56 protein-coding genes, 1 rRNA gene and 1 pseudogene (1 of these 58 running past the window's edge) are annotated in these 56,744 nt (G+C 66.0%); 25 read left to right on the top strand and 33 right to left on the bottom strand.

Annotated elements, in window-relative coordinates; genetic code table 11:
• Positions 1 to 57 (top strand): annotated as a pseudogene (locus IEX24_RS17310) (murein hydrolase activator EnvC family protein) (its annotated part extends 396 nt beyond the left edge of the window); the annotation flags it as partial.
• A 72-nt stretch (positions 58 to 129) separates the two neighbouring features.
• Here IEX24_RS17310 and IEX24_RS17305 read toward each other — a convergent pair.
• The 10 genes from IEX24_RS17305 to IEX24_RS17260 all read right to left on the bottom strand — a co-directional run bounded on the left by IEX24_RS17305 (position 130) and on the right by IEX24_RS17260 (position 8,622).
• Positions 130 to 1,149 (bottom strand): tyrosine-type recombinase/integrase, encoded by a 1,020-nt coding sequence (locus IEX24_RS17305; RefSeq protein WP_188680592.1) that lies wholly within the window; start codon positions 1,147 to 1,149, stop codon positions 130 to 132.
• Positions 1,150 to 1,291: 142 nt separating this feature from the next.
• Complete coding sequence (locus IEX24_RS17300; protein ID WP_188680590.1) at positions 1,292 to 2,188, bottom strand: phosphodiesterase; 897 nt, start codon at positions 2,186 to 2,188, stop codon at positions 1,292 to 1,294.
• Positions 2,185 to 3,366 carry a DNA-processing protein DprA gene (dprA, locus tag IEX24_RS17295; RefSeq protein ID WP_229715495.1) on the bottom strand — a complete coding sequence of 394 codons (1,182 nt, stop codon included), beginning with the start codon at positions 3,364 to 3,366 and terminating at the stop codon, positions 2,185 to 2,187. Before dprA ends, IEX24_RS17300 begins: the two co-directional genes overlap by 4 nt.
• Before the next feature lie 110 nt (positions 3,367 to 3,476).
• The gene (locus tag IEX24_RS17290; RefSeq protein WP_188680972.1) at positions 3,477 to 5,012 is read right to left on the bottom strand and encodes a YifB family Mg chelatase-like AAA ATPase; all 1,536 of its coding nucleotides are present in this window, start codon (positions 5,010 to 5,012) and stop codon (positions 3,477 to 3,479) included.
• Positions 5,009 to 5,365, bottom strand: coding sequence for a YraN family protein (locus tag IEX24_RS17285; protein ID WP_188680578.1), 357 nt, complete (start codon positions 5,363 to 5,365; stop codon positions 5,009 to 5,011). Before IEX24_RS17285 ends, IEX24_RS17290 begins: the two co-directional genes overlap by 4 nt.
• Before the next feature lie 115 nt (positions 5,366 to 5,480).
• Complete coding sequence (locus IEX24_RS17280; protein ID WP_188680577.1) at positions 5,481 to 5,804, bottom strand: DUF2469 domain-containing protein; 324 nt, start codon at positions 5,802 to 5,804, stop codon at positions 5,481 to 5,483.
• Between the two features lie 12 nt (positions 5,805 to 5,816).
• Complete coding sequence (rnhB, locus tag IEX24_RS17275) at positions 5,817 to 6,602, bottom strand: ribonuclease HII (RefSeq protein ID WP_188680575.1); 786 nt, start codon at positions 6,600 to 6,602, stop codon at positions 5,817 to 5,819.
• On the bottom strand, positions 6,599 to 7,366 hold the full coding sequence (lepB, locus tag IEX24_RS17270; protein WP_188680573.1) for a signal peptidase I: 768 nt from the start codon (positions 7,364 to 7,366) through the stop codon (positions 6,599 to 6,601). The genes rnhB and lepB overlap by 4 nt, the downstream gene beginning before the upstream one ends.
• A 165-nt stretch (positions 7,367 to 7,531) precedes the next feature.
• On the bottom strand, positions 7,532 to 7,879 hold the full coding sequence (gene rplS / locus IEX24_RS17265; RefSeq protein WP_188680571.1) for a 50S ribosomal protein L19: 348 nt from the start codon (positions 7,877 to 7,879) through the stop codon (positions 7,532 to 7,534).
• 224 nt (positions 7,880 to 8,103) lie between these two features.
• On the bottom strand, positions 8,104 to 8,622 hold the full coding sequence (locus IEX24_RS17260; RefSeq protein WP_188680569.1) for an MFS transporter: 519 nt from the start codon (positions 8,620 to 8,622) through the stop codon (positions 8,104 to 8,106).
• 78 nt (positions 8,623 to 8,700) lie between these two features.
• Between IEX24_RS17260 and map the strand changes: the two genes are divergently transcribed.
• Positions 8,701 to 9,468 carry a type I methionyl aminopeptidase gene (gene map, locus IEX24_RS17255; RefSeq protein WP_188680567.1) on the top strand — a complete coding sequence of 256 codons (768 nt, stop codon included), beginning with the start codon at positions 8,701 to 8,703 and terminating at the stop codon, positions 9,466 to 9,468.
• A gap of 32 nt (positions 9,469 to 9,500) precedes the next feature.
• On the opposite strand, the gene trmD is transcribed toward map, so the two are convergent.
• A complete protein-coding gene (trmD, locus tag IEX24_RS17250; protein WP_188680565.1) occupies positions 9,501 to 10,280 on the bottom strand; it encodes a tRNA (guanosine(37)-N1)-methyltransferase TrmD in 780 nt (259 codons plus the stop codon).
• A 58-nt stretch (positions 10,281 to 10,338) separates the two neighbouring features.
• On the opposite strand from trmD, the gene IEX24_RS17245 reads away from it, so the two are divergent.
• The 3 genes from IEX24_RS17245 (at position 10,339) to IEX24_RS17235 (ending at position 11,780) form a co-directional block, all read left to right on the top strand.
• Positions 10,339 to 10,830 carry a hypothetical protein gene (locus IEX24_RS17245; protein WP_188680563.1) on the top strand — a complete coding sequence of 164 codons (492 nt, stop codon included), beginning with the start codon at positions 10,339 to 10,341 and terminating at the stop codon, positions 10,828 to 10,830.
• A 61-nt stretch (positions 10,831 to 10,891) separates the two neighbouring features.
• A complete protein-coding gene (locus IEX24_RS17240; protein WP_188680562.1) occupies positions 10,892 to 11,227 on the top strand; it encodes a hypothetical protein in 336 nt (111 codons plus the stop codon).
• A gap of 85 nt (positions 11,228 to 11,312) precedes the next feature.
• Positions 11,313 to 11,780, top strand: a complete 468-nt coding sequence (locus IEX24_RS17235; RefSeq protein ID WP_188680560.1) for a hypothetical protein — start codon at positions 11,313 to 11,315, stop codon at positions 11,778 to 11,780.
• An 11-nt stretch (positions 11,781 to 11,791) separates the two neighbouring features.
• Here the strand turns inward: IEX24_RS17235 and rimM are convergent, their stop codons facing one another.
• Genes rimM through rpsP form a run of 3 tightly spaced genes read right to left on the bottom strand, consistent with a single transcriptional unit; the run spans position 11,792 to position 13,157 of the window.
• Entirely contained in the window at positions 11,792 to 12,520 is a 729-nt protein-coding gene (rimM, locus tag IEX24_RS17230; RefSeq protein WP_188680558.1) for a ribosome maturation factor RimM, read from the bottom strand.
• A complete protein-coding gene (locus IEX24_RS17225) occupies positions 12,477 to 12,713 on the bottom strand; it encodes an RNA-binding protein (RefSeq protein ID WP_188680556.1) in 237 nt (78 codons plus the stop codon). The genes rimM and IEX24_RS17225 overlap by 44 nt, the downstream gene beginning before the upstream one ends.
• 3 nt (positions 12,714 to 12,716) lie before the next feature.
• Positions 12,717 to 13,157 (bottom strand): 30S ribosomal protein S16, encoded by a 441-nt coding sequence (gene rpsP / locus IEX24_RS17220; protein WP_188680553.1) that lies wholly within the window; start codon positions 13,155 to 13,157, stop codon positions 12,717 to 12,719.
• A 226-nt stretch (positions 13,158 to 13,383) separates the two neighbouring features.
• On the opposite strand from rpsP, the gene IEX24_RS17215 reads away from it, so the two are divergent.
• Positions 13,384 to 14,523, top strand: coding sequence for a glutamate--cysteine ligase (locus IEX24_RS17215; RefSeq protein ID WP_188680552.1), 1,140 nt, complete (start codon positions 13,384 to 13,386; stop codon positions 14,521 to 14,523).
• A 65-nt stretch (positions 14,524 to 14,588) separates the two neighbouring features.
• Here IEX24_RS17215 and IEX24_RS17210 read toward each other — a convergent pair whose 3' ends face one another.
• The 11 genes from IEX24_RS17210 to IEX24_RS17160 all read right to left on the bottom strand — a co-directional run bounded on the left by IEX24_RS17210 (position 14,589) and on the right by IEX24_RS17160 (position 27,253).
• A complete protein-coding gene (locus IEX24_RS17210; RefSeq protein WP_188680550.1) occupies positions 14,589 to 15,413 on the bottom strand; it encodes an LLM class F420-dependent oxidoreductase in 825 nt (274 codons plus the stop codon).
• 239 nt (positions 15,414 to 15,652) lie between these two features.
• Entirely contained in the window at positions 15,653 to 17,254 is a 1,602-nt protein-coding gene (ffh, locus tag IEX24_RS17205) for a signal recognition particle protein (RefSeq protein WP_188680548.1), read from the bottom strand.
• Between the two features lie 129 nt (positions 17,255 to 17,383).
• The gene (locus IEX24_RS17200; RefSeq protein WP_188680546.1) at positions 17,384 to 17,899 is read right to left on the bottom strand and encodes a hypothetical protein; all 516 of its coding nucleotides are present in this window, start codon (positions 17,897 to 17,899) and stop codon (positions 17,384 to 17,386) included.
• Positions 17,900 to 17,955: 56 nt separating this feature from the next.
• On the bottom strand, positions 17,956 to 18,831 hold the full coding sequence (ftsY, locus tag IEX24_RS17195; protein ID WP_188680544.1) for a signal recognition particle-docking protein FtsY: 876 nt from the start codon (positions 18,829 to 18,831) through the stop codon (positions 17,956 to 17,958).
• Between the two features lie 63 nt (positions 18,832 to 18,894).
• Entirely contained in the window at positions 18,895 to 19,911 is a 1,017-nt protein-coding gene (gene lipA, locus IEX24_RS17190) for a lipoyl synthase (RefSeq protein ID WP_229715493.1), read from the bottom strand.
• Positions 19,908 to 20,597 (bottom strand): lipoyl(octanoyl) transferase LipB, encoded by a 690-nt coding sequence (gene lipB, locus IEX24_RS17185; RefSeq protein WP_188680542.1) that lies wholly within the window; start codon positions 20,595 to 20,597, stop codon positions 19,908 to 19,910. Before lipB ends, lipA begins: the two co-directional genes overlap by 4 nt.
• 85 nt (positions 20,598 to 20,682) lie before the next feature.
• The gene (locus IEX24_RS17180) at positions 20,683 to 21,123 is read right to left on the bottom strand and encodes an SRPBCC domain-containing protein (RefSeq protein WP_188680540.1); all 441 of its coding nucleotides are present in this window, start codon (positions 21,121 to 21,123) and stop codon (positions 20,683 to 20,685) included.
• 60 nt (positions 21,124 to 21,183) lie between these two features.
• Positions 21,184 to 21,747, bottom strand: a complete 564-nt coding sequence (locus IEX24_RS17175) for a YbhB/YbcL family Raf kinase inhibitor-like protein (protein ID WP_188680538.1) — start codon at positions 21,745 to 21,747, stop codon at positions 21,184 to 21,186.
• A complete protein-coding gene (locus IEX24_RS17170) occupies positions 21,747 to 22,067 on the bottom strand; it encodes a hypothetical protein (protein ID WP_188680536.1) in 321 nt (106 codons plus the stop codon). Before IEX24_RS17170 ends, IEX24_RS17175 begins: the two co-directional genes overlap by 1 nt.
• Complete coding sequence (locus IEX24_RS17165; RefSeq protein WP_188680534.1) at positions 22,064 to 26,107, bottom strand: AAA family ATPase; 4,044 nt, start codon at positions 26,105 to 26,107, stop codon at positions 22,064 to 22,066. Before IEX24_RS17165 ends, IEX24_RS17170 begins: the two co-directional genes overlap by 4 nt.
• A gap of 303 nt (positions 26,108 to 26,410) precedes the next feature.
• Positions 26,411 to 27,253: a MarR family transcriptional regulator gene (locus IEX24_RS17160; RefSeq protein ID WP_188680532.1), complete on the bottom strand. Its 843-nt coding sequence runs from the start codon at positions 27,251 to 27,253 to the stop codon at positions 26,411 to 26,413.
• 110 nt (positions 27,254 to 27,363) lie between these two features.
• Here IEX24_RS17160 and IEX24_RS17155 point away from each other — a divergent pair, with 110 nt between their 5' ends.
• Together IEX24_RS17155 and IEX24_RS17150 are read left to right on the top strand one after the other, a co-directional pair.
• Positions 27,364 to 27,963 carry a hypothetical protein gene (locus IEX24_RS17155; protein WP_188680525.1) on the top strand — a complete coding sequence of 200 codons (600 nt, stop codon included), beginning with the start codon at positions 27,364 to 27,366 and terminating at the stop codon, positions 27,961 to 27,963.
• A 318-nt stretch (positions 27,964 to 28,281) separates the two neighbouring features.
• A complete protein-coding gene (locus IEX24_RS17150; protein ID WP_188680523.1) occupies positions 28,282 to 29,643 on the top strand; it encodes a ThiF family adenylyltransferase in 1,362 nt (453 codons plus the stop codon).
• A 107-nt stretch (positions 29,644 to 29,750) separates the two neighbouring features.
• Here the strand turns inward: IEX24_RS17150 and IEX24_RS19955 are convergent, their stop codons facing one another.
• Together IEX24_RS19955 and moaA are read right to left on the bottom strand one after the other, a co-directional pair.
• Positions 29,751 to 30,215 (bottom strand): MoaD/ThiS family protein, encoded by a 465-nt coding sequence (locus IEX24_RS19955; protein WP_307821488.1) that lies wholly within the window; start codon positions 30,213 to 30,215, stop codon positions 29,751 to 29,753.
• Positions 30,208 to 31,320, bottom strand: coding sequence for a GTP 3',8-cyclase MoaA (moaA, locus tag IEX24_RS17140; protein ID WP_188680520.1), 1,113 nt, complete (start codon positions 31,318 to 31,320; stop codon positions 30,208 to 30,210). The genes IEX24_RS19955 and moaA overlap by 8 nt, the downstream gene beginning before the upstream one ends.
• A 113-nt stretch (positions 31,321 to 31,433) precedes the next feature.
• Between moaA and IEX24_RS17135 the strand changes: the two genes are divergently transcribed.
• The 6 genes from IEX24_RS17135 to IEX24_RS17110 all read left to right on the top strand — a co-directional run bounded on the left by IEX24_RS17135 (position 31,434) and on the right by IEX24_RS17110 (position 39,563).
• The gene (locus IEX24_RS17135) at positions 31,434 to 33,080 is read left to right on the top strand and encodes a molybdopterin molybdotransferase MoeA (RefSeq protein WP_188680518.1); all 1,647 of its coding nucleotides are present in this window, start codon (positions 31,434 to 31,436) and stop codon (positions 33,078 to 33,080) included.
• A gap of 325 nt (positions 33,081 to 33,405) precedes the next feature.
• On the top strand, positions 33,406 to 33,834 hold the full coding sequence (gene moaC / locus IEX24_RS19705) for a cyclic pyranopterin monophosphate synthase MoaC (protein ID WP_229715524.1): 429 nt from the start codon (positions 33,406 to 33,408) through the stop codon (positions 33,832 to 33,834).
• Positions 33,831 to 34,658, top strand: coding sequence for a MogA/MoaB family molybdenum cofactor biosynthesis protein (locus IEX24_RS19700; RefSeq protein ID WP_229715490.1), 828 nt, complete (start codon positions 33,831 to 33,833; stop codon positions 34,656 to 34,658). Before moaC ends, IEX24_RS19700 begins: the two co-directional genes overlap by 4 nt.
• Positions 34,648 to 35,166, top strand: coding sequence for a molybdenum cofactor biosynthesis protein MoaE (locus IEX24_RS17120; protein WP_188680514.1), 519 nt, complete (start codon positions 34,648 to 34,650; stop codon positions 35,164 to 35,166). Before IEX24_RS19700 ends, IEX24_RS17120 begins: the two co-directional genes overlap by 11 nt.
• Positions 35,167 to 35,703: 537 nt before the next feature.
• Positions 35,704 to 36,510 (top strand): FAD binding domain-containing protein, encoded by an 807-nt coding sequence (locus IEX24_RS17115; RefSeq protein ID WP_188680511.1) that lies wholly within the window; start codon positions 35,704 to 35,706, stop codon positions 36,508 to 36,510.
• The gene (locus tag IEX24_RS17110; protein ID WP_188680509.1) at positions 36,507 to 39,563 is read left to right on the top strand and encodes a molybdopterin-dependent oxidoreductase; all 3,057 of its coding nucleotides are present in this window, start codon (positions 36,507 to 36,509) and stop codon (positions 39,561 to 39,563) included. The genes IEX24_RS17115 and IEX24_RS17110 overlap by 4 nt, the downstream gene beginning before the upstream one ends.
• 96 nt (positions 39,564 to 39,659) lie before the next feature.
• Here the strand turns inward: IEX24_RS17110 and IEX24_RS17105 are convergent, their stop codons facing one another.
• Positions 39,660 to 40,874 (bottom strand): XdhC family protein, encoded by a 1,215-nt coding sequence (locus tag IEX24_RS17105; protein WP_188680507.1) that lies wholly within the window; start codon positions 40,872 to 40,874, stop codon positions 39,660 to 39,662.
• 49 nt (positions 40,875 to 40,923) lie between these two features.
• Here IEX24_RS17105 and IEX24_RS17100 point away from each other — a divergent pair, with 49 nt between their 5' ends.
• On the top strand, positions 40,924 to 42,282 hold the full coding sequence (locus IEX24_RS17100) for an amidohydrolase family protein (protein ID WP_188680505.1): 1,359 nt from the start codon (positions 40,924 to 40,926) through the stop codon (positions 42,280 to 42,282).
• Between the two features lie 196 nt (positions 42,283 to 42,478).
• On the opposite strand, the gene IEX24_RS17095 is transcribed toward IEX24_RS17100, so the two are convergent.
• Positions 42,479 to 43,444, bottom strand: a complete 966-nt coding sequence (locus IEX24_RS17095; RefSeq protein ID WP_188680498.1) for a PDR/VanB family oxidoreductase — start codon at positions 43,442 to 43,444, stop codon at positions 42,479 to 42,481.
• 7 nt (positions 43,445 to 43,451) lie between these two features.
• A complete protein-coding gene (locus IEX24_RS17090; RefSeq protein ID WP_188680496.1) occupies positions 43,452 to 44,183 on the bottom strand; it encodes a helix-turn-helix domain-containing protein in 732 nt (243 codons plus the stop codon).
• Positions 44,184 to 44,422: 239 nt separating this feature from the next.
• Between IEX24_RS17090 and IEX24_RS17085 the strand changes: the two genes are divergently transcribed.
• The 8 genes from IEX24_RS17085 (at position 44,423) to IEX24_RS17050 (ending at position 52,386) form a co-directional block, all read left to right on the top strand.
• Positions 44,423 to 45,784 (top strand): amidohydrolase family protein, encoded by a 1,362-nt coding sequence (locus tag IEX24_RS17085; protein ID WP_203586056.1) that lies wholly within the window; start codon positions 44,423 to 44,425, stop codon positions 45,782 to 45,784.
• Positions 45,785 to 45,791: 7 nt separating this feature from the next.
• Positions 45,792 to 46,577 carry an ABC transporter ATP-binding protein gene (locus tag IEX24_RS17080; RefSeq protein WP_188680486.1) on the top strand — a complete coding sequence of 262 codons (786 nt, stop codon included), beginning with the start codon at positions 45,792 to 45,794 and terminating at the stop codon, positions 46,575 to 46,577.
• Entirely contained in the window at positions 46,574 to 47,461 is an 888-nt protein-coding gene (locus IEX24_RS17075; protein WP_188680484.1) for an ABC transporter permease, read from the top strand. Before IEX24_RS17080 ends, IEX24_RS17075 begins: the two co-directional genes overlap by 4 nt.
• Before the next feature lie 153 nt (positions 47,462 to 47,614).
• Positions 47,615 to 48,793, top strand: a complete 1,179-nt coding sequence (locus tag IEX24_RS17070; protein ID WP_188680482.1) for a substrate-binding domain-containing protein — start codon at positions 47,615 to 47,617, stop codon at positions 48,791 to 48,793.
• 13 nt (positions 48,794 to 48,806) lie between these two features.
• Complete coding sequence (locus IEX24_RS17065) at positions 48,807 to 49,568, top strand: SDR family NAD(P)-dependent oxidoreductase (RefSeq protein WP_203586055.1); 762 nt, start codon at positions 48,807 to 48,809, stop codon at positions 49,566 to 49,568.
• A gap of 49 nt (positions 49,569 to 49,617) precedes the next feature.
• Positions 49,618 to 50,421 carry a creatininase family protein gene (locus IEX24_RS17060; protein ID WP_188680480.1) on the top strand — a complete coding sequence of 268 codons (804 nt, stop codon included), beginning with the start codon at positions 49,618 to 49,620 and terminating at the stop codon, positions 50,419 to 50,421.
• Between the two features lie 55 nt (positions 50,422 to 50,476).
• Positions 50,477 to 51,811 (top strand): FAD-binding oxidoreductase, encoded by a 1,335-nt coding sequence (locus tag IEX24_RS17055; protein ID WP_188680478.1) that lies wholly within the window; start codon positions 50,477 to 50,479, stop codon positions 51,809 to 51,811.
• Positions 51,811 to 52,386, top strand: a complete 576-nt coding sequence (locus IEX24_RS17050) for a pyridoxamine 5'-phosphate oxidase family protein (protein WP_188680475.1) — start codon at positions 51,811 to 51,813, stop codon at positions 52,384 to 52,386. The genes IEX24_RS17055 and IEX24_RS17050 overlap by 1 nt, the downstream gene beginning before the upstream one ends.
• A gap of 104 nt (positions 52,387 to 52,490) precedes the next feature.
• Here IEX24_RS17050 and IEX24_RS17045 read toward each other — a convergent pair whose 3' ends face one another.
• Positions 52,491 to 53,630, bottom strand: a complete 1,140-nt coding sequence (locus IEX24_RS17045; protein WP_464831053.1) for a methylenetetrahydrofolate reductase C-terminal domain-containing protein — start codon at positions 53,628 to 53,630, stop codon at positions 52,491 to 52,493.
• Between the two features lie 112 nt (positions 53,631 to 53,742).
• Between IEX24_RS17045 and allB the strand changes: the two genes are divergently transcribed.
• Both allB and pucL read left to right on the top strand, forming a co-directional pair.
• Positions 53,743 to 55,131, top strand: coding sequence for an allantoinase AllB (allB, locus tag IEX24_RS17040; RefSeq protein WP_188680471.1), 1,389 nt, complete (start codon positions 53,743 to 53,745; stop codon positions 55,129 to 55,131).
• Positions 55,122 to 56,027 (top strand): factor-independent urate hydroxylase, encoded by a 906-nt coding sequence (gene pucL / locus IEX24_RS17035; RefSeq protein WP_188680469.1) that lies wholly within the window; start codon positions 55,122 to 55,124, stop codon positions 56,025 to 56,027. Before allB ends, pucL begins: the two co-directional genes overlap by 10 nt.
• A 25-nt stretch (positions 56,028 to 56,052) precedes the next feature.
• Here pucL and IEX24_RS17030 read toward each other — a convergent pair whose 3' ends face one another.
• Complete coding sequence (locus IEX24_RS17030) at positions 56,053 to 56,547, bottom strand: hypothetical protein (protein WP_188680467.1); 495 nt, start codon at positions 56,545 to 56,547, stop codon at positions 56,053 to 56,055.
• 70 nt (positions 56,548 to 56,617) lie between these two features.
• Positions 56,618 to 56,734, bottom strand: a 5S ribosomal RNA gene (gene rrf, locus IEX24_RS17025).
• Positions 56,735 to 56,744: the final 10 nt, after the last annotated feature.

Genomic DNA, 56,744 nt, shown 5'->3' with positions numbered 1-56,744 from the left:
GCGTGGCCGCACTGCGACCGAGCATGCGTGCACCTCGGTGTGCGGCTCGACGGCGACTACGTTTCACCGTTGCTTGTGCTGGGAGCTGTTGCGCGGGCGGTGTTGCTGCCGACGGCCGTGTTGGTCGAGCTACGCGCGAGGATGCGCGGCGAGGTAGGTCTGGCGAAGGCGCTCGGTGGTGACATGAGTGTAGATCTGGGTCGTGCCGAGGCTCGCGTGACCGAGCATCTCCTGCACGGCACGCAGGTCTGCGCCGCCGTCGAGCAGGTGCGTTGCCGCGGTGTGCCGAAAGGCGTGTGGGCCTTCGGGGCCACCGCCCGGCACACGCTGCAGGAGGTCTGATACGAGAGTGTAGACCGCCCGGGTACCCAGTCTGGTACCGCGGGTGTTCAGAAAGAGCGCGGCCGTCGGGCGGGTGCCGGCCTCGCTCGCGCGCGCCAGCAACAGCGGTCGACCGTTGCGCTGGTAGTGAGTGACCGCTTCGTCTGCCGGTGCTCCGAACGGCACCACCCGCTGTTTCGATCCCTTGCCTGTGACGAGCACCGTGCGCCTCTCGTGATCGAGGTCGTCGATGTCGATGCCGACCAGTTCTGACACCCTCAGCGCCGAGGCATAGAGCAGTTCGACGATCGCCCGGTCTCGCTCGGCTACGGGGTCGCCCTCGGCCGAGCGCTGCTCCAACACATCGAAGATGACCGACATCGACCCCACGCTCAGCACTCGCGGCAGCGCGCGGTCAGGTTTCGGCGCCCGCAGCCGAACTGCCGCGTCGATGGGCTGGCGCTCGGTTCGCGTCAGCCACGCCGAAAAGCTTTTGACGGTGGCAGAGCGCCTCGCGAGCGTGGCCTTCGAGAGCCCTTGAGTAGACGCGGCCCAGAGCCAGTCGCGCAGCAGCTCCAATGTCAGCTCGTCGTCGCGTGCCCCGCTTGCTCTTCTCTCCACCGGCAAGGATTCGGCGACGGCGCCAACCCCACCCACACTCGCGTTCGCGGGTGCGTGCGCGGCGCTAGGTGCAGCCACTCCGCGTGATCGCGCGAATGTGCGCAAGTTTGCGAGGTCTGACGAGTACGAACGAATCGTGTTCGGCGAGTAACCGCGCTCGAGTTCGAGATACGACACAAAGTCGTCGATGCTCTCGTCGAGGTTCACACTTCAAGAATGGCCTGCCTGGCCCGCGGTTCGCGCCCGCACACGGGCGTGGCGGCATCCCGCTCCCCGTCAGCACATCGAACGGCTCGCCGCGTTCCTAGCCCACTCGGATTGACGCTCGGCTCGCAGTCGGCTCGCCCCCCTAGCTCGCGGGGGGCACCTGACGCGAGAACGCCTCGATCTGGTCTTCGGGAGAGAGGGCTTCGAGCCGAGACACGAATTCGACGGGAAAGGTGCTCACGGCAGGAAACGAGCCGACGGGCACGACCGAATGCACCACCTGGTCGTCGTAGACGTGCACGAGGTTGATTGACTGCCCGCCCGAGACACCCGAGAGCACTCCACGCTCCGCTGCGAGATTCATGGTGTAACACGTTGCCGCGGCCACCGAGATCGGCACGCCGGCGAAGAGTGACGTCGTCGAATAGTGCAGATGGCCGCCGAGTATTGCCCGAACATCCGTGCCCCGAATCACGTCGGCCAGCAGATGCTGCCGCTGAAGCTCGAGAATCGGCATCAACGGCAGTGTTGTGGGAATGGGCGGGTGGTGTAGCGCCACGAGCGTTCCGTTCGGCGCGGGTTCGGCGAGTTCGGCTCTCAGCCAGGTCAACTGCGCCGAAGTCAATTCGCCGTGATGGTAGCCGGGTACAGACGTGTCGAGCGCAATGAGCCTGAGCCCGTTGAGGTCGAAGACGCGATCTACAGGGTCGTCGCTCGCCGCCTCATCGAGCAGGTCGGTTCTGAGCCGTGCACGCTGATCATGGTTGCCCATCACCCAGACGAGTTCGGCACCGAGCCGAGCCGCAACGGGTTCGACGATCGAGCGAATTCGCGCGTACGCGTTCTGTTCCCCCAGATCGGCGATGTCTCCCGTGAAGACGAGCGCGTCGAAATGGATGCCCGAGCCCTCGAGCTGCCCCAGAATCTGCTTCAGCGTGGCATCAGTATCGACGGCTCCGTACAGCAGCGCTTCATCGGCGAGAAAGTGGGTGTCACTGATGTGAGCGATGACGTGGGTCGGTTCGGCTTTCGCGGTCATGGTTCTATCTTCTTCCACCCGCGCTCCCCCTCGACCACAGAGCCGGCCAACGAAAGGGAACCGAGAAGTGAACTCGTGCGCGAGATGCTCAACCCCGACCGTTTGGCGATGTCGGCCGTCAGCCGGGGCGCCCTCGAGCTGAGAGCATCGGCAAGGCGCACTTCGTCTGACGACCGATGTTGCTGACGTCGCTCCGAGGCAGGCCCAGCCGCGGCTTGAGTGATGGGCGTGTCGAGCCGCGGCTCGTTGTCACTCACCGGCGTGAACAAGGCCATCACCTCGTCGGCGTTGGTCACACATTCTGCTCCGTACTCGCGCAACAATCGGTGGCAGCCGGCCGACGAGAGTGACGTCACCGGCCCAGGTACGGCACCGACCGGTCGCCCGATCGACGAGGCGTGCGCGGCCGTATTGAGTGACCCGCTGCGGCTGCCAGCCTCGACGACCACGGTCGCCTTCGAAGCCGCGGCGATCAGCCGGTTTCGCTGAAGAAAACGCCACTTCGTCGGTGGCGAACCGCATGGCAGCTCCGAAATCACAGCCCCGACCTTTGTGATGCGCGTCAAGAGGGCGTCGTGGCCGCTCGGATAAAAGCGGTCGACCCCACCGGCCAGAAACGCGGCTGTGAACCCCGAACTCGCAAGCGCCGCTCGGTGAGCCATGCCGTCAATACCGTAGGCCGCACCCGAAACGATGCCCATTTTTCGATCGATCAGGCCGGCCGAGAGCTCCATAGCCACATGTTCGCCGTATCCGGTGGCTGCCCTGGCCCCAACGAGCGAGACGGTGTGACTCATGCGGTTCAGCGCGTTGAGGTCTCCGCGCACCCACAACGCAAGGGGTTCGTGTTCGCCGAGATCACCGAAAGACCCCGGCCACTCCTCGTCACCGGGCACCACCAATCGGGCGCCGCAACGAGCTGCGAGTCGAAGTGAGCTGAGTGCCGAACCTGCGGTGAGCCGCGGCATCCATCGTTCGAGTGCCGTCGCGAGCACACTCGGTTTCACCTCGTCGACGCCTGCTGTCGCGAGCGAATCGAGTACCCGCGAGCGCGAGTGCCGTTCGACGAGCGCCATAAGTGCAGGCCCCGCGCCGAGCGCACGCACCACAACCCCAGCGACAAGGTCACCCGGCTCGGCGATTCCGCTCCACGCGGCCCGAGCAAATCGCTCAGCCACTTCGGCATCCTCGTTTGAACTCTCTCGGGGGGCCCTTTCGTCTGGGCTCCGGTGAGGGGTGATCGCACGGATCGCCTCGAAGATCTGCGACTCATCGAGCGAAAACAGTGTCATAGTGCCAGCGACTTTCTGAGATAAAGGGCGCGGCCGATGTGGTCGCGCTCGGGTTGATCGACGCCGTCGAGGTCTGCGAGAGTCCACGCCACGCGCAGAATGCGGTCGTACGCCCGCATGGTGATTCCGCCGCGTTCGAGCGCTCGGTCGAGCACTTCGGTCGACTCGTGATGCAGACGATGCGGCCCCGACCGCAACCATTCGCCGGCAACTTCACTGTTGAGGTGCCAGCCGGTGCCGCGCAGGCGGTGCGCCATCTGCCGTCTTGCGCTGACCACGTGCTCTCGCGCCTGTGCCGTGTTGAGTCGCGGCTCCGTGCGCGCTAGCCGAAGTTCACCGGCAGTGACCCGCCGCACCTGCACCTGAATGTCGATGCGGTCAAGCAGCGGCCCAGATAGGCGAGCGAGGTACCTGCGCCGGGTATTCGGAGTGCAGGTGCAGTTCAGCTCGGCAGCACCGTACTGCCCGCACGGGCACGGGTTGGCCGCCAGAATAAGTTGAAAGCGAGCGGGAAACTTGGCCACGGCGTTGGCGCGATGAATGCTGATCACCCCCGATTCGAGCGGTTGCCGCAACGCATCGAGCACATTGGTGGCGAACTCCGGCGCCTCGTCGAGAAACAAGACGCCGTGGCATGCCCGTGCTGCCGCGCCCGGGCGAATCTGTTTCGAACCGCCACCGATGAGCGCGGCTGCCGACGCCGTGTGGTGCGGGCTCTCGAACGGCGGCCGGGTAGCGAGTGTGCGGGGTACACCCGCACCCGAGAGTGAGCGGATCGAACTCACCTCGAGCGCTCGGGCGGTGTCGAGATCGGGTAGCAGCCCGGTCAGCCGCGACGCGAGCATTGTCTTGCCTGCTCCGGGCGGCCCGAGCATGAACATGTGGTGGCCGCCCGCCGCCGCCGCAACCAGCGCCAGAACGGCATCAGGGTTGCCGATGACGTCGGCCAACTCAGGGGCAGGCTCGCTGTCATCGGCTGCGTCGCTGCCTTCGAGTACCTCCAAATCGATGGGATCAAAGGCGCCACCGTGAAAGATCGCGGCATCGCGCATCGAAGCGACCGGCACGATTCTCACGCCAGGAACCAGTTCTGCCTCGTGCCGGTTGCCCGCTGGCACAACGAAGGTGCGAAAGCCGGCTCGCGCAGCGGCAGCAATGGCTGGCAGCACCCCGTTCATCGGCCTCAACCTGCCGTCGAGGCTCAGTTCGCCCAAGTGAACCACACTCTCGACCGACGCCGCCGAAATGGTACCCGCCGCCGCCAGAATCGCCATGGCGATGGCCAGGTCGAACGTCGAGCCGTGTTTCGGTAGCGCCGCTGGCGAGAGGTTCACGGTGATCTTGCTCACGGGCAGCGGGCAGCCCGAGTTGGTTGCTGCAGCCCGAACCCTGTCACGAGCATCCGCCAGTGCCGTGTCTGGCAGCCCGATGATCATCAGCGTCGGCAGGCCGTTGCCCATGTCTGCCTCGACCTCGACCATTGAGCCGGTCATGCCGAGCAGCGCTACGGAATGCGTTCGCGCCACCATCAGAAGATTCCCTCGAGGTGTTCGACCGTCGCCGCATCACGAAGTGGCGCGACAACACCGATGGCGTCGATGCGTATCTGCCGGCGACCACCGCCCGCAGCCTCGCACCACGCGGTGCTCAGGCGTTTCAGCCTTGCCAGTTTCGCCACGGTGATCGACTCGAACGGATGCCCGTACCACAACCCCGACCGTGTCTTCACCTCGACGAAGACGGTCACACCCGCCGTCTGGGCGACAACATCGATCTCGCCCTGCGAGCACCGCCAATTGCGCTCGAGAATGGTGTAGCCGCGCCCCACCAGATAGTCGGCAGCCAGCTGTTCGCCGCGCCTGCCGAGTTCGTCTTTCGCCTTCATTCGTGCCTCCGCCAGCAACACTGGCAAAGGCTAACGCGGTCAGAATCGCCGAGGGGTCAATCTGTGCACAATGCGCTAGAGCGACAACCTGTGCAGAACAAGAAAACGCGAAAAGCTACTCGTCGAGCGCGAGTTCTTTCGGCAGTTCGAAGTCTTTCGACGACAGCTCTTCGATGTTCACATCTTTGAACGTCAGTACTCGCACCGATTTCACGAACCGATCAGAACGATAAACGTCCCACACCCACACGTCGTTCATGGTGAGTTCGAAATAGAAGTCGTGCTCGGTGTCGCGCCTGACCAGCTCGACATCGTTGGCCAGGTAGAACCGGCGTTCGGTTTCGATCACATACTTGAACTGCGACACGACGTCGCGGTATTCGCGGTAGAGGGCTAGCTCGACCTCACGGTCGTAATCCTCGAACTCATCTTCTTCCATGGTGCGACAAGTCTATGCCCGCGCGGCCTCATCGACCTCGAGCTCGGCAACGTCGACTCCGAGCGCAGCTTCATCGGCTTCGAGTTCACCCTGGGCATCCACTTCGACCTCACCGTCGGCGCCAAGCTCGAACAGTGCACGCTCGCTCTTCAGCCAGGTGCGCCGATGATGATCGCTCGGCCCCAGCAACTCGAGCGCTTCGAAGTGCGCCGAACTGCCGTACCCCTTATTGCTCGCCCAGCTGTAGCCCGGAACCTCGGCGTCGAGTGCAATCATGAGCCGGTCACGGTGCACTTTCGCCACCACCGACGCCGCTGCCACCGAGGCGCAGTCTCGGTCAGCCTTGATCTTCGTGGTCACCGTGAGCGGGTTCGGCACGACTGACACGAGGTGGCGGCTCAAATAGTCGTGATTGCCGTCGAGCACGAGCACTGCTCCCTCGACGTCGACTCCCGCGGCCAGTAGCGTCGACAGCGCCCGCGCCCCGGCAAGGCCCAAGCAGAAGATGATGCCGAGCTCATCGACTTCGGCCGCACTAGCCAGGCCCACAGCGGATGCCCGAGCCCACGCCGAGGCGAGCGGAGCCAGTTGCTCGCGGCGGGCCTCGGCCAGCAGCTTCGAATCGCGAAGGCCGGCCGGAAACTTTCCCGGCCGCACCGGGTCGATGACGCACATTCCCACAGCGACCGGCCCCGCGAGCGCCCCGCGCCCCACTTCATCGACCCCGATGATCAGCCGCGCGCCCTGGCGGCCAAGCGCGCGCTCATGTCGCAGCGTCGGGTCTTTCACCGGTGTCATCCCGAACCGCCCGGTGGAGCGCCAGGAGCCGCGTCTTTGGCGCCTCGGAAGACGGCGGAGTAGTTATCGAGAAACGTCCACCGGCTCGAGGGCCAGGTGATCCACAGCGCCCGCCCCACCACGTCGCTGATGGGCACGAACCCACCGCCGGGCTTGTCTTGGTTGTACCGCGAATCTGCCGAGTTGTAGCGGTTGTCACCCATCACCCACAGCGAACCTGCTGGCACGGTGACGTCGAACGCCAGGTCTGAAACCTTCGTCACACCGTCGGGCAGCTTGAGGTACGGCTCGTTCAGTGGCACGTCGTTCACCATCATCTGACCGAGCGCGTTACAACAGGTCACGTGGTCGCCTGGCAGCCCGATGACCCGCTTGATCAGGTGATCGTTACTGTCTGTCGCGGCCAGGCCCACAGCATCCAGTGCCCAGTTGACCGCCGATACCAGAGGGGCTGTGGGCGCCTCGGGCTGAGGTTGTAACCACCCGCCCGGGTCTTTGAACACCACCACGTCGCCCCGGGAGATGGGGATGAGGTTCGGCTCGAGCTCGTTGACCAAGATGCGGTCGTTGATCTGCAGCGTGTTCTCCATCGACCCCGACGGAATGTAGAACGAGCGAACCAGAAACGTCTTGATGAGCACAGAAGCGAGCAACGCCACCAAGAAGATGATGATGATGTCGCGTGCGAACAGGGCAGCACTGCGAGAACGCCGACCCCCGCGCTTGCCGCTGCGAGGCCGCGTCGGCACCGGTGTTTCTGTCATTGAGTTGTTTCTTGTCTTAAACGAATCTGAGCCCTGCCCCATTTTATGGGGCGAGGGCTCAGATAACCGTCCAGAACTCGCGATGCCGTGAGCAATTTCACAGCCGCGTTACCGAATGGTCAGATTGTTCGACAGCAAAGCTCCCGAACGAAAAGAGTCGACGAACTACGCGTCGCGCTTCTCTTTGATTTTGGCTTTCTTGCCACGCAGCGCGCGCAGGTAGTACAGCTTCGCGCGACGCACGTCGCCGCGGGTCACAACCTCGATGTGGTCGATGATCGGCGAGTGCACCGGGAAGGTACGCTCTACGCCGACCTGAAAGCTGACTTTGCGAACGCAGAAAGTCTCGCGCACGCCTTCGCCCGAACGGCCGATGACGATGCCCTGAAAGACCTGCACACGCGAGCGAGTACCTTCGATGATGTTGACGTGAACGCGAACAGTGTCACCGGCGCGAAAGTCGGGAATGTCGCTGCGCAGCGATGCTGCGTCTACGGCGTCAAGAATGTGCATGATGTATCGCTCTCTGTAACCGCCACAGGTCGACTACGGGTTAGGTAGAAAAAGGGTGATGTGGCACTCGTTACTGCAGAACTCCCCTGTGGCAGAGCCTGGCGGTGGCACAATCGATAATTCTGCCATGCCGAGGGGGCAATATGCAAAGGCATGCGCCTATCTGCGGTTACCGCTCAGCCGGCGCGCCTGCGAGTGCGACTCGGCGAGTGGATGCCCGAGCCTCACTTCTCGTGACTGCGGCCCGTATCGATCACGATGTATTCGTGTTCCTCGATGCGAGGCGGCATGGGCGCGGCACCGACTCCGGCGCCTGCCGGCGCGGCTCCGCCCATCTGCGCCGCGTACTGGAATGAGTTGTACACACCCTGCACGCGGCGGCGTGTTTCGCGGGCGAGTTCGACAAACGACGTCCAGAAGGCAGCCAAACCGAGAACAACGACGGCCACCGAGAGAACGGCCGTGAAAGGTGTCACAAAGCCCACCGCGATGATGGCCGCCTGCCAGGCAGCGAGCAGTGCGGCATCCGGCCACGAGACAGCGCGCTCGGTGCGCACCTGTTTGCGCGAGAAGTTCAGCAGCCCCACACCGGCGAGCGCAAGCGCCAGAACGCCGCACGACAGAAGCACCAGCAAGAACTGCCAGGCTGACCCGCCGAAGATCGACCAGCCGATCAGAACCCAGAGCGGAAGCACGACGGCAGCAGCCGGCTGCCAGTAGTAGAAGGCTCGACGAACGAACATATCTCAAGGTTACGGCGGGTAACGTTGGTTACGCCCTCGGGCCTTACAAAAACACAGTCAAATCAAAGGGAAACACCAGTGATCGAACTCAGAACTCCAGCCGAAATCGAAAAGCTGCGCGCAGCCGGCGTTTTCGTTGGCGAGGTTCTGACCGAGCTCGCCGAACAGGCCGCAGTGGGCGTCAATCTGCTGAAGCTCGACCGAATCGCGCACGACATGATTCGGACCCGCGGCGCCGAGTCGTGCTACATCGATTACCACCCCTCGTTCGGCGCCAGCCCGTTCGGCAAGGTGCTCTGCACCTCGGTCAACGACGCGGTGCTGCACGGCCTGCCGCACGACTACCGGCTGGCAGACGGCGACATGGTGTCGCTCGACTTCGCCGCATCCGTCGACGGCTGGGTCTCTGACAGCGCCATCACGGTGATCGTGGGTACGCCGCGGCCGCAGGATGCCCAGCTCATCGACACCACGACGCGTGCCCTGACCGCGGCGATCAACGCCGCGCAACCCGGCGGCAGAATCGGCGACATCTCGGCCGCCATCGCCGCTGTCGCGCTAGCCGACGGCTACTCCATCAACACCGAATTCGGCGGACACGGCGTCGGCCGCACCATGCACGGCGACCCTCACGTGCCCAACAACGGTCGCGCGGGGCGCGGAGTGCACCTCGACCCGGGGCTGGTCATCGCGATCGAGCCCTGGTTTCTCGAAACGACGAACAAGATCGTCACCGACCGCGACGGCTGGACCTTACGCAGCGCCGACGGCTCTCGTGGCGCCCACATGGAGCACACCATCGCGATCACGGCCGACGGCCCCCTCGTGCTGAGCGCCCGCGCGTAACCCGCGCAGCCTGCATATCGAAATCCGCGCCACTACTCGGGCGGCAACAGATCGGGGCGCACGCGGCGGGTTCGCTCAAACTGAGCATCGCGGCGCCACGCCGCAATCGCCCCGTGATTGCCGTTCGTCAACACCGACGGCACCTCGTAACCCCGCCATTCGGCAGGCTTTGTATAGCTCGGGTACTCCAACAGCCCGTCTTCGTGCGACTCCTCAACGAGGCTCTCGGGGTTGCCGATAACGCCCGGAATCAGCCGCCCGATCGCCTCGATCATCGCCATGACGGCGACTTCTCCCCCGTTCAGCACGTAGTCGCCGAGGCTCACCAGGCGAACGGATGCTCGGGTCGCGGCAAATTCGAACACCCTGTGATCGATGCCTTCGTACCTCCCGCACCCGAACACGAGATGTTCGGCCGAGCTCAGCTCTCGCGCCATCGCCTGCGTGAAGACCTCGCCCGCGGGGGACGGGAAGATCACGATGGGGCCGCCGGTAGCCCCGGAACGGGCATCCACTTCGCCCGAATCGCCCTGAGCAACCCCGGGCACCTCGGTGGGCGCGGTAGGCGTCGCGAGTGCGGGCGTCGCGGGAAGAATCGCGTCGAGCGCCTCACCCCACGGCTCGGGCTTCATCACCATGCCTGCCCCACCGCCGTACGGCTTGTCGTCGACCGTTCGGTGCCGATCGTGCGTGAAGTCGCGCAAATCGTGCACCTCGACCTTGAGAATGCCGTCTTCGCGGGCCCGCCCGAGCAGCGACACATCGAGCACCCCGAAGTACTCAGGAAAGATCGTGACGATGTCGATGCGCATCTCAAAACCCTATCCCGCGCTGCTAGACTGATCTTTTCTCATCTATAGGAGGTCATCGATGAAACGCGGCGGATGTCTGCTGATGATTCTCGGCCTGGTGGCGGCGATCGCAACCATCGTTGTGCTTACCCTGAACGGAGTACTCGTCATGGACTACTCCGGCGTACGGTTTGACGGCTGCGGGCAGCAGACAACGTCTTATCTTGTCGACGGAACTAAGCAGATCGAGGTTCAGAGCTGCACAGCGCCCGACTTTCCTACGTCGATTCCACTGCTTCAGGGGCGCATCGTCGACAGTATGAAAGAGATCGGCGACAACGGTTATCAGCGATTCGACGTGATCATGACAACCTCCGACCTCGACGGCGCACAAGGTTCCATTTCGACTCAGCTGACAGCAGCGGGTTACCACAGTGTCGACAACAATGACACATCGACGCCTCACGTCGTGTTCGAGAACGACACATACAAGATCTATCTCACGTTCACTGAAGGCGGCCCTCATGGCGACACAGTTGAGTACTACATCGTGCCAGCCGGCGCTCAATAGGCGGGCCATAACACGTTCGAATACGATCAATCGCTCATGCTATAGTGATCTTTTCTCACTGTTGAAAGCTGCAACCATGCAAAGAAAAAGACGCGGTTTGATCATCACGGTCGTTGCTCTCCTGATAGCTGGAGCAGGCATTGCCTCGAGTATCTCGGCCTTTCCAGACCTGCTCTCCGATCTCCCTTTCGGAATCGGCGGATCGAACTCGATCGCAAATCAGCTCGCTGGCGCCGGCTTCACTTCGATCGATCCTGCTGACATTGGGCAAGGTTTCGACCTCGAGTTCACAGGCAACGGATATGACGTTGGCGTCACGCTATCCGATTCCGGCCCACACGGGCCAACCGCCGAATATCTCATCACGTCGATCGACCCCACATCATCGTCACAATGAACGCCGAGAGACCGCGGCTTCGGGTGTCGCGATGAAGCGAAGCCGACGCAAACGCTCATCGGTTGGGTGTCTTGTGGTTGTCGTGGTGTTTGTCGCTTTTGTCGGGGGTATAGTCGCACTGGGCATCGGCGCCTCGACGGGCGACATTCCGTTCGTTGGCTACAACGGTCCTCGATTCGGTTGCGGCTTCCAGAACAGTAGCTCTTATCAAGACGGCACTTCGCGAACGAGCGTTCAGGGGTGCGTTGCACCCGGCTTTCCCTCGTCTATCCCTCTTCTGCAGAGCACTATCGTCACTGGCACCAAAGAGACTGGTGCCGACAACTACGTGCGGTACGACGTCGTGATTTCGACCCCTGATCTCGACGCGGCGAAATCGAGCATCCCCGACCAGCTCACCGGAGCCGGCTACACGCCTGTCGCAAATGACGATGCAAGCGAGCCGCATGACGTGTTTGAGAATGAGGCGTACAAGGTGTACCTCACGTACAGTCGAGGTGGCTTGCACGGCGACACCGTCGAGTACTACGTCGTGCCGGAGGGGTCACAGTAGCGCAGTAGACGCTACTCGCTCGTGGTTTCTGCTGTCATCGGCGCGACCGGTTCGGAAGCTGAACCGGCACCGCTGACCAGCGATACGTCGATTTGATCGTAGGCGGCGAAGGCCGCTTCGGGAGCATCAACCGTCGAGCGTGCCGAAGCGTCGTCGGCGGCGGCCGATGGCAGCTCCTCGAAGAGGCCGGGGGGCGGGGTGACCGTGATCGTGCCGCCCGCGACATCCACTGCCGGCACGATGGCCTTCACGAAGGGCACGAGCACCTCGCCCGAGACCGTTGCCACGTGCAGCAGGTCTTGGGCTGGCAGATGGTCGATCTGCGTCATGGTTCCGATGCGAACGCCATCACGAATGACGGCGAGGCCTACCAGCTGGTGGTCGAACCAGGCGTCTTCTTCGTCGGTGGTCTCGGTGAGATCGTGGTCGATCCAGAGAATGGCTTTGGCGAGCGACTCGGCCGCCGTGCGGTCGGGTACGCCCACGAAGAAGCCCACCGGATGCCCGTTGTACCAGCGCAGTTCGGCCAGTTCGAGGGTCTTGCCGTGCCAGGGAGACGTGGTGGGCACTTGCAGCGTGAACACCGCGCCCGGAACGAAACGTCGCCCCGGGTCGTCGGTGAACAGCTCGAGTTTGATCGCGCCCTTCAGCCCGTGGGCTTTGGTGAGGCGACCGACTCTCAGTTGTGTGTCGTTCTTAGAAATCGGTATCAACCACGTCAACACGAACGCGCTTGCCATCGGCGAGCGCTGCAACGAGGGTGCGCAACGCTTTCGCGGTGCGACCTGAACGACCGATCACGCGGCCGAGGTCGTCGGGGTTCACTCGAACCTCGAGAACCTCGCCGCGTGGTGAGTTCTTTGCCACGACGTGCACGTCATCAGGGTTGTCTACGATTCCCTTGACGAGGTGCTCGAGCGCTGGTGCGAGCAAGACTTACGCCTCGGTCGACGAAGCGGCGTCAGCGTCAGATGCCGAAGCGTCGTCAGCCGAAGCAGCAGGCGCGGCGACCGGAGCGGCAGGCGCATCAGCCTTGGGGCGCAACACGGGCTTCTTCTTCTCGTCTGCAACGAAAGCGGCCTTCGGCTCTTTCACGCGAACGGTCGAAACCGCGTTGGGGTCACCCTTGAACTTGCCCCAGTCGCCGGTCAGCTTGAGAATGGCCTCAACCTGCTCGGTGGGCTGAGCGCCGACTGACAGCCAGTACTGGGCGCGATCGCTCTTGACCTCGATGTACGAGGGCTCTTCGGTCGGGTGGTACTTGCCGATTTCTTCGATGACACGGCCGTCGCGCTTGGTGCGCGAGTCGGCGACGACAATACGGTAGTAAGGAGCGCGGATCTTGCCCAAACGCTTCAAACGGATCTTTACAGCCACAATTCTCCTGAGTAATTTTTATGGGGCGAACTGCCGGCCGTGAGCGTGGGGATGCACACTCGGCCAAGAATAAGTTCTGGGGTTCTCCAGCCGCGCCTGATTAGAGGGTCGGGCGGGCAGAGACTCGACAGACCATTCTGTCAGATTTTGCGGCCAAGCAGTAATCCCGCAGCGAAATAACTCGCCAGTTCCCAGATTCGCACCCAATCGATGTCACAGTGGTGAGATGCAGATCTCATTCGCCGCATCAGAACGGTCCACTCTCGGAATCGAGTGGGAGATCGCGCTCGTCGACCAGCAGACCGGCAACCTGGTCTCGGTGGCCACCGAGGTATTGCAGGCTCTTCGCCAAGAAGACGGCTCCGAGCATCCGCAGATCACCGGAGAATTGTTGCTCAACACCGTTGAGTTGGTCACCCGGGTGCACAAGACGGTTCCGGATGCCGTTGCCGACCTCTTGGCGCAACTCGACGAAGTGCGGGCCATCACCGACCCCCTCGACGTAGAGCTGATGTGCGCGGGCACACACCCCTTCGCGCAGTGGTTCGACCAGCAGGTCACCGACAAAGAGCGGTATCACCGGCTCGTGGATCGCACGCAGTGGTGGGGTCGCAACATGCTCATCTGGGGAATCCACGTGCACGTGGGCATCGAATCGCGCGACAAAGTGCTGCCGCTGCTCAACGGGCTGCTCACGTATTACCCGCATTTGCAGGCGCTCAGCGCGTCGAGTCCGTACTGGGGCGGCGTCAATACGGGGTACGCGTCGAACCGGGCGTTGATGTTTCAGCAGCTGCCGACGGCCGGGCTTCCGTACCAATTCGCCGAGTGGAGCGAGTACGAAAAGTACGTCGCCGACATGACCACGACGGGTATCATCGACGACTTCAGCGAGGTGCGGTGGGATATTCGGCCGTCGCCGAAATGGGGCACGGTCGAGATGCGCGCGTGCGACGGGCTGTCGAGCCCGCAAGAGATCGGGGGCGTTGCGGCGCTCATCCAGTGCCTCGTCGAGCACATGTCGTCAGAGCTCGACGCCGGCCGTTCGCTCGTCACGTTGCAGCCCTGGTTCGCGCGCGAGAACAAGTGGCGGGCGGCCAGGTATGGGCTCGACGCCGAGATCATTCTCAATTCGGCGGGCGACGAACGCCTGGTCACCGACGAGATTCGCGACCTGCTAGTGACGCTTGCTCCGGTGGCTGAGCGCCTCGGATGCTCTGCAGAACTAGCCCAGATCAACCTCATTCTCGAGCACGGCGCCAGCTACCAACGTCAGTTGCGCGTGGCCGCCGAGAACGGCGGCAGCCTGCACGCGGTGGTCTCCTCGCTGACGCACGAGCTGCGGCACGGCCTGGCCGGCGGCTGACGCACGAGCTGCGGCACGGCCTGGCCGGCTGACGCGCACCGTCAGCGTCAGCGTCAGCGTCAGCGTCAGCGGGAGTTGACCTCATCGCGCCAGGCGAGCAGGTCGCGCACGGGTGAGGGGTCGAGGCCCGGGCCCGTGATTCCGAGGGTGAAGAGGGTGGCGCCTAGCGCGTGCTGCGCCTCGAGCGCCTCGACCTGAGCGGCCGAGTCCGCGGCGTGCGGGCGCGTTCCCGTCGAGATCTCGATGTCGTCGAAATCGCGGCCGATTGCCTCGCAGTGGCCGCGCAAGATGAGGAGCTTGCGCTCGAGGGTCTCGGTGTCGGCGAAACTGTGCCAGATATCCGCATGCTTCGCCACAATGCGCAGCGTCTTCTTCTCACCGCCACCACCGATCAGCACGGGAATCTTGCGCGTCGGAGCCGGGTTGAGCTTCGCCCAGCGCGACTCGATGCGCGGCAGTGACTCGGCGAGAGCATCCAATCGCTGACCAACCGTGCCGAACTCGTAGCCGTACTCGTCGTAGTCGCGCTCGAACCAGCCCGAGCCGATGCCGAAGATGAGCCTGCCCTCGGCGCCGTTCTTGGCGCTGATGTGGTCGACGGTGCGGGCGATATCGGCCAGCAGATCGGGGTTGCGGTAGGTGTTGCAGGTGACGAGCGGGCCGAATTGGATGCTCGTGGTCTGCTCAGCCCAGGCCGCCAACATGCTCCACCCCTCGAAGTGCGTGCCCTCGGCGTCGCCGCTCAGCGGATAGAAGTGGTCCCAGTTGAAGGCAACGTCGACGCCGAGCTCTTCGAGCGTGTTGAGGGTGTCGCGAATCTCGCTGTACGTGGAGTGTTGGGGCGCGATCTGAACCCCGATGCGAACGGGGCGTGAGGCGGCAGAAGTCATATCAAAAGCCTATGCCCGGTCGCGACGCCGACTCGCACCGCGCGCTCCCGCGGCGCTTGCTCCCCACGCGCGCGCGCCGGCCGGCCCTTGTCGAGCCTCAGAACTCGCGCGAGAGCGCCCCTCCCCGCGAGCAGGTTGCGCAAAAGCACCTGCGCTTCGGATTCTCGGTGCTTTTGCGCAACGTACAACGGTTCCCGAGCTTGAGATCGCAGGTCGACCGCACGAGAGCGCGTGGAGGGTCAGCGGCGCAGGAACTTCTGCAGCGACTCGAGTTCTTGCTCGGAGGGCGCACCCTCGGGCCGGCCGTTGCTGCCGCCGAGGCCGAAGCCCGAGCCCTTCGAGCCCGAGGCGCCAGCCGACGCGGCCGCACCGCCGGCGGGCAGCTTCTCGCCGGAGGCGATTGCGGCGTTCTCCACCGCGCGCTTTGCCGGATTGCCCGACTTCGAGCCTTTCTTCTTCGGCGGGAGCTGCTTGCCGCGGCCACCACCGAAGCCGGCCCCGGGCACCGGACCCATTCCGGGAATCTGCGGCACACCGCCGCGCGCCACGGTCTTCATCATCTTCGCGGCCTGCTCGAAGCGCTGCACGAGCTGGTTCACATCGGTCACCGTCATGCCCGAACCACGCGCGATGCGCACGCGTCGCGAGCCGTTCAGCAGCTTGGGATTCTGGCGCTCGGCCTTCGTCATCGACTGGATGATCGCCTCGGTACGCACGATCTCGCGCTCATCGAAGTTGTTCAGCTGTTCTTTCATGGCGCCCATGCCGGGCAGCATGCCGATCATCTTCTTGATCGAACCGGCACCGCGCAGCTGCTGCATCTGGCCGAGAAAGTCTTCGAGCGTGAACGTGTCGGTGCGGAACTTCTCCGCGACCTTCGCGGCCTCTTCTTCGTCGAACGCGCCCTGCGCCTGCTCGATGAGGGTGAGAATGTCACCGAGATCCAGGATGCGCGATGCCATGCGATCCGGGTAGAACGGCTCGAAGTCGTCCAACGATTCGCCGGTCGAGGCGAAGATGATCGGGCGGCCGGTGACCGATGCGACCGAAAGAGCGGCACCACCTCGGGCGTCACCGTCGAGCTTCGTCAGCACGACGCCGGTGAAGTCGACACCCTCTTGGAACGCCTTGGCGGTGGCCACGGCATCCTGACCGATCATCGCGTCGATGACGAACAGAACCTCGTCGGGCTGCACGGCCTTGCGAATGTCTGCGGCCTGCTTCATCATGTCGGCGTCGACACCGAGGCGGCCGGCGGTGTCGACGATGACCACGTCGTACTGCTTGTCGACGGCCCATTTGATCGAATCGCGAGCGACCTTCACCGGGTTGCCCACGCCGTTGCCGGGCTCGGGTGCGTACACAGCGACGCCGGCCTGGCTGCCGACGACCTGCAGCTGCTGCACGGCGTTCGGGCGCTGGAGGTCGGCCGCGACGAGCAGCGGCGTGTGGTTGTCTTTGGCGAGCCACTTCGCGAGCTTGCCGGCGAGCGTCGTTTTACCCGCGCCCTGAAGGCCTGCGAGCATGATGATGGTCGGCGGCTTCTTCGCAAAGTTGATGCGGCGCGCTTCGCCGCCCAGAATCGCGATGAGCTCTTCGTTGACGATCTGCACGACCTGCTGCGCCGGGTTCAGCGCCTTGTTGACCTCGTCGCCGAGGGCCCGCTCGCGCACCTTGCCGGTGAAGTCTTTAACAACATCCAGCGCCACGTCGGCATCGAGCAGGGCGCGCCGAATCTCGCGAACGGTACCGTCGACGTCTGCCGGGCTGAGCTTGCCCTTGGTGCGCAGGTTTCTGAAGGTATCGGCGAGGCGGTCAGAGAGGTTTCCAAAAGTGGCCATGGTGCAACAATCTTAACCGCTCACGCCGGGTACTCGCTGCGAGGGGCGGCTCGTACCTGCACGCCGATGGCGAACGGATGCCCGGCGGGGCCACGATCATCCACTCTGCTCAGCGAAGAATCTCGAGGCTCAGCGCAGAATCTCTACCAGAAGCACCCAAGCGTTCACCACAGCGCCGATGAAGACCAACAAGATTCCCGCGGCGATCCACGAGAGCCCGACGCTTGTCTGGCCGCCGACCACCAAGATCACGCCGCCCACGACGAACGGAATCACCTGAATCACGCTCAACGAGGCGTTCGCAATGATATTGCTCAGGGGGCGGCGCTGGCCCGCGGCAGCGGATTCGCGTGCGTCTTGTACGAGGCGCACGGTGGCGTCGGCGGCGAAGGCGAGAGCTACCAGGGCGAAGACGAGGGTCTCGAGCCCGAGCATCCACGTCGCCTGAACCGGAATGAGGGCTCCGATCGACACGACCACGATCAGCACGAGCGCGGCGATGGAGGTGCCTGCACGCGCAGGCATCGAACGAATGGCGATGATTTCTTTGATATTCACCGACATCGCCACGATGATCAGACCGGCGAGGGCCGCCGCCGCCCCTGCTGACGCGACGAAGAGGTCATGCCACGCCTCGAGGTGCATACCGCGTCTCCCTTCGTACCCGGTCGTTCAACCCGGCCTCAGCCAAAGCCTGGGCCTCAGCCGATGAGGTTCTGCACGAACACGTGCGGCGTGAACCCGGTGAGGTCGTTGATGCCCTCACCCTGACCGATGAGTTTGATCGGGATGCCCGTCTTCTCCTGCACGGCCAGCACGAACCCGGCCTTCGCCGAGCCGTCGAGTTTGGTGAGCACAAGCCCGGTCACGCCCGCATGTTCGATGAATGCCTCTGCCTGAGCCAAGCCGTTCTGGCCTGTCGTGGCGTCGAGCACCAGCAACACTTCAGATACGGGAGCCTGCTTCTCGACCACCCGGCGAATCTTGGTCAGCTCATCCATCAGGCCGCCCTTGGTCTGCAGGCGGCCGGCCGTGTCGATGATGACGATTTCGATGCCGTTGCGCTTGGCGAAGTCGACGGTCTGAAAGGCGACGGATGCCGGGTCTTGACCCTCTTGCTGCGGGCGCACGATCTGCGCCCCTGCGCGCTCGGCCCACGTTGCAACCTGTTCCACGGCGGCGGCGCGGAATGTATCGGCAGCACCGATCACCACGCTGCGGTCGTAGTTGCGCAAAAACTTCGCGAACTTGCCGATGGTCGTGGTCTTTCCCACGCCGTTCACGCCCACGACCAGCACCACGGCAGGGCGTTCGCTGAGCTTCAAGGTAGAGTCGAGCTTCGAGAACCGCTCTTCGAGGGCCTCACGGAGCATCCGCTGCAGGTCTTTAGGGTCTGTGGTGTTGTAGCGAGCGACCTTCGCGCGCAGGTCGGCCACGATCTCGTCGGTCACATCGATGCCGAAGTCGCCCGTGATGAGGGCGGTCTCGAGGTCGTCCCACGTCTCTTGGTCGATGAGCCGCTTCGCGAACATGCCCCTCAGGGCACCGGAAAGCGACCACGGTGTTCGTTCAGCCATGCCCCCCAGCTTAGGTGTACTACCCCTCGGTACGTGGATGCCCGGCCCCGAGCATCCCGCGAATCAGACCGCCTGGGCGAAGCCGAGCTGCGCGTTTGCGAGTTGCGCCTCGGCGAGTGCCTCGAGACCCTCAGGGATAGCCCAGCCCTTGCGGTGCATCGACTGAGCCCAGAGGCGACCGGCGCGGTACGACGAACGAACGAGCGGGCCGGCGAGCACCCCGAGAAAACCGATCTCTTCGGCCTCCTCCTTGATCTCCATGAACTCTTCGGGCTTGACCCAGCGGTCGACCGGCAGGTGCCGCGGTGAGGGGCGCAGGTACTGCGTCACCGTGATGATGTCAGTACCCGCGTCGTGCAGGTCTTGCAGCGCCTGGCTGATCTCTTCGCGGGTCTCGCCCATGCCGAGAATGAGGTTCGACTTGGTCACCAGCGAAGCCGCGCGTGCCTGCGTCAGCACATCGAGCGAACGCTCGTACCGAAACGCAGGCCGAATGCGCTTGAAGATGCGCGGAACCGTCTCGACATTGTGTGCGAAAACCTCGGGGCGCGACGAGAAGACCTCGGCGAGCAGATCGGGGTTGCCCGAGAAGTCGGTCGCGAGAATCTCAACACCCGTGCCCGGGTTCTGCTGGTGGATCTGCCGAACAGTTTCGGCGTGCAACCACGCACCCTCGTCGGGCAGGTCGTCGCGGGCTACACCCGTCACCGTGGCGTAGCGCAACCGCATCTGCGTCACCGACTCGGCGACCCGGCGGGGCTCGTCACGGTCGTAGTCTGCGGGCTTTCCGGTGTCGATCTGGCAGAAGTCGCAGCGCCTGGTGCACTGCGAGCCGCCGATCAGGAAGGTCGCCTCGCGGTCTTCCCAGCACTCGAAGATGTTCGGGCACCCGGCCTCTTGGCACACGGTGTGCAGGTCTTCGCTCTTGACGAGCTCCTGCAGCTGGCGGTATTCGGGGCCGAAGCGGGCCTTCGTCTTGATCCAGTCGGGCTTTTTCTCGATGGGCGTCTCGGCGTTACGCACCTCGAGGCGCAGCAGTTTGCGGCCACCGAGCTGATGTGCGCTGGCGGGGGCGCTCACGCGTTGACCCCGACCCGGGCATCCCGAGCCTCGGCGACCGGAGAACCTTCGGCGGCGAACGCCTCTGCGAGGTGGCGCTCGACCGAAGCGAGCACATCGACGGGGTCGACCCTGCGGCCCAGCACGTCGGTGATGGTCGTGACTCCGGCGTCGCGAATGCCGCAGGCCACGATGTGCGCGTACGGCTCGAGGCTGTTGCTGCAGTTGAGCGCGAAGCCGTGCGATGTCACGCCCTCGGCGACCCGGATGCCGATGGCGGCGATCTTCGCGTCTTTCGCGAACGGGCCCGTTCCGACCTGCACCCAGACGCCAGAGCGGCCGTCGACGCGATAGCCTTCGACGCCCGAGTCGGCGAGTGCGGCGATGAGCACGGATTCGAGCGTGCGCACGTAGGCGACCACATCCATCGGCTCACGCAGCCGCACGATCGGGTAGCCGACGAGCTGGCCGGGGCCGTGCCAGGTGAGCTTGCCGCCGCGATCGACGTCGATGACCGCGGAGCCATCGGTCGGGCGCTCGGAGTCGTCGGTGCGACGCCCGGCCGTATAGACCGCCTCGTGCTCGAGCAGAATCACCACGTTCTCTGCACCATCGCAGACCGCTCGGCGGCGCGAGCGCTGCATCACGAGGCCCTCTTCATAAGGAACCGAACGGCTACCGACATCTGCAACGAAAAACTCGACCATGAGGCCACTATACATTTATCAGACTGAGTCCATAAATATGAATCTGCACACTTTTGTGCGCCGCCTTCATCGGTCGCTCACGACCTCAGTCGTCGACGAGGGTTCCCTCTACTACTGAGCGGAGACCCTTGAGCATGAGCATCCAATTCTCTTCGGAGTGCGCCGCCGCCTCGACCGTAGGGTTCTTGTCTTGGGTGAGCGCGACCCTGGTGCCCTCAGGCACCTGCTCGAGCGAATACGAGACCGTGTGATAGTTCTCGGGCTCATCGGCCTGCCCGGTGAGCGCGCTGAAGTGCGTCATGCTGAGCGTGCGCGGCTCGTCGACCTCGAGAATGGTGCCCTTGTCTTCGTAGGTCGTGCCCTTGAATTCGCCCTTCCAGACAATCGGATGCCCGACCTGCCAATCGGTCACGATTTCGGCCCCGAACATGATCTCCGGGTTCGAACCGGTGGCCGTGAGCATCTGCCACACGTCTTCAGGTGCCTTACGAATGAGTATTTCGGCACGAGAAACGTAGTCGGGCATGGTGACTCCTTTGTCGTCGTGGGCTCTGCTCATATTCTGTAACACGCCCGGGCCACCGGTCTACGGTCGTTCGAATGTTGCCCAGATTCGCCCGCGAGCGAGTATGTTGCCGTACGTCGCGTTGGCCACCTCGTCGCGTTTGGCCTTCGCGGGCAGCGGCAGCGGTTTCGAGAGCGCGAAGAGCTGAAACACGTAGCGATGCGGGCCGTGGCCCCGAATCGGGTAGGGCCCGGCGTAGCCGACCCGGCCGAACGAGTTCGGGTGCAGCACGATTCCGGTGTTGACGGCCTCCCTGTTGAGTTCGCCACGCGCTACCCCAGACCTGCTCGGGTCGAGCCGCGCGATCAGGTAGTTGTCGGGCCGCGGCGCCGGAACATCCGGGTCTTCGACCATCAGCAACAGCTGCCGTGTGCCGTCGGGAACGCCGCTCCACTGCAGGGCCGGCGAGACGTTGTCGCCCTCACCCTCGCCCGCGAAGACACCCGGAATCGCGCCGCCCTCGGTGAAGTCGGGGCTGGTCACTACGATCGTCGTCGGTGCCTCGGGCGCGAGCGTGCCCCACGCCAGCATGTATGAGCCCGAATGCACTCGTTTGAACAGGCTCCCGACCTTCGGCAGTTGCATCAGCGCTCGCTTTCGCTGTCGGGCTGGCGGTTGGCGGGCTGGGGGTTCGCGGGCTGGGTGCCGGCAGGTTGGCTGCCGTCGGGCTGGCTGCCGTCGGGCTGGCTGCCGTCGGGCTGGCTGCCGTCGGGCTGGCTGCCGTCGGGCTGGCTGCCGTCGGGCTGGCTGCCGTCGGGCTGGCTGCCGTCGGGCTGGCTGCCGTCGGGCTGGCTGCCGTCGGGCTGGCTGCCGTCGGGCTGGCTGCCGTCGGGCTGGCTGCCGTCGGGCTGGCTGCCGTCGGGCTGGCTGCCGTCGGGCTGATGGATGCTCGTTAGCCGCATCACGAAGCAACCTCCACGCGCTGGCCGATGACCGCCGAAACGCCGTCTTGCCGCATCGACACCCCGTAGAGCGCGTCAGCGATCTCCATGGTGCGCTTTTGGTGCGTGATGACGATGAGCTGCGAGGTCTCACGCAGGTCGCGGAAGATCGTGAGCAACCGCCCCAGGTTCGCGTCGTCGAGGGCCGCCTCGACCTCATCCATGATGTAGAACGGGCTGGGGCGCGCCTTGAAGATCGCGATGAGCAGGGCGACAGCGGCAAGTGACCGCTCGCCGCCCGAGAGCAGCGAAAGCCGCTCGATCTTCTTGCCGGCCGGCTTCACACTCACCTCGACTCCGGTGGTGAGCAGATCGTCGGGGTTGGTGAGCGAGATGCTGCCCGTGCCGCCCGGAAAGAGAATGGGAAACACATCGGCGAACGCGTCACGGGTGTCGTTGAAGGCGCTTTCGAAGATGAACTTCATCTTGTCGTCGATCTCGTCGATGATCGTCAGCAGGTCTTTGCGGGTGTTCGTGAGGTCGGTGAGCTGTTCGGTCAAGAACTTGTGCCGCTGCTCGAGCGCATCGAATTCTTCGAGAGCGAGTGGATTCACGCGACCGAGCTCCGCGAGCATCCGCTCAGCCTTGGCAAGCCGCCGCTTCTGCTCGTCACGGTCGAAGGCAACGGTCTCGGTGTCAGTGTCAGTGTCATCGTTCTCGCTGGCGTCGTTGCTCGCGCTGGCGTCAGCAGGTGCACCGTTCGAGGGCGAGGTCAATGCACGCGCGCTACCGCGCGCCGGCCGCGACGAGGCGTCGAGCGGAATGCGCTGGTCGGGCCCGTATTCGGCCACGAGGTCGTCTTCGATCAGACCGAGTTCGGAGCCGACGCGCTCGAGCACGCTCGAGAGGTGCAGCTTCTTCTCGTAGATCTGCAGCTCGAGTCCGTGCACGTTCTCGGTGATGCCTTGCAAGCGCTCGCGCAGACCGGATTCTTCGCGGCGCAGCTCGGTCAGCTCGGCGTTCTGTTCTGCACGCTCGGATTCACGCTTGCCGAGGTCGAGCCGCGCTTCGGCGACCGCCTCGTCGACCGAGTGCAGCACCTCGGGAAGGGCTTCGACGACGGAGGTGGCTGCATCCACTTGCCTGCGGCGAATCACCGCACGACGGGCGGCTTCTTCGGCGGCGGCGCGTTCGGCGTCGAGCTGGCGCTCGAGGTCGACGACGCGTGCCCGTTCGGCCCTGACGCGCTCGCGAACGGTTTCGAGCTGCAGGCGCGCCTCGATTTCGCTCTCGCGGCCGCGTTCCACGGCGGCGAAGAGGTCGTCGCGCGAACTGACGTCGAGAATCGGGCGGGGGCGTGCTCGGGCGGATTCGAGTTCGGCGCGGGCCTTCTCGGCGTTCATCACGGCACCCGCGACGGTTTCGGCGGCGAGCCCACGACTGCGCTCGAGGCGTTCGTACTCGCCTTGGCTCGCGTCGACCTGGGCGCGCAGGCGCGAGAGGCGCTCGGTCTGGGCGGCGAGGCGCGAATCGAACTCGCGCAACGCGGCGAGCGCGGTGGTCGACTGCTGTTTTGCGTTCTGCAGAATGCCGCGCTGCTCAGCGAGGGCGAATTTGGCGCGGTCGATGTCGGCAGTGACCACCTCGAGGCGGTCTGCCGCCGCGTCGCGCTCGGCCACGAGCTCGAGCCTGCTGCGCTTGGCGCCGGAGCCGCCGCGCAGCACGTACTCGGTGAGCACGTCGCCGCCCTGCGTGATGATGGTGAGCGGGCCAGAGCCGCTGCCCGCCGAACGCGGCGCCCTCGCGCCATTCAGGTCGCCCGCCGAACCAGGGTCGCTCGGCCCGTTCAGGTCACCCGCCGAACCAGGGTCGCTCGCACCGTTCAGGTCGCCCGCCGAACGCGGGTCGCTCGCGCCGTCGGAGTCGCCGCCGAACCCCTCGCCGTTCCGACTACTTTCGGCTGAGTGAGCCTGTTGCGTCGAATTGAGGCCGGCAGAGCGGTCTCTATTCGGCGTAACGGCCTCACGAGCGCGGTCAGCGGCTTCGGGGTCGGCGCTGGCTGCGGCGGTGCCAGCTGCAGCGGCGGCGTGGATGCTCGGCCACGCCGCTCGGGCCGCATCGAGGTCATCGGCGATCAGGGTGTTCGCGAGCAGCGCCTTTACGCCCTCGGGTGCCGTCACCACATCCACCGCGCGCACCAGCCCCAGAGTGCCGCCCTCGGCCGACGAGAGCGTCTGGTTCAGACGAGAGACGCCAGCGGAACGGCCGCTCTCGTCTGAAACGGCTTCTCTCGCCGAAATGTCAGCGGAGGTGGCGGCCGAGCCGCGGGCTGACAACGCGCGAGTGGCGGGGGCGAAGGGGGCGGAGATGGCCACTACTACCTCAACGCGGCCCATGTCGGAGGCGCGGGCGGCCGCGAGCGCAGCGAAGGCCGCGGCGGGAGTCTCGGCGAGAACGGCGTCGGCGAGGGAGCCGAGGGCGGCGGCGATGGCGCCCTCGAACCCGGGTTCGACCTGCACGTGGTCGGCGAGGAGGCCGAGCACGCCAGAGACTCCGGCGGCGGCGAGCTCACTCGAGCCGTCTTTCTGGCCGAGCGCCATCGAGAGGGCCGCGGTCTTACCGGCGAGGGCGTCGCGTTCGCGCTCGTGGGTGTGCAGGGCATCCCGAAGCTGCTCGATCTCGGCCTCGGCCTCGAACACCGCGGCCTGCGCGAACTCGTAGGCCTCGTCGAGGTCGGTTTCGCCGGCATCGGTGAAGGCGGCCTCGGCCTCGAGAGCGACGAACTCGGCCTGCAGGCGTTCGCGCCGCTCGGCAGCGGCGTCGAGCGCATTCTGCTGGCGCAAATCTTCACCGCGCACGGCGGCAAGGCGAGAGTTCGCCGACTCGAGCTGGCCACCGAGCTTCGAGAGTTCGAGGTCGTGTTTCGAGACGAGCGCGCTCTGCACCGAGATCTGCTCGTCGACCGCATCGAGGGAGGAACGGGCCGCGAGCGTGCCGACTTGGGCATCGCGCCAGTTCTGTTCAGCGGCTGCCACGGCGGCTTCGAGCCGGGTGGCTTCGTCGCGGGCATCCTGAACCATCGAGGGCGTCACGCTGGGCGAAACATCGTGGGCGCCCTGCTCTGAGCCCAGCAGTGCGAGACGCTGGTTCGCGAGAGTGAAAAGTCCGCGCAGGCGTTCTTGCACGGATTCGAGCCCGAAGGCGGTTCGCCGGGCGAGGTCGACGGCATCGCCCACCTGCTGCTGCTCGAGGCGGGTGATGCGCAGCTGATTCTGTTCAAGGCGCTCTTGCAGAACGATGCGCTCGGTGCGGCGTTCGCTCTCGCTGTGGCTGTGGGCGTCGAGGGCGGCTCGCAGGGTGACGACTTCGTCGGCGAGCAGGCGGGCGCGGGCATCCCTCACGATCGAGGCGATGCCTTGAGCCTCTTTGGCGACCTCAGCCTGGCGTCCGAGAGGTTTCAGCTGTCGTCTGATCTCACCTGCCAGGTCGCTGAGCCTGGTGAGGTTCGCTTGCATGGCCTCGAGCTTGCGCTGCGTCTTCTCTTTGCGGCGACGATGCTTCAGGATGCCCGCCGCCTCTTCGATGAAACCGCGACGCCCCTCGGGGCTGGCGTGCAGCACCGCGTCGAGCTGACCCTGCCCGACGATCACGTGCATTTCACGCCCGAGGCCGGAGTCGCTCAGCAGCTCCTGCACGTCGAGCAGCCGGCACGAGTCGCCATTGATCGCGTATTCGCTGCCGCCGTTGCGGAAGAGCGTGCGGCTGATCGTGACCTCTGAGTAGTCGATCGGCAGCGCGCCGTCGGCGTTGTCGATGGTCAGAATGACCTCGGCCCGGCCGAGCGGACCACGAGTGGAGGTGCCGGCGAAGATGACGTCTTCCATCTTGCCGCCGCGGAGCGTCTTGACGCCCTGTTCGCCCATGACCCAGGCGAGGGCGTCGACGACGTTGCTCTTTCCGGAGCCGTTCGGGCCGATGACGCAGGTGACGCCGGTCTCGAAGGCGAACGTGGTGGGTTGCGCGAACGATTTGAACCCTTTGAGGGTCAGGCTCTTCAAATACACCGTGCGAGACCCTTTCTGCTGGTTCGTGTGGGTCTACGGTACCCAACATCGGTGCCGGAGCGGCGCACGGGCGCGCCCGGGGCTCGGAGGTGCCGCTCTGCGCTGCGTTGCGCTGCGCTGCGCTTGACGCAAAGGCGCGGTATCGCGTCGGTTAGGGGGCGTTTGCGTCAAACCGATTGGGTGGGAGGGAAGGGCGGGCGCGCGCGGAGCAGCGCTGCGCGGTGCGTCGCGGCAGCGCAGCGCGGCAGCGCAGCGCGGCGCGGCGCGTCAGCGCAGCGCTGCAGCGCTGCGCGGTGCGGTGCGTCAGCGCCCGGCGGCAGCCGCCACGACGGAGTCGCGGGTGGCGCCGGAGGCGGCCGCGGCCCGCAGGGCGCGCTCCATGAGGGCGCGGTCGCGGTCGACCGCGGCCGTCGTGGCGATGCAGACGAGTGCGGCCGGCATGCCCGGCTGCGGCCATGGCACGGCCACGCATGAGACTTCGGGCATGAGTTCGGCCCGGTCGACGTACACCCCGTCGCGCGCGATGCCGTCGAGTTGCGCATCGAGGTGGGTGCGGTCGCGGGCGCGGGTCGAGTGATCCACCACGTACCCGGCAGAGCTAGCAGCGAGTCCGAGCGAGACGCGAAACTGCTGCACAACGGCAGACGGAGCCACGGTCGACACGGCATCGTCGGGCACGGGCAGCGGGTCGGGCGGCAGGTAGCGCTGCCGAGCATCCGGAGTCAGCTGCGCAGCAACCGTCTTACCTGCCGCGCTCAGCCAGAGCGGAAAGTTCGTGGTGAGCCCGTAGGGAATCTTCGCCCCAACAGGGTCGGCCGACGCGAGCACCACGCACACCCCGCCGACCAGCGCGATGGCCTGAGTCAGCATGCCTGTGACGCCCGAGACGGCATGGATGAGCGGCTCAGCCACCCGCAACGACACCCCCGCGGCGGCTCCCTGCCCGAGCAGCGCCGACCGCGGGCCGATCAGCACACGCCCGCCCTCGTCGCGCACCACCCAACCGTCGGCCTCGCACGCCGAAACCATGCGCGACGCGGTCGCTTTGTCGACCTCGAGTTCACGGGCGAGCTGCGAAATGGTCAGCGGTCCCGCGAAATCAACGATCTCGAGCAGGCGGAGGCCTCGCAGCAGGGTCTGTGGCACGACCTCACGATACTCCTCGGCGACTTGTTTCGGACTCTTTTGCTTGCACTTGATGCGCACTAGTGTTGCGACTAGTGCAACGTATGTTGTCGAAACAACGAGGAGGCATCGTGAATCGAACACTGCTTGTGGCCCTGGCGGCCGGTCTGGTGATTGCCGGATGCTCGGCCTGCAGTTCGGGCTCATCGAACTCCGGCTCGGCGGCGGTGGCGGGCTCGGCGTCTTCGGCATCAGCCTCTTCCTCGGCCGACGCAGGCGGCGGTTCCACCCCTGCAGCAGCAGCGGCCAGTGGAACGCCAGACCCGTGCACCCTCGCAACCGCACCCGAGATTCAGGCGATCTTCGGGGGTACCGTGGCCGCGGGATCCCCCGATACCGACGCGTCTCAGGTCAACCCCACCTGCACGTGGCAGGTCACCGCGTCGAAGCTCGGCGGTTCGGGTGAGGTCGACATTTTCGTTCCCGTCAGCCTGCAAGACGCCACGAAGTTCGGCTACGCGAAAGACGGCACGCCGGGAGCCATCGACGTGCCGGGCATCGGCGACACGGCGTTCTACAGCGCGACGACCGACGCGCTGTCGTTCGCCACGGGCGACACGGTGATCACGGTGCAGAGCGTCTTCACCAAGGGCAACGGAAATACGCTCGACGCGGCGGCCACACAGCAGAAGCTCACGGCCCTGGCGACGCAGGTGGCTGGCGCGCTCTGACGCGGCGCGCGGCTCTGACGCTGTCGCGGTGCCACCCCAGGCCGCCGCCACCCACACCCGCACCCGCACGCGCACCCGCGGATTCGCCACCTCCGCCCGCACCCGCACCCGCGCGCCACCTGCGCCCGCACCGGTTTGACGAATAGGCACCCTTCCGCCTCACTTAGCGCGCTTTTGCGTCAATCGGCGGTGAGCGCGGGCGGCGCGGGCGGGCGCGGCGGCGGAGGCGCGGGGCGAGGCAGGGGCGGGCGCGGCGGAGCGGGCGCGGCGGCAGGGGGCGCGGGGAGGCAGGGGCGCGCGGGCGCGTACGCTTGAGGCATGGCCCGAAGACCGCTTGTTGCTGCCGGGCCTGAACTCGATCCAGTAGAGCTCGAGCGGTACTCGCGGCAGATTCGGCTGCCACAGATCGGGCTCGAGGGCCAGCGCCGGCTGAAGAACGCGCGCGTGCTCGTGCTGGGCGCTGGGGGGCTCGGATCCCCCGTGCTGCTGTATCTCGCCGGCGCGGGAGTCGGAACGATCGGAGTTGTCGACGATGACACCATCGATGTGTCGAATCTGCAGCGCCAGACCGTTCATACGACAGCCGCCGTGGGCACTTCGAAAGCGCAGTCGGCGGCAGCGAGCATCCGGCGCCTGAACCCGCTGGTGAACGTCGAGGTGCATGAAACACGTCTGACCGGCCGCAACGCGGCGCGGCTTCTCTCGGCGTACGACCTGGTCATCGACGGAACCGACAACTTCGACGCCCGCTACCTCGCGAACGACACCGCGGCGCTGCTCGGGATGCCCTACGTCTGGGGCTCGGTGCTGCGCTTCGACGGGCAGGTCTCGGTGTTCTGGCAGGCCGAGGCCGCCACGCCGTCCGAGCCTGCCGCCGTCGTGACGGGCGCCGCCGGGTCAGGAGCCAGCGCCACCCACGCCGAGCCCATCGAGCCTGCCGAGCCTGCCGCCACCGTGGCGGGCGCCACCGGGTCAGGCGCCACCGCGGCCCACGCCGAGCCCATCGCCGCCCGCCGCGGCCCCACCCTGCGCGACGTCTTTCCCACCCCGCCGAACGACGACGACGTCGAGTCATGCGCCATCGCCGGCGTGCTCGGGCCGCTTTGCGCCACCGTCGGCGCCGCCATGGCAACCGAGGCGATGAAACTCATCGTCGGCTTCGGCGACCTGCTCCTCGGCCGCATTCTGGTCGTGGATGCTCTAGACAGCAGCTACACGACTGTCGAGTTTCAGCGCTCCCCTGCTTCACCCCGCACCTCCCCTCCCGAGTTCACCGAAAGAAGAGCCCCCATGACCGACGAATCCGCCGCAACACCCGCACCCACGCCCGCGCCCGCACCCGCCGCGCCCTCCCTCACCGCGCCCGAACTCGCCGCGCGCCTCGCCGCCCGCGAGCAGGGCACCGACGACTTCGTGCTCGTCGACGTGCGCGAACCCTGGGAGCGCGAACTCGTCGCCATTCCGGGCTCAGCGCTCGTGCCACTCTCGTCGATACTGTCTGACGCCGCGCAAGAAATCATGCCGCGCGACGAAACCGTCATCGTGCACTGCCACCACGACGGGCGCTCCCGCCACGCCCGCGAAGTTCTGCTGCAGGCCGGCTGGAGCAACGTCACCTTCGTCGAGGGCGGAATCGACGCCTGGGCCACCGAGGTAGACCCCTCCCAGCCTCGGTACTGACCGGATCAGATCGCTCCCCGATCCACAGCAACGACTCGGGGCGGGTCACCCGCGTGCGCTCCCACCCGACTGCGTAGCTCGTTCGAGCGCGAGCAGTGTTGCGGGGTTCAGCCTCCGGCGAAGGGGGGCAACACGTCGAGCTCGTCTCCGTTGTGCAGTGGATGCTCGCGGTCGCCCGTCGCGACCCCGTTCACGATGAACGTGCTGCGCCCGAAGACGGGTACCGCGCCGAAACCGGCCTCAGCGAGCAGGCTGCTGATCGGGCATCCGTCGGCCACCTCGCGAACCTCTTCGCCCACCCCTGCGGCAGCCTTTGCCGCAGCGAAGTAGCGCACCCGAACCCGCACCCGCGTTTGCGCGCGCTCGTGAGATGCGACCGCTTGCTCTACAGCCAATGCACCCACCGCAGCCACCGCGCCTTCCGCGGCGGCCGCTTTCTCGGCACCCGGCACCGCGGCCGTCGCGTCGGCAAGGCCGGCCGCGTCGGCGACGCCAGCCGCGTCGACAAGGCCAGCCGCGTCGGCAAGGCCAGCCGCGTCGGCGACGCCAGCCGCACCCAAAACCTCAGCCACCGATCGCACTCATCGGCCGATCGGGCTGCTGAAACCCGTCGAGGCTCATTCCGTGCCCCGACGGCTTCGCCCACATCGCCCCGCGCCACAAATCGGCCACCTCGGCGTCGCTCGCGCCCGCACGCATCGGGGCGAGCAGATCGGTCTCGGTGTGCGAAAAGAGGCAGCTCCGAACCGCGCCCTCGGCCGTGAGCCGCGTGCGGCGGCAGTCGTCGCAGAACGCCTCCGTCACAGACGCGATGATGCCGACTGTTCCGAGCGACCCAGACGTCGGGTCAGCTCCCCGCAACCGCACCTGATACAGCTCGGCCGGCGCGCCGTCGCGCGGCGCCTCATCGGCAGTCAGATCGAACCGCACAGAGAGCCGACGACGAATCTCGGCGGCCGTGATCATCGCGTCACGGTTCCAGATGTGATCGGCGTCGAGCGGCATCTGCTCGATGAACCTCAGCTGATGGCCCCCGGCGAGCGCCCATTCGAGCAATTCGGGGCCCTGAGTGTCGTTGATTTTCGGAATCAGCACGGCGTTGATCTTCGTGTGCCCGATTCCCGCAGCGCCGAGCGCATCGATGCCCTTCAGTACCCGCTCGAGAAACGGCCGACGCGTAATGATGGCGAAGGTCTCGGGGCAGATCGAATCGAGAGACACGTTCACGCGGTCGAGGCCCGCCTCGGCGAGCGCGGCAGCACGGCCCGACAGCCCGATGGCGTTGGTCGTCAGCGAAATCTCGGGGCGGGCATCCAGAGCCGCAACGTCACGGATGATCTCGACCAAGTCTTTGCGCAACAACGGCTCACCGCCCGTGAAGCGCACCTGCCGCACGCCGAGCTGCTCGGTGGCGAGCCTGGCGAGGCGAACGATCTCGTCGCGCTGCATCAGCTTCGATGTGGGCAGAAACGGCAGGCCTTCGGCTGGCATGCAGTAGGTGCAGCGCAGGTTGCACTTGTCAGTCAACGAGATTCTGAGGTCAGAAGCCACGCGACCGTAGGAGTCGAGCAGGCCCGGTGCGCGGCTGTTCGACGGCCGGCTCGTTTGCGTCGCCGCAGCGCCGGTGGAATCGCCCACTGCGCCTCGCACCTGCGGAACCCCGAGCATCACCGTCATGACCTAAGCCTACGAGTGCCCGGGCGGGTGCTCGCCCCCCCCGGCGAAAGAATGCACAGCCAATCGCCCGCCGCCCGCGCCACCTTCACCGCCGAGTGAGGCAGGATGGTCGTGTGACCAGGCGCAGCGTAACCGAACACAAAGACGCGGTGGATGCCCTCCTCGCCCCCCTCGCCGCGAACCGTGTAAGCGAGCCGCTGCCCATCTCCGCGGCGGCGCTGCTGGCGAACCCCACCGAATACCGCGGGCGTATTCTCGCCGACCACCTGCTCGCACCCGCCGACCTCCCTACCTTCGACAACTCGCAGATGGACGGTTATGCCGTCTCCTGGTTCGATCTCGTGACGGCCTCGCCCGATGATCCCGTACGTGTGACCATCGCTGACCAGATCGCCGCGGGCGACGGAGCGACCACGCTGCTGCCCGGCACCGCGGCGCCGATCATGACCGGCGCGCCTGTTCCGCCCGGCGCAGACGCCATCGTGCCCATCGAGCAGGCTCTGCCGCCGCACTTCCAGCCCGCCGCGCCCGGCAACACCGACGAAGGCGAAAGCGACCCCCGAGCCGACGCGCCCGGCACCCCCACGGTCTCGTTCATCGAACCCGTGACGCCCGGCACGTTCATCCGCCGCGCCGGCAGCGACGTCAGCACGGGCGACGTTCTGCTCACCGCCGGCAGCGTGCTCGGCCCCGCCCAGCTCGGAGTCATCACCGGCACCGGCCTCACCGAGGTCGATGTGCTGCGGCGCATCCGTGTGCTGCTCGTTTCAACCGGACACGAAATTCGTGACGCCGGCACGACCCTCGCCGCCGGCCAGATCTTCGACTCGAACAGCATCTCGCTGAGCCTCGCCTTGGTCGACGCGGGGTGCGAGGTCACGGCGGTTCCGTGCAGGTCTGATGACGCAGACGCGCTGCTGAGCATCCTGAGCGCCCACGCGGCCGAGGTCGACCTCATCATCACGATCGGCGGAGTCAGCGCCGGCGCCCGCGAAGTGGTTCGTGACGCCCTGGGCCCGCTCGGAGTCGACTTCGTCAAAGTCGCAATGCAGCCCGGCGGCCCCCAGGGTCTCGGAGTGGCGACCATCCCGCTGTCACCCGCGACCCCGACCGCGTCTCGGCCCGCATTCACGTCGACTCCGGATGCCGCACCGCCCTCCGAGGCAACCACCACGATTGCGCCCGCTACCCCGTCGCTTTCGACTCCGACAAAAACGTCGGCTCCGGATGCCGCACCACCCTCCGAGGCAACCGCCGCGATTTCGCCCGCTACCCCGTCGCTTTCGACTCCGACAGAAACGCCCGCTCCGGATGCCGCACCACCCTCCGAGGCAACCGCCGCGATTTCGCCCGCTACCCCGTCGCTTTCGACTCCGACAGAAACGCCGGCTCCGGATGCTCGAACCGAGCTCGGGGCGACCACCACCCTGCCCGTGCTCTGCCTTCCCGGCAACCCCGTCAGCGCACTCGTCTCGTTCGAGATGTTCGTGCGCCACGCCCTGCGCAAGCTCGCCTTGCTCGAACCGAACGACCGCATTCGCGAGGTAGCCATGATTGCGAGCGCGGCCGACTCGCCGAGCGGCACTTATCAAGTGCGCCGCGGATTCGTCGGCGACGACGGCACCGTGGCGCTCATCGGCGGCCCGAGTTCACATCTGCTGCACTCCTACGCGTCATCGAACGCTCTCGTGCACATTCCGGCCGATGTCGAGCATCTCGACGCCGGCGACCCCGTCATGGTCTGGAGAATCGATGACTGACACGCCCGAGCATCCCGAATCTGCGCCTGCGCCGGCGCCTGCACCCGCACCCGCGTCTGCACCCGCACCTGCACCCGCTCCTGCTCCTGCACCTGCACCTGCACCTGCACCTGCACCTGCACCTGCACCTGCTCCTGCTCCTGCTCCTGCTCCTGCTCCTGCACCCGCACCTTCACCGCTCGCCGCGCGCGATTTCGCCACGGCAGCGACCCCCGACCCAGCCAAACCGATCACACCGACCACCCCCACGCCACACCACGCAGCGCACGCCGCGCCCCCGGCAGCCGCCCACCTCACCCACGAACGCCCCGATGGCGCCGTGCTCATGGTCGACGTCACCGACAAACCCATCACGAAACGAACCGCGCGCGCCACCGCCACCCTCATCACGCGCCCCGACGTGATCGCGTTGTTGGTCGCAGGCAACCTGCCCAAGGGCGAAGCGCTCGCCACTGCCCGCATCGCCGGAATCATGGGCGCAAAACAAACCTCGGCCCTGATTCCGCTCTGCCACCCCCTGCCGCTCTCCGGAGCCACCGTCGACTTCGACACCCGCGACGACCGCGTCATCATCGAAACGAGCGTCAAGACCACGGGCGTCACCGGTGTCGAGATGGAGGCTCTCACGGCTGCCTCGATCGCCGCCCTGACCCTCTACGACATGATCAAGGCCGTAGACAAGCACGCCCAGATCACCGACCTCCGCGTGCTCGCCAAAACCGGCGGCAAGAGTGGCGATTGGGTGCACGAGTGACCGAGCATCCAGACCCCACCACTGCGACCGGCACCGGCACCGCGTACCCCACCGCGACCGGCACCGGCACCGGCACCACTGCTACCGCCGGCATCACCGGCGCCGCCGGCACCGCGAAGCCCGCCGCGACCGGCACGGCGCAGCCCGTCGCAACCGGTACCGCGAAGCCCGCCGACACCGGCACCGCGCAGCCCGCCAGCACCGCGCAGCCCACCGGCACCGCGCAGCCCACCAGCACCGCGCAGCCCATCGGCACCAGCACCGCGCAGCCCGCCGCGACCGGCACCGCGCAGAACAGCCCCACCACCACTGGCACCGCCGGCGCCACCAGCGCGCCAGACGCCGCCGGCCCCACAGCCGCCATCCTCATCGTCTCGACCCGGGCCGCGGCGGGCGTCTACGCCGACCTGACCGGTCCGCGCATCGCCGAGTGGCTCACGGCCCGCGGATGCTCGGTCACGGCCCACCTCGTCGAGTCCGACGGCCCCGGGGTGACCACCGCGCTCAGCGCGTTGATCGCCGCCGGGCCCGATCTCGTCATCACGAGCGGCGGAACGGGCATCCACCCCGGCGACCGCACCCCCGACCAGACGAGTGCACTGCTCGATTTCGAGATTCCGGGCTTCGCCGAAGAGCTGCGTCGGCGTGGCTCACTCAAGGTCGCCAACGCTCTGCTTTCGCGCGGTGTCGCGGGCGTGGCCGGATCGACGATCGTGGTGAATCTGCCCGGTTCGTCTGGCGGCGTGAAAGACGGCCTCGGGCTGCTCGACGAGGTGCTCGACCACATGCTCGACCAGCTGAAGGGTGGAGACCATGCCCGCTGACGAACCTCTCGACGCCGCCGCGTCAGAAGACGCCGGTACTCTGCGGGGAATAGTCGGGCACTTCGACGCCGACGACGCCAGCGCCCCCGCCGAGATTGCGTTCGCGTACGTGAGCGACCAGCCCATCACGGTCGAGTGGTGCGTCGACAACGTCAGCTCAGACGAAGCCGGCGCCGTGGTGACGTTCAGCGGAGTGGTGCGCAACCACGACCACGGGCGCGGTGTTCTGCGCTTGAGTTATTCCGGGCATCCGACCGCCGACGAGGTCATGCGTCAGGTCGCCGACGACGTGGCAACTGCGCACCCCGGCACTCGAATCGCGGTGGCGCATCGGGTCGGCGAGCTGGGCGTGGGCGACATCGCGCTGGCCGCCGCCGTGGCATCCGCTCACCGCGCTCAGGCCTTCGCCGCGTGCGCCGAGCTCGTCGATGCCGTGAAGTCGCGCGTTCCGATCTGGAAAGAGCAGTGGTTCACCGACGGCACCACCGAATGGGTCGGCGCGGGCTGATCGCGGCGCCCCGCCGTTCGGCGAGCGGCCGAGCGCCCGAGCGGCCGAGCGTCCGAGCGTCCGAGTGGCCGCCGCAGAATCGCGGCCACACCCTCGGGTGAGCCCATTACGTCGTTTCGAGGCCATTGCACCGGCCTCAAAACGACGTAGCAGGCTCACTAGGCCCTTCGAAGCCACGTCCTTGGGCGTGGTTTGACCCCTCCCGCGCCGCGCACCCGGCCGATACCGTACCGGCGCGCGCGGGGGCGCGGGCGCGGACGCCGAGGCCGTTGCCGACGCCGACCCCGACGCGGTGAGTCACTTACGCCCTAACTGAGGTCGGCGTAGCGGCCTCCATACTGTCGCAGCGACCTCAGCCGCTGGCACACCGTCGAGCGACCTCAGCCGCTGGCACATCGTCGCGACCTCAGCCGCCAGCACACCGTCGAGCGACCTCAGCCCGCTCGCACACCGCCGCGGCGAACCTCACGCTGAACACCCAGGGCCCCGCTCGCGCCGCGTTACACGATCGACACGTTCATGGTGTTCACTGGCACCGTGGATCTGAACACCGTCGCCAGCGTCACGCTCGCTCACAACCGCAGCGATCTCGCAGCCCTCAGCCCCACGGTGGCACCCTTCGCCGGCGGCTCCGCGCTCTACGGCGAACCGCAGCATCACCTCACCGGCCTCGTCGACCTGATGACCTTCGGCTGGCCCTCGCTCACCGTCACCGACGACGGCCTCGAGATCGCGGCGACCTGCACTCTCGTCGAGCTCTCCAAGCTCCAGAACCAGCCCGGCTGGCAGGCCCACCACGCCTTCTACGAGTGCTGCACCTACCTTCTCGGCTCGTTCAAGGTCTGGAACGTCGCCACCGTCGGCGGCAACATCTGCGCCTCGCTTCCCGCCGGCCCCATGACCTCACTCACCTCCGCGCTCGAGGGAGTCGCACTCATCTGGCGCGCCGACGGCTCCGACGAACGGATGCCCGTGGCCGACTTCGTCACGGGCAACAAGTCGAACGCGCTTCACCCCGGCGATGTACTGCGATCGATCACCATTCCTCAGGGCTCCCTCGAGTCGCGGGTAGCAACGCGCAAGATTGCCCTCTCTCCCCTCGGCCGCTCGGGGCTGGTGCTGCTCGGCCGGCTCGCGCCCGACGGCGCCTTTGTACTGACCGTCACCGCAGGAACCGTGCGGCCCGTGCAGCTGCGCTACCCCGAACTACCCACCGACGAAGCCCTGCACGACGACGTGCTCGCCATCGACGAGTGGTTCACCGACCCGCACGGCGCCGCCGACTGGCGCCGCACGGTGAGCACCGTTCTCGCCGCCGAAATTCGAAACGAGCTCGCATCATGACCTTCACCGTCAACGGCTCCCCCCTCGAGGCAACCCCGCGAGCCGGCCAAGTGCTGCGTACCTTCCTACGCGACCACGAGCACTTCGAGGTCAAAAAGGGTTGCGACACCGGCGACTGCGGCGCCTGCTCGGTTCTCGTCGACGAAACCCCCGTGCACTCCTGCGTCTTCCCCGCCTACCGCGCCGAGGGCCGCGAGGTCACCACGGTCGCCGGCCTCGGCACCCCCGAGAACCTCAGCCCCGTGCAGCAGCACTTCGTCGACGCCGCCGGCTTTCAGTGCGGCTTCTGCACCGCCGGCATGGTGGTCACTGCTTCCACTCTTGTCGGGCACGACGTGGATGATCTGCCGCGCATGCTCAAAGGAAACCTCTGCCGCTGCACGGGCTACCGTTCCGTGCGAGACGCCCTCGCAGGCACGACGAACGTGGTGGCGACGAGCCTGCCCGATGACGTAAGTTCCGACGCCAACCCTGACAACGGCCCAGACTCCAGATCTGACACCGGCCAGCGCGGCAGCACCGAGAACGCCCCGGGCACCGATCGACGCGGCGGGGGCGCCCCGGGCCACTCCCACACTCACGCCCACGGCGGCACCGCCGTACTCGAGCGCCCGTTGCCCACCAGCACGGGCATCCGCTCGGTCGGCCGCTCGCAGAAGGCCCCCGCCGGCGCCCGCATCGTGAGCGGGCGCGAACCGTACACGCTCGACATCGCCGTGCCGGGTCTGCTGCACCTCGTCGTGCTGCGGAGCCCTCACGCACACGCCCGCATCGTCTCCATCGACACCGCGGCCGCCGAAGCTCTCCCCGGCGTCGCTGCCGTGTTCACGCACACAGACGTGCCGAAAACTCTCTTCTCAACCGCCCGCCACGAGAATCGCACCGACGACCCCGACGACACTCTGATTCTCGATGACGTCGTGCGCTTCACCGGGCAGCGCGTCGCCTTCGTCGTCGCCGAATCGATGGCGATCGCCGAAGAAGCCTGCCGCCTGCTCGACGTGCAGTACGACGTTCTGCCGGCCAACTTCGACCCGGCCAAGGCGCAAGCGCCGGGCATCCTGCCGCTTCACGCCGACAAAAACGCCACCACTTCGAGAATCGCGAACCCGGCCACCAACCTCGTCGCCGAAATGCGCGGAGAGTACGGCAGCATCGCCGACGGCCTGGCAGCTGCAGACGTCACGGTCACCGGAACCTGGCAGACGCAACGCATCTCGGCCAACGCACTCGAAACGCACGGCACCATCGGCTGGATCGACGACGACGGCCGCCTCATTCTCCGCACGAGCTCGCAGGTGCCGTTTCTGGTGCGCAAGGAACTCTCGCGCGTGCTCGACCTCGACCCCGAACGCATCCGGGTGTACTCGGCACGCGTCGGCGGCGGTTTCGGCGGCAAACAAGAGATTCAGACCGAAGACGTGGTCGCGCTGGCGGTTCTCAAGACGGGTCGCCCGGTGCAGTACGAAATGACCCGCACCGACGAACTCACCGTGGTGCCGTGCCGCCACCCCATGACCACCACCGTCACCCTCGGCGCCACCTCCGACGGCCGCCTCACCGCCCTCGACCTCACCGTGCTCTCTGACACCGGCGCCTACGGAAACCACGGCCCCGGCACGATGTTCCACGCCTGCGGTGAGTCGATCAGCATCTACAACTCGCCCAACAAGCGGGTCAACGCCGAGTGCGTCTACACGAACAACATGCCCTCGGGCGCGTTTCGCGGCTACGGGCTCGGCCAGGTGATCTTCGCCGTCGAATCGGCGATGGATGATCTGGCCCTGCGCCTCGGCATCGACCCCTTCGAGCTGCGGCGCATCAACGCGGTTCGCGCCGACGACCCCCTCGTCGTGACCCACGTCGAAGGGTCAGACCTCTCGTTCGCCGGCAGCTACGGCCTCGATCAGTGCTTCGATCTGGCGCAAAGCGCGCTGGTTCGCGGTAACGGAGTTCTGGCTCCCACCGGGCCCGAATGGAAGGTCGGCGAGGGCGTCGCCGCCGCCATGATCGCCACCATTCCCCCGCGCGGCCACTTCGCCGACGCCTCCGTCACCCTCGGCCTCGACGGCAGCTACACCCTGAACGTGGGCACCGCCGAATTCGGCAACGGAACTACAACCGTGCACTCGCAGATCGCCGCCGAAGCGCTCGGCACATCGCCCGAGCTGTTGCGCATCCACCAGTCAGACACTGACGTCGTGCCTTACGACACTGGCGCTTTCGGCTCGGCCGGAACCGTCGTCGCCGGCCGCGCGGTCTACGCCGCCGCCACGGCACTGGCGCTGAAGCTCGCCGAAGCAGCTGCTGCTCTCACCGGCGTCGCCGCAGGCGAGTGGATGCTCGAGCCCACCGGCCTTCGCGCCGGAACCCTCTTCGTTGCCCTCACCGAGGTGGCAGCGGCAGGAGCATCCGTCGCCCCCGCCCACGCCGCCCTCGCCAACACCGAGCTCGCCGCCGACCCCGAACTCACCGACGTCACCGTCATCGAAACGGTCGAGGGCGCCGCTTTCGCCCGGCCCGTGGCTGACGGCATCACGGCCGAAGGCACGCACGCCGGCGACCACCGCTCGATCGCCTTCAACGTTCAGGCGTTCCGGGTGGCGGTGAACACCGACACCGGTGAAGTGCGCATTCTGCAATCGATTCAGGCCGCCGACGCCGGCTTCGTGATGAATCCCGAACAGTGCCGCGGGCAGATCGAGGGCGGAGTTGCTCAAGGCATCGGAACCTCGATGTACGAAGAGATCATCGTCTCTGACACCGGCGAAGTCACCACCTCCGTGCTGCGCAGCTACCATCTGCCGCAGATGGCCGACGTGCCACCCACGGAGATCTTCTTCACCGACACCGCCGACGACCTCGGCCCCTATGGCGCCAAGTCGATGAGCGAGTCACCCTTCAACCCGGTGGCCGCGGCGCTCGCTAACGCCATTAGACGGGCAATCGGAGTGCGCCCATACGAATTGCCGCTCTCGCGCGACCGTATCTGGCGCCTCCTCCAGCCCGCCGAAACGACGCATGTACCAGCCCGAATCGAGCCGGCCGACTAGTCAGATCTACCCGGCAGTCAAATCCTCGAGCCGGCGAGCCCCCGCGCCAGCGCGCCAGCGCGCCAGCGCCAGTGCACGCGTGCGCCAACACCGAGACTATATGCCCCTGTCGGCATGTACCGGGGAGTGCTCGCGCAACGGGCGGTGAATCGGCCCGCTCGTGTTCGTCAGCAGTGCCGCCGAAGCAGCATTTCGCACGGCAAGCACCTCAGCCAGAATCGAGACCGCGGTTTCTTCAGGAGTGCTCGCCCCGATGTCGAGACCGATCGGCGAGTGCAGCCGCGAAAGTGCCTCGGGGGCGACAGTCTGCCGCAGAGCTGCGAGCCGCCGAGCGTGCGTTCGACGGGAACCCATCGCTCCGACGTACGCCACGGGCAGGTTCAAGGCGACCTCGAGCAACGGAACGTCGAACTTGTCGTCGTGCGTGAGCACACACACCACGGTGCGCGCGTCGACCTCGGTGCGTGCGAGATAGGTGGATGGCCACTCCACCACCACCTCGTCGGCTGCGGGAAACCGCTGAGCTGTAGCAAACACCGGCCGAGCGTCGCAGATCGTCACCCGGTAGCCCAGCAGGGCAGCCGCGCTGGCGAGCGCGCCCGAAAAATCGACCGCGCCGAAAATGATCATGCGCGGCGCCGCGGCCGACACCACGAACAGCGCCTGCACGGGCCCATCTTCGCAGTCGACCTCGGTGAGCGCTCCTTTTCCGGCAGCAACACGCCCTGCCAACTCCCCTTGAATTCGCCGAACGCTCTCCGTGCCAAGCGTGATCTCCTCGCCCAGCTCGTCTCTGTGACTCGATTCGGCGAGTTCGAAGGCCGTACGCTCGCCATCCGCAGGCCCACCACGCGTGAAAACGCCACCGACAGAGTCGGCACCCGCGGCGAGTATCGAGCCGAATGCCCGCGCACCCACCACCAGCACCACGCCCGCCGGCTGCCCGGCAGCCGCCGCTACGAACTCGGCCCGAAGTACGCAGTCGTGCCACCGCTCGCCGGGTACGATGCGCTGTACCACCACGTCGATTCGACCGCCGCAGGCGAGCCCCACGGCGAATGCATCGTCGTCTGAGTAGCCGAACTCGTGCCGTACGGCGACACCGGTGTGCAGAACCTCGAGGCACGCCTCGTACACCGCGCCTTCGACGCAGCCGCCCGAAATGCTGCCGATCACCGCGCCCTCGTCGTCGAGGGCCATCGCGGTTCCGAGCGTTCGGGGAGCACTGCCGTTGATGCGCGTCACGGTTGCAACGGCAACGCTGTGGCCGGAGTCAAGACGCTGCAATAGCTCAGCCGCTAGTTCGAGCATCCACTCCTCCTGACACGAGCTTGACACATTTGCGTGTTAGAACTCTCTCATGCTGACCATCCGCAACGCCGTCGCCACGTTCATCGACGAAACCACAGAATCGTCGGGTGACCTGTTTCTCGACCAGGGAGTCGTTGTCGAGCCGAGCAGGCCGAACCACGGCGGCTCTTCCACCGGCGCAGCGCGAGATGAGCCAGCCGTGCTCGATGCAAGCGGCTGCGTGGTCACCCCCGGCCTCGTGAACGCACACCACCACCTCCTGCAGAGCGCCTTTCGCACCCTGCCCGGCACGCGCGGAGTCGCCATGGCGACGTGGCTGCCGACCATGGCCGCGGCATATGCCGCCGTGGGCATAGATCCAGAGCTGGCCTACGCATCTGCCAGGGTCGGCGTCGCTGAGGGCCTGCTCTCAGGGGTCACGACCGTGGCCGACCACCATCTGAACTGGCCGGCCGGTGCGTCGACAGCCGAAACCGTGGCCATCGCGACCGCCACCGCGACTGCTGCAATAGAACTCGGCGCGCGACTCGTTTTCGTGCGCGGATCTGCGCGTGACGATGCCGAGGCAGCCGCGGCGTCGGCGGAGAGCATCATGAACGCTCTGGTGCCGAACGCACTGCAGGGCATCCGCTCAGACGGCATGCTGCAGGTCGCTATAGGCCCGGCCGGCGTGCACAGCGACAGCCGCAAGACCTTCGCGCTTTTCGGTGAGCTCGCGGCGAAGTATGGTCTGCGGCGACGCACTCAGGCCAACGAGCAGGTCGACGTGGCGATTGCACTCGACAAATACGGCCGTCGCCCCATCGACCTGCTCGACGAGTGGGGCTGGCTCGCCCCCGACGTGACACTCGCGCACCTCTGTGCGGTCACCGACGACGAGATTTCGCGCCTCGCGGCTGCCGGCGTGACGGGCACACACGCGCCTGCGTGCGACTTGCCGATGGGCTGGGGCATCGCTCCCGTCGCAGCGCTTACTGCTGCAGGTATATCGATGGGCCTCGGCACCAGCGGCGGCGGCAGCAACGACGCCGGCCACCTGCTCGCCGACGCTCGCCTCGCCATGCAGATCGCACCGTTGGTCGGGCCGCCGATCGCCGCTCGCCACATTCTCGGCATGGCCACAAAGGGGTCGGCTCTCGGCCTCGGTCGCCCCGAACTCGGCTCGCTCGCGCTCGGCGACGCGGCCGACGTCTGCGTCTGGGACGTCTCAGGCGTGGCCGATGCCGCCGTGGCAGACCCCGTGGCGGGCCTGCTCTGGGCGAACCCCGGTCGCCGCCCCAAGCACGTCATCGTGGCGGGCCGCATCGTGGTGCGCGACTACCACCTCGTCACCACCGGCGGCGACCCCCTCGACGACCGCGCCCTAGCAACCGACCTAGAATCCCTCCTATCCGCCCGCCGCCGCTAACGTCCCGCGCACAACGGGATCAGCTGAACGCGGCGACCGCGCTCGTCGCGTTCGACGAGACCCGGCGCAACTACCCCCGCGCACAAACCTCTGCCAGCAGTGCGCCGTCCCCACCGGCTACTCCACCCGCCGCAAGCGGCGCGCGGAGCCTCCAGCCGGCGTGGGCCCAGAGGCGGCGGCGCACCAATAAACACCGCTACAGCTCTAACACCAAGCGCGGGCACGCCGCCCGCGAGACGCAGATCATCATCACCTCGTTGTCGGCCTGCTCCTCGGGGGTCAGCACCGAGTCGCGGTGGTCGACGTCGCCCGAAACGACGGGCGTCTCGCAGGTGCCGCAGGTTCCCTCGCGGCACGACGAGAGCACGAGCACACCGGCCTCTTCGACCACCTCGAGAATGCTTCGCTCGGGCGGAACGGTCAGTGTCATTCCGCTCAGCTCGAGTTCGACCTCGAACGAGTCAGCGAACACAGGCTCACCTGCCGCCTTGGCCTCGAACCGCTCGAGTCGCAACGCCCCCACGCCGGAAGGGAGTTCATCGGCGAGCGCCAGTGCGGCATCAAGCAGCCGGGCCGGCCCACAACAGTAGACCAGCGTGCCCTCGGCGACCGACCCGAACAAACCGTCGAGCGCCAGCCGCTCACCGGCCTCGCTCGAATACACCGTCACCCGGTCGCCGTGAGCCGCCTTCAGCTCGGCCGCGAAGGCCATCGACCCAGCCGATCTGCCCGCGTAGGCGAGCGACCACTGAGCCCCGGCCGCATCGGCGGCAGCGATCATCGGCAGCAACGGAGTGATGCCGATTCCCCCCGCCACAAACAGATAACTCTCAGCCGCATCGAACGCGAAGTGGTTCAGTGGCCCGCGCGCAATCAGCTCAGACCCCACCGCCACGCGGGAGTGCACGAACTCCGAACCACCGCGCCCACCCGGCTCACGCAACACCGCGACCTGCCACATCGAGCGATCTCCGGGGTCAGAGCACAGCGAATACTGCCGCTCGAGCCCCGGCTCGAGCACCAGATCGAGGTGTGCCCCGGGCATCCACTCGGGCAACTCCTCGCCGCCCGGCCGCACGAGCGTCAACACCACGATGTCGCTCGCGACAGCTGTCACCTCTCTGACGACCACGTCGAACTCGGGCAGCGGATGCACGCTCACAACTCACTCATTTCTTCGGTGCTTCGGCGCTCGCCTCGAAAGACGGTATCGGCGCAAAACTCGCCTCGGTCGCGGCCCTGCTCCACAGGGTGACATGGGGCGGCTCACCGTTCTCGCCCGCGAAGAAACGCTGCTTCACGATCAGCATGCGGTAGGGCGACCCGTCGAAAGAACGCCACCGATGAGGCGTGCCGCCGATGAAATACAACGAGTCACCAGCAGCGAGAGAGTGCAACCCGCCCACCTCGAGATCAACCACGATGTCACCTTCGATGACCGTCACGAATTCGTCTTCGGCGTGCCGGTAGAAGTCGCCGAATGACCCGTTCGCCCCACGAAATTCCATCGGCTGAAACTTCGCCCGAGCATCCACCAGCAGGCGGCCCTCGCCCTCGGCGTACGGCCCTCGAGTGCCCTCGGCGGCGAGCACCTTGGTGGCAACACGTGCCTCGGTCGACGTTGCCGCGTGCGCTAGCCCCTCAGCTGCGCCGGACTGGCCGCCCCCGGCACCTTCGGCGAGCAGATCGAGCTGGCTTGTCTCGAGCGCCCGGGCGATGCGTTCGAGCGACGACATGCTCGGCCTGGCGTGCCCACGTTCGAGCTGCGAGAGAAACGGGTGCGAGAGGTTCGCCAACCGCGCTAATTCGACGAGCGTCAATGACTTCGAGAGCCTCATGGCTCGTATCGCGGCGCCCAGCTGGCGCGTCTGCGGGTCGAGCGCCTCGGTTGTTGCTGACATCTCGGCCTCCTTTCAACGCTCGCTCGGCCAGTGCCTCACGACAGACAGTAATCGCACTTGCCACCGATTCTGCAATCCAGGTCGCTGAGGGTTAACACAGTGAAATGTTCGCGTTACACGCCCGAAACGCACCGAACGTAGATTTTCACATGTTGAACACATCAACATTTCAGCACGATCTCCCAGCGTCGAGACGATTCCCCACCGATCACTATTCACCAATCTCAGGAGGCGAGCACGTGAGCCGTTTGCCCGTCGCCCTCCATCACCTGACGAATGCCACCCTGCCCGACGGTTCGACCTGCGACGTCACCATCGAGAACGGCATCGTCACGGCCGTCTCCCCCAGCACTGCGGCCTCTGCCACCACTGCCGTCTCCCCCACCACTGCCGCCTCTGCCACGACCGTCACCACGGGCATCCCGGGCGCCCTCACCACCTCGGCCACCCACGCCACCCCAGCACCGGCACTCACCGACGGTACCCTCGATCTCACCGGCTTCGTACTGCTCACCGCTCCAGCCGAACCGCACGCCCACCTCGACAAAGCCCTCTCGTGGGATGCGATCAACCCGCCCATGGGCGACCTCGTCTCGGCCATCGTCGCTTGGCGCGAATACGCCCAGGCCATGACCACCGAGAGCATCGCCGAACGCGCCCACGCAGCGGCGCTCCTGATGCTGCGGCAGGGCACCACCGCCATCCGCAGCCATGTCGATGTGCTTCTGGGCGACGAACCGCTTCGTGGCGTGAAGGCTCTCGTCGAGGTTCGGGATGCCCTGCGGGGCCTCATCGACATCGAACTCGTCGCTCTGGCGAACTCCGACTCTCCCGACGCCGATATCGAGGCGGCCATCGACCTCGGCGTCGATCTCGTGGGCGGAGCCCCGCACCTCGCGCCCGACCCCAGCGCCGACCTGCAGCGCCTGTTGCGTATCGCCGAGCGTAAAGGCGTGGGCGTCGACATTCACACCGACGAAGGCCTCGGCGGCCCGCTGACTCTCGGCGAGCTCTCGCTCTCGGTGCGCGATTGGCCTGCCGACCGCAACCGCAGCGCCGGTCACTGCGTGCGGCTCGGCACGCTCGAGGCAGCCGAGCTCAGCGAGGTTCTCATCGAGGTGAAGCGCTCAGACGTGGGCATCATCAGCCTTCCCATCACCAACCTGTACCTGCAGGGGTGGGAGCATCCGGTGGCCACTCCTCGCGGGTTGACCGCGATCCGAGCGCTGCTCGATGCGAACATCCGCTTCGCTGCCGGAGCAGACAACGTCAGAGACCCGTTCAACCCCGTTGGCCGAAGTGACGCCCTCGAAACCGCATCGTTGCTCGTGACCGCAGGGCACCTGACGCTCGATGAGGCCTACACCGCCGTGAGCGATGGCGCCCGCGAAGTGCTGGCGCTGCCCGAGGCCGGCGTGAAGGTCGGAGCCGCTGCCGAGCTGCTCGCCGTTCGGGGCTCGTCGCTCTCAGATGTCATCGCGAACGCTTCGGCAGACCGCTACGTGATTCACGCCGGCAACCTCGTTGCCCAGAGCTCGGTGTCGTATGACGTCGCCGAGCCCTCCCTTCTGCACCACCCGTCTCTCGTCGAAACGAGGTAACGCTGTTATGACTGTCACAGCACCGGCACCATCGGCCACCCAGGCACCGGCAAACGAGGTGCTACTCGATTTCTCGAACGTCGAGATGACCTTTCCCGACGGCACGATCGCGCTGCAGGGCGTCGATCTGGTCGTGAAACGCGGCGAATTCGTCACCGTCGTCGGCCCGTCGGGCTGCGGCAAGAGCACACTGCTGCGCATCGCGTCGGGGCTCGAAACCGCATCGCAGGGCTCGGCCGAGCTCGGCACTGACCGCATCGGTTACGTCTTTCAAGACGCGACCCTGCTGCCGTGGCGAAACGTCACCGCGAACGTCGAGCTGCTGGCCGAACTGCACGGCGAGAGCAAGAAAGACCGCTCGGTCAAGGCGAAAGAGGCCATTGACCTGGTGGGTTTGAACGGTTTCGAGAAGCACCTGCCGAAGGCGCTGTCGGGCGGTATGAAGATGCGCGCCTCGCTCGCCCGCTCACTCACCCTCGACCCCGAGTTGTTCTTGTTCGACGAGCCGTTCGGTGCTCTCGACGAAATCACCCGCGAGCGCCTGAACGACGAACTGATCAAACTGTTCAACGCGAAGAACTTCGCAGGGCTGTTCATCACGCACTCGGTGTCAGAAGCCGTGTACATGTCGACCAAGGTCGTCGTCATGTCGGGCCGGCCGGGGAAGATCGTCGAGACCTTCGACGTACCGTTCGCCCAGCCGCGCGATCCCGACATTCGCTTCACCCCTGAGTACGCCGCTCTCGTCGGCGAAGTCTCGCACGCCCTTCGGAAGGGACACGGCCACTCATGACCACTATCTCGAACGAAACGACCGTGACCGACGACACAGGCAACGTCGAGGCGCACCCCACGCCCGAGCTGCCCGCAACGCTCACCGTATCGAAGCCGCGCGCGAAGAAGAGTAACCTCGGCCGCTGGCTGCCGCCGCTGCTGGTCTTTCTCGTCATCGTGGGCGTCTGGTATCTCATCAGCCTCTTTGTGCTCGACCCGCACCTGCGGTTCTTGCTGCCGCTGCCCCAAGACATCATCATCAAGGGGTTCATCGACCCGCTGTCGTTCAACGCTTTGATCGTGGCGCTGTACCAAACCGTCATCGTTTCGATGCTCGGGCTGGCCATCGCCATCGTGCTGGGTGTGGTGTGGGCGATCGCCATGTCGCAGGCGAAATGGATCGAACGCTCACTGTTTCCTTACGCGGTGATTCTGCAGTGCATCCCGATTCTGGCTCTCGTGCCACTGATCGGCTTCTGGTTCGGCTATGAATTTCAGTCGCGGGTACTGGTCTGTGTGATGATCGCGCTGTTCCCGATGGTCAACAACACTCTGTTCGGCTTGCAGTCGGTCGACAAGGGCCATAAAGAACTCTTCGCACTGCAAGGTGCGAGCCGCTCGACCACCCTGCTGAAGCTGTCGCTTCCTGCGGCTCTGCCGGCCATCTTCGCAGGTATGCGCATCTCGGCGGGTCTCGCCGTGGTCGGCGCCATCGTCGGCGACCAGTTCTTTCGCCGCGGCACGCCGGGCCTCGGCATTCTGATCTCGAACTACAGCTCTCGTCTGCAAGGCGAACAGCTCTTCGCCACGATCATCACGGCAGCCCTCTTCGGCGTGGTCGTGTTCTGGCTCTTCGGCCTGCTCGGTCGACGCGCCGTCGGTAAGTGGTACGACTTCACCTAGGCCGCCGCCTCGCCACCGCCCGCTGGCACAGCCCAGCCCAGCCCAGCCAGCCCCATGGATGTTCCACAGCACCACCCGAAACAGCACCACAAGCACCACCCGCATCACCTCCACCAACAGCTCCGCACCTGCACCCATCCCGAAGGAGAAGTAATGCACAAACGCACAAAAAGGGTCGCTTTCGCCAGCGGCCTCGCCGTCATCAGCATGTTGGCCCTCGCTGCCTGTAGCTCCGGCTCAACCACCAGCACCCCAGCCGCGTCAGCAGCAGCCGGCGGTGTCGACCTCGCCGCCGCAGGCTGCCCGGCCACCGTCGTCATCCAAACCGACTGGAACCCCGAAGCCGAGCACGGCCACCTATACCAGCTGCTCGGCCCGAACCCAGTCATCGACGCCAATAAGAAGTCGGTTTCCGGCCCGCTGTACGCAAACGGCGCCCCCACCGGCGTCAACGTCGAGATCCGCTCGGGCGGCCCTGCCATCGGTTTTCAGACGGTAACCAGCCAGATGTACGCCGACAACAGCATCACCCTCGGCTACGTCACCACCGACGAAGCCGTTCAGCTCTCGGCCGACCAGCCCACGACGGCCGTCTTCGCGCCGCTCGACAAGACGCCCCTCATGATCATGTGGGACCCGGCGACCTACCCGAACGTCAAGACCATCGCCGACCTCGGCAAGCAGCTGCAGCCGGGCAAAGTCATCCGCTACTTCGGCGGCTCGGCCTACATGGATTACCTGACCAGCTCGGGCATCCTCAGCAAGAGCCAGGTCGACGGCAGCTATGACGGCACCCCCGCCAGCTTCGTCGCCGACCAGGGCGCCTCGGGCCAGCAGGGCTTCGCAAGCGCCGAGCCGTACCAGTACCAGTACGAGGTGCCGGCTTGGGGCAAGGCCGTGAACTACCAGACGCTGAACGACGCCGGCTACCCGGTCTACGCCTCGGCCGTCTCGGTTCGTTCGGGCGACCTGACCAGCCTCTCTGGCTGCCTCACCAAGCTGGTTCCCGTGCTGCAGCAGGCCGAGGTCGACTATTTCGCCAACCCCGAGCCCGTCAACTCGCTGATTTTGAACCTGGTCACCCAGTTCAACACCGGCTGGGTCTACTCGCAGGGCATGGCCGACTACTCAGACAAGACCATGGCCGACCAGGGGCTTGCCGGCAACGGTGACAACTCCACCATCGGAGACATGGACACGGCTCGCGTTCAGAAGATCATCGACATCGACACCCCGCTTTACGCGGCGAATGGTAAGGCGGTGAAGGCCGGGCTGACACCGGCAGACATAGCCACCAACCAGTTCATCGACACGTCAATCGGCATGAAGTAGTAGACGCACGATCATGACCACGACTCTGCCGGTGACGACGAAACGCCTCACGTCTAGGCGCATCATCGTCACCGGCGGAGCCCGTGGCATCGGCGCTTCGATCGCAGCACGAGCTGCGACAGAGGGCGCGGATGTCGCGATTCTCGACCTGCTCGAAGAGCCAGGGCGAGCCACCGCCGAAGCCATCGGCGGCCGGTTCTACCGGGTGAACCTCACAGACGAAGTCGAAACCCGCGAGGTGCTCGGGCAGGCCATTGCAGACCTCGGCGGTGTCGATGTGCTCATCAACAATGCGGGCATCCTGCGATTCTCGCCCCTGCTCGACATCTCGGTGACGGAGTGGGATGAGATGTTCACCATCAACACGCGTTCGATGCTGGTCACTACCCAGGTGGCGGCGAAGTGGATGATCGCGGCCAAGCAACCCGGCAAGATCATCAACATGGCGAGCATGGGCGGTAAAACCGGCGGAGCGGGTCAGGCTCACTACGCCGCATCGAAAGCCGCCGTCATCGCACTCACCCGGGTCACCGCGCTTGAACTCGGCTGCGAAGCCATCACGGCGAACTGCATCTGCCCGGGCTATGTTCTCACTGAGATGGGAGCAGATACTCGCACCGCAGAAGACATCGCCGAGTGGAGCAGTTATTCACCACTCGGCCGGCTCGCCCAGCCCGACGACGTGGCCGGCGTAGCCGCGTTTCTCTCCTCGGCCGACGCCGACTACCTCACCGGGCAGGCGTTCAACGTCACCGGCGGAATGATCATGCACTGACTCTCGGCACCCGACTGACGACCTGCACCACCAACGAAAGACGCACACCATGCCCCGCAATCTCGTCGAACTCTCGAGCACCGCCGCCGTAGAGGCCCTGCGCACCGACTCGATCGTCGTGCTGCCCACCGGCGCCATCGAGCACCACGGCCCGCACCTCCCGTTATCGACCGACTTCTTGGTCGCCGAGGCGTCGGCGAAGGCAGCCGTCGAATTGGCGGCCGAAAACGGCGTCAACGCCTGGCTGCTGCCCGGCCTCGCATACACGAAGTCAGACGAACACCACTGGGCCCCCGGCACGGTCTGGCTGAGCTGGGAAACGCTCATGCAGACCATTGTCGAGATCGGCGAGTCGATCGCACAGACGCCGTGCACGAAGCTCGTGTTCTACAACGGCCACGGCGGCAACGTCGCGCTGCTACAGGTCGCCTGCCGAGAACTGCGGCGCCGCTTCGGCCTGCAGACCTTCTTGATCGGCGGAATGATGCCCGCCAACGGAGGGGCGAAGTCGGGCGAGAACGAGTTCGGTCTGGGCATTCACGGCGGTCATGTCGAAACCAGCGTGGTGCTGCATTTGCGCCCCGAGCTCGTCGACATGAGCCTCGCGGTGCGCAGCGTGCCCGAGCATCTGCTCGACTATAACCTGGTGGGGTTCGGCAAGCCGGTCAGCTTCGGCTGGGTCAGTAACGACTTCGCGCCCGGCGGAGTCGTCGGCGACCCGACGACCGCGACCGCCGAGTACGGCAAAGAGCACTTCGAGGCGAATGTGGCGCAGGCAGCGGCCGCCTTCGCCGAAATCGCCGTCTTCACGCCCGCCCCCGCGCCCAAACGCATCGGATTCAGCGCGAGCTGACTTCGCTCACGCACTCTCATCACTCCAGCGTCACCACAGATAAAAGGAACAGAGCATGACCGACCAGACGCCCGACATCGACGGCCTGCAGCACGAACTCCGCGAGTTACTCGGCGACAAAGCTGTCACTACCGAGCTGCGTGCCCGCGAGAAAGCCTCGCTCGACGGCGCCTACCTCTCGCCCATTCTCGCCGAGCAGTTTCCGCTCGGGCTGGCCGATCTCGTCGCCTTCCCCACTACCGCCGAACAGATCGCGGCCACGGTTGGCGCAGCCGTTCGTCATCACGTGCCCATCACCCCGCGGGGTAAGGGTACGGGCAACTACGGCCAGGGCATCCCGATGCAGGGCGGCCTGGTGCTCGACATGTCGAAGGCGCGCGGCGTGATCGAGGTGGGCGACGGCTTCATCACCGTCGAGGCCGGTACCCCCATGGTCATGATCGAACAGGCGGCGAACGCAGCCAGCCAGCAGATTCTGATGTACCCGTCAACCGCGCAATCCACCATCGGCGGCTTTCTCTCCGGCGGATCAGGCGGCACCGGCTCCATCAAGCACGGCTCGAATCACACCGGGTTCGCCCTTGCGCTCGACGTCGTGCACGCGGTTCCGGATGCCCGGCTCATCCACGTCGAAGGCGACGCCGCTGCGCCCTACGTACACACCTACGGCACCCTCGGCATCATCGCCAGAGCCACCCTCGCCCTCGAACCGCTGCAGAATTGGCGCGGCCTCTACGCCAGCTTCGACACCTTCGAGGCCGCACTGAGCGTCATCCGCGAGATCGGTGAGCTCGAGCCCACCCCAAGACTCGTCTCTGCCGACCTGCCCGTGCTCGCCAATGCCCTGCCCGACGACCCCGCCATTCCGAAAGATCGCGCCAGCCTGCGGGCCATCATCGACGCCGAGGCCGTCGAGGCAGCCAGCGCGCTCATCTTCGCCGCCGGCGGGCGCATTGAGGATGTTCGGGAGGGCCCCGCGGCATCGATGAAGATCAGCATGCTGTCGTACAACCACCCCATCGAGTGGTTGCAGAAGAGCGACCCGGGCAAGTACTTTCACGTCGAGGTCGCCGGCGACGCCCTGGTGGAGCGCATCGACGAGGTGCACGCGGTCTACAACGGCGGAATGCTGCACATCGAGGCCCAGCACGGCCGCCCCATCGGCATGCTCGCGGGCATCTACGAGAATCGCGACCAGGTGTACGCCGGGTTCGATGCCCTCGCCGCGCTCGGAGTCGGCTCGCACAACCCGCACCACTGGGAAGTCGACCACGAGGTGGAGCGCACCCGCCGCCTCGCCGTCGACACCGACCCCGAGGGCCTGCTGAACCCGGGCAAGCTGCCCTCTGCGGGCGCCGTTCCCGTGGCAGGCGCCGGCAAGGTCACCTGATGCGCGGGGCACCATTTCTCGACGAACTCCGCCAGTGGCTGCCTTCGAACGACGAACTCGTTCGACCGCTCATCGCGCTCGCCACGCTCACACCAGAGGGCTACCCCGACACACGGCACGTACTGCTGAGCGAATTCACCGACGAGGGCTTCTTCTTTCACACGGATGCCCGTTCACGCAAAATCGAAGAGCTCACCTCTTCGCCCCGAGCTTCGTTCAGCATCGCGTGGCCGCAGCTTGGCCGCCAACTCTCTGTGGTCGCCGATGTCGAAGCGGCATCAGCGGTCGAGGCCGCGGCCGTGTACCAGCGCCGTTCGTACTATCTGCAGGTTCTGGCATGGCTGAACGATGACGCCTACACCGCTCTCGCTCTGCCCGAGCGGCAGCGCATCTGGGCCGAGTTCGAGGCCGAGCATCCCTTCGGCACGCTGACGCCCCCGCCCACCTGGGCCGGTGCCCTCCTGCGCCCGCGCCGCGTCACTTTCTGGCACGGCCGCCCCGACGCAGCGAGCCAGCGCACCGAATACACCCTGACCCCCGACGGATCGTGGCTCACCACGGTACTCCCCGGCTGAGGCAGCGTTCGCCCATGTCTCACTCGCTCCCGTCGCCACACAGCCGCTACCTGGCGCACCCGATGCTCACGCGCCATACCGCCCGCTCCGCTCGCCCTGCTGATCTACGTCGTGGTGAGCGCTCGGCGCGCGACACCTCTCGCCACCCGCGCGAGCGCTTCGGCGAAATGCGCCTCGCGCCCGTCTTCGGGCCCACCCGACAGGTTCACGCCCACCACGCCGTCGAGCGCGAGCAGCTCGTCGCTGAGTTCGATCGCGGCAGCGACGCCCTCGGCGTACACATCGCGGGCGCCCAGTATGCGTTCGAGGTACCCCTCCGGCAGCACCAGCGTCGTGAACGTCGCGAGCAGTTCGGCGCTTCCCCTGTCGACCACCAGCGGAACGCACGCGATAAAACCCAGCTCGCCCAGCCCCTCGGCGCTTTCGAGCTCGCGTACCTCGGCGATGAAGCGCTCCACGGGCCGAGCGCCGCCCGAGTGATTCACGAACGCGACGCTCGCCCCGGCCTTCTGCTTCTCGACGAGCCGGGCTGCTCGACGCGCGGTCGGCGGCGTGGCGGGCGCCTCCCCCACCGAAACGAGGTGACCTGCGGCAGCTGCGAGAGCCGCGACTCGGGTGGAGTCGAGGTCGAACACCGGCCGAGCATCCGGTCTCGAACCCGTCAGGGTGTGATCGCCCGTGACACAGTGCACCCCCGCCACGCCCACCGCAGCCAGGCCCGCGAGCTCGCCTTCGATGGCCACCCGATTGCGGTCGCGGCAGTTGATGCCGATGAACGCGGCCAATCCGGCACCTTCGATCAGCTGCGCTCGGTAGGTGGGCGAGAACTGAACCCGGTGCGCGCCAGAGTCGCCCGAAAGCCCGGCATCGACCGACCCCGCCATAATGCCCGCGCATTCTTCGGCCGAAGCCACGTCGAGCGCCCGCGCCGGAAAGTCGCCGACAACAATCTGTCGCGCAGCCATCGTCGTACGCAACGCGCTCAGCTCAACCACCACCTCGTCGCCTCCCGCACGGGCGACGGTATCGACATGCGGAGCCCCGGCGCTTCCACCCAGGTCACCGCGCCAGTGCACCGTCGCGGCATCCACGAACACACAGCGGTGCTCCGACACCTCGCACGATCCGTCGAACTCCACGCCGCCGCACGGGCCGAACTCCATCAGCTTGGGGCACGAGAACTCAACGTCGATCAGGGCTTTCATCGCGAGTCTCTCCTTGCCGGCGCCGAGCGTATGCCTCACAGTAACGCCGCCAGATGTCGACGACGTTTCACAAACCACCCGTCTGCCGCCAGCGAAAAAGTTAGGCTGACACTGCTTCACAGCACCGCAGACCACACGCACGGAGGAACGATTGTCTGAACCCTACGACGTGGTCGTTCGCGCAACCAGGGCCTGTGTCGACGGCGCCTTCCGCCCGGCGGCCCTCGCCGTTTCTGGCGGCACCATCGTCGCCATCGGTGAAGTGGATGCTCGCTTCGAGGCTCTGCGCGACGAGACGTTACCGGATTCCCAGGTTCTGATCCCGGGAATCGTCGACTCGCACGTTCACGTCAACGAGCCCGGCCGCACCGACTGGGAGGGTTTCGCCAGCGCCACCAAAGCGGCCGCGGCGGGCGGCGTCACCACCATCATCGACATGCCGCTGAACAGCATTCCGCCCACCACCACCCCCGAGGCGCTCGACCTCAAGCGTGCGGCCGCGGCCCGTCAGGCCACCGTCGACGTGGGTTTCTGGGGCGGAGCAATTCCCTCGAGCCTCGGGCATCTCGAGCCCCTGCACGACGCAGGCGTCTTCGGCTTCAAAGCCTTTCTCTCCCCCTCTGGAGTCGACGAGTTCCCTCACCTCAGCACCGAGCAACTGCACCAAGCCCTGGCCGAGATCGCCACCTTCGACGGATTGCTCATCGTGCACGCCGAAGACCCCGGGGTTCTCGCCGCACACGAGAACGCCGGCGGGGTAGGTTACGAAGACTTCGTGGCCAGTCGCCCCGAGGCGGCCGAGAAGACCGCTATCGACCACATCATCGAGGGCCTCCGCGCGACCGGCGCTCGCGCGCACATTCTGCACCTGTCTTCGGCTGGAGCGCTGCCGGCCATCCGCGCCGCCAAAGCCGAAGGCCTGCGTCTCACCGTCGAGACCTGCCCGCACTACCTCAGCTTCGCGGCCGAAGGCATTCCCGATGGCGCCACCCAGTACAAGTGCTGCCCACCCATTCGAGACGAAGCCAACCGCGAGCTGCTGTGGCAGGCCCTCGTGGCGGGCGACATCGACCTCATTGCCTCTGACCACTCCCCCAGCACCCGCGAGCTGAAGCTCGGCCACGGCGGCGACTTCGGTCTCGCCTGGGGCGGAATCTCAGGCCTTCAGGTCAGCCTGCCCGCCGTCTGGTCGGCGGCTCAGGCCTGTGGTATCGGTCTCGAGTCGGTTCTCGAGTGGATGTCCGTGGCAACGTCACGCCTCGCCAACCTCACGGCAAAGGGCTCCCTCACGGTCGGCTCAGACGCAGACTTCGTAGCTTTCGCCCCCGAAGAAACGTTCACCGTGATAGCTGAACACCTGCAGCACAAAAACAAACTCACCGCGTTCGAAGGCTCACATTTGCACGGAGTCGTGCACACCACCTGGCTACGCGGCACACCCATCTTCTCGATCGATCAGCCAGTCGATGCCGAGCTGACCGGCACACTTCTCACCCGCATAGCACAACCCTCACTGACAGGAGAAACCTCGTGGCAATAGTTCTAGGCGCCAACCGGTACGGAAAAGCCGAAAATCGCGTCGTACGCATCTACCGCGACACGGAACGCCACGAGATTCGAGACATCAACGTGTCGAGCGCTCTGCGCGGCGACTTCGCTGATGCTTACCTGACAGGTGATCAGTCGAAAATCTTGCCGACCGACACCCAGAAGCAGACGGCCTATTCGTTCTCCAAAGAGAAGGGGCTGACGTCGATAGAGACGTACGCACTCGACCTGGGCGCGCACTTCGTCGACAGCGTCGAGTACGTGAAGAGCGCACGCATCGAGGTCGAAGAATTCGAGTGGCAGCGAGTGCTCGTCAACGGCGAAGAGCACGACCACACCTGGGTTCGTAAGGGCCAAGAGACGCGAACCGCCGCGATTACGGTCACGGGTAGCGGTGACGACCGCACGAACATCGTCGTCGGCGGCTTCAAAGACCTGATCATCTTGAAGTCGACCGGGTCTGAGTTCACCGGCTTCTACGAAGACGAATACACCCTCCTCGAGCCCACGACCGACCGCGTCATGGCCACATCGCTCGTGGCCCAGTGGCGGTTCACGACGACCAACGTCGACTGGGAGCCCACCTATCTCGGCATCAAGAAGATCATCATCGAGACCTTCGCCACGCTGCACTCTCTTGCGCTGCAACAGACGCTCTACGAAATGGGCAAGGCGGTGCTCGAGGCGTACGACTTCATCGCCGAAATTCGTTTCTCAGCACCGAATAAGCACCACTTCGTGTACAACTTGCAGCCCTTCGGTGTCGAGAACAACAACGAGGTCTTCAACGCGGATGATCGGCCCTACGGCCTCATCGAAGCCACCGTCATTCGTGATGAGCTGTCCGCGGCACCCGAGGCATGGGAATCGTACACCGGCCTCGTCTGACGCCACGGTCACCGCGGTAGCGAAGCTAGTACTGCGGCGGCCAGTCGAACGGAGCACTCGCAACAGCCGGAGTGCCGAGCGGACTGAACACGAGATCGATATCGAGTTTGTTCGTCAAGACGATGTCTGCCGGGTCACCTGTCACGGGCTCCTGGTTCACGAACACCGTCAGAGTCTCGGTCGGCGAAACAGTGAACGCGCCCACATGAGTGGTGTCGAGTGGCTCGTGCCACGAGTCTTGGAAGAATTCGCCGAGCGTGAATGTGCGCGTCACGGGCGATTCGACGTGCACGATTCCCGTCGTATCGTGCGTGTGCAGCGGCATCGCCACGTTGGTCACAGGGTCGATACCCGTATTGGCTGGCACCACCAGCTGTACGCCATCCACGGAGATGCTCAGGTGCACGTGGATGTGTTCGGGTACCGGAGCGACACGATACGCGAGCAGAAGTACTGCAGCAGAGACGATCACGAGCCCGCTGATCACTGCCCAGAATGGGGCCTTTATCGGTGCGCTCATTGGCACACCATACACGGCGTTAAAGCGAAGAAGCCCAGCTCCCGAAGGGGCTGGGCTTCTTCTAAATTGAGTCCGGCGGTGTCCTACTCTCCCACAGGGTCTCCCTTGCAGTACCATCGGCGCTGAGAGTCTTAGCTTCCGGGTTCGGAATGTTGCCGGGCGTTTCCCTCTCGCTATGGCCGCCGAAACACTGTCGA

Source organism: Subtercola lobariae, assembly GCF_014640255.1.
Lineage (GTDB): Bacteria > Actinomycetota > Actinomycetes > Actinomycetales > Microbacteriaceae > Subtercola > Subtercola lobariae.
This window is presented reverse-complemented; position numbering and strand designations above follow the sequence as displayed.

What these genes read in the sequence shown, in the direction of transcription:
- IEX24_RS17245 (WP_188680563.1), top strand. Translation starts at nt 10,339, where the DNA reads ATGAAACGCGGCGGATGTCTGCTGATGATTCTCGGCCTGGTGGCGGCG.
- moaC (WP_229715524.1), top strand. Translation starts at nt 33,406, where the DNA reads ATGGTCGACGTCACCGACAAACCCATCACGAAACGAACCGCGCGCGCC.
- IEX24_RS17080 (WP_188680486.1), top strand. Translation starts at nt 45,792, where the DNA reads ATGACTGTCACAGCACCGGCACCATCGGCCACCCAGGCACCGGCAAAC.
- rnhB (WP_188680575.1), bottom strand. Translation starts at nt 6,602, where the DNA reads ATGACACCGGTGAAAGACCCGACGCTGCGACATGAGCGCGCGCTTGGC.
- IEX24_RS17100 (WP_188680505.1), top strand. Translation starts at nt 40,924, where the DNA reads ATGCTGACCATCCGCAACGCCGTCGCCACGTTCATCGACGAAACCACA.
- IEX24_RS17075 (WP_188680484.1), top strand. Translation starts at nt 46,574, where the DNA reads ATGACCACTATCTCGAACGAAACGACCGTGACCGACGACACAGGCAAC.
- IEX24_RS17175 (WP_188680538.1), bottom strand. Translation starts at nt 21,747, where the DNA reads ATGCAACTGCCGAAGGTCGGGAGCCTGTTCAAACGAGTGCATTCGGGC.
- IEX24_RS17055 (WP_188680478.1), top strand. Translation starts at nt 50,477, where the DNA reads ATGACCGACCAGACGCCCGACATCGACGGCCTGCAGCACGAACTCCGC.
- IEX24_RS17215 (WP_188680552.1), top strand. Translation starts at nt 13,384, where the DNA reads ATGCAGATCTCATTCGCCGCATCAGAACGGTCCACTCTCGGAATCGAG.
- IEX24_RS17120 (WP_188680514.1), top strand. Translation starts at nt 34,648, where the DNA reads ATGCCCGCTGACGAACCTCTCGACGCCGCCGCGTCAGAAGACGCCGGT.
- ftsY (WP_188680544.1), bottom strand. Translation starts at nt 18,831, where the DNA reads ATGGCTGAACGAACACCGTGGTCGCTTTCCGGTGCCCTGAGGGGCATG.
- IEX24_RS17065 (WP_203586055.1), top strand. Translation starts at nt 48,807, where the DNA reads ATGACCACGACTCTGCCGGTGACGACGAAACGCCTCACGTCTAGGCGC.
- IEX24_RS17280 (WP_188680577.1), bottom strand. Translation starts at nt 5,804, where the DNA reads ATGGAAGAAGATGAGTTCGAGGATTACGACCGTGAGGTCGAGCTAGCC.
- IEX24_RS17285 (WP_188680578.1), bottom strand. Translation starts at nt 5,365, where the DNA reads ATGAAGGCGAAAGACGAACTCGGCAGGCGCGGCGAACAGCTGGCTGCC.
- IEX24_RS17150 (WP_188680523.1), top strand. Translation starts at nt 28,282, where the DNA reads ATGGCCCGAAGACCGCTTGTTGCTGCCGGGCCTGAACTCGATCCAGTA.
- lepB (WP_188680573.1), bottom strand. Translation starts at nt 7,366, where the DNA reads ATGACAGAAACACCGGTGCCGACGCGGCCTCGCAGCGGCAAGCGCGGG.
- IEX24_RS17110 (WP_188680509.1), top strand. Translation starts at nt 36,507, where the DNA reads ATGACCTTCACCGTCAACGGCTCCCCCCTCGAGGCAACCCCGCGAGCC.
- lipB (WP_188680542.1), bottom strand. Translation starts at nt 20,597, where the DNA reads ATGGTCGAGTTTTTCGTTGCAGATGTCGGTAGCCGTTCGGTTCCTTAT.
- IEX24_RS17180 (WP_188680540.1), bottom strand. Translation starts at nt 21,123, where the DNA reads ATGCCCGACTACGTTTCTCGTGCCGAAATACTCATTCGTAAGGCACCT.
- rimM (WP_188680558.1), bottom strand. Translation starts at nt 12,520, where the DNA reads ATGGCAAGCGCGTTCGTGTTGACGTGGTTGATACCGATTTCTAAGAAC.
- IEX24_RS17210 (WP_188680550.1), bottom strand. Translation starts at nt 15,413, where the DNA reads ATGACTTCTGCCGCCTCACGCCCCGTTCGCATCGGGGTTCAGATCGCG.
- IEX24_RS17200 (WP_188680546.1), bottom strand. Translation starts at nt 17,899, where the DNA reads ATGCACCTCGAGGCGTGGCATGACCTCTTCGTCGCGTCAGCAGGGGCG.
- IEX24_RS17050 (WP_188680475.1), top strand. Translation starts at nt 51,811, where the DNA reads ATGCGCGGGGCACCATTTCTCGACGAACTCCGCCAGTGGCTGCCTTCG.
- IEX24_RS17030 (WP_188680467.1), bottom strand. Translation starts at nt 56,547, where the DNA reads ATGAGCGCACCGATAAAGGCCCCATTCTGGGCAGTGATCAGCGGGCTC.
- IEX24_RS17300 (WP_188680590.1), bottom strand. Translation starts at nt 2,188, where the DNA reads ATGACCGCGAAAGCCGAACCGACCCACGTCATCGCTCACATCAGTGAC.
- trmD (WP_188680565.1), bottom strand. Translation starts at nt 10,280, where the DNA reads ATGCGCATCGACATCGTCACGATCTTTCCTGAGTACTTCGGGGTGCTC.
- IEX24_RS17260 (WP_188680569.1), bottom strand. Translation starts at nt 8,622, where the DNA reads ATGTTCGTTCGTCGAGCCTTCTACTACTGGCAGCCGGCTGCTGCCGTC.
- IEX24_RS17090 (WP_188680496.1), bottom strand. Translation starts at nt 44,183, where the DNA reads ATGTCAGCAACAACCGAGGCGCTCGACCCGCAGACGCGCCAGCTGGGC.
- IEX24_RS17105 (WP_188680507.1), bottom strand. Translation starts at nt 40,874, where the DNA reads ATGCTCGAACTAGCGGCTGAGCTATTGCAGCGTCTTGACTCCGGCCAC.
- rplS (WP_188680571.1), bottom strand. Translation starts at nt 7,879, where the DNA reads ATGCACATTCTTGACGCCGTAGACGCAGCATCGCTGCGCAGCGACATT.
- moaA (WP_188680520.1), bottom strand. Translation starts at nt 31,320, where the DNA reads ATGACGGTGATGCTCGGGGTTCCGCAGGTGCGAGGCGCAGTGGGCGAT.
- IEX24_RS17060 (WP_188680480.1), top strand. Translation starts at nt 49,618, where the DNA reads ATGCCCCGCAATCTCGTCGAACTCTCGAGCACCGCCGCCGTAGAGGCC.
- ffh (WP_188680548.1), bottom strand. Translation starts at nt 17,254, where the DNA reads ATGGCCACTTTTGGAAACCTCTCTGACCGCCTCGCCGATACCTTCAGA.
- IEX24_RS17070 (WP_188680482.1), top strand. Translation starts at nt 47,615, where the DNA reads ATGCACAAACGCACAAAAAGGGTCGCTTTCGCCAGCGGCCTCGCCGTC.